Source organism: Achromobacter arsenitoxydans SY8 (assembly GCF_000236785.1).
Taxonomy (GTDB): Bacteria; Pseudomonadota; Gammaproteobacteria; order Burkholderiales; family Burkholderiaceae_B; genus Achromobacter; species Achromobacter arsenitoxydans.
On sequence record NZ_AGUF01000008.1, the window covers coordinates 1 to 47,560 of the forward strand.

A 47,560-nucleotide genomic window follows, 5' to 3' on the forward strand; every position below is an offset into this window, starting at 1 on the left:
CGTAGCCCTAGAAGTGCTGCATCCATAGCAGGACGGCTATCTCCCAACTCAAGCGTCCAAATCTTGTGCGCGCGGGCTACCTGATATTTATTCCCCTGGCTGAATATCCTCTCAAAAGAGTCAGGAAAGAGGACGTGACACAACGTGTGATACAGCTGCCTCCCTCTACCAGAGGGAATACTATCCAACCACAGAGCAAAGTGCTGACCATCACTCAACAGCGATTCACGTTCACTGAGAGGCTTCGCCAAAAGTGTGGCAAACGCTTCGACAGCGAATGCCACCTCCATCCATAAATATTGGTTGTAGCCCGGGCCCGCACTACCTAATCCCGACAAAACAGGAATCGTCAAAAATGGCGAATTTGATGGAAATTTTTCGGCCGGATTTATATTCCAAATTCGCTCCAGAGTCTTCATCTTGGTACGAGCACGAAGGTTAGTCGGCCCGAGCTGTACGATCCAAAAAATCTCGGTCATCAACGCGACATCAAGCGCCTGACAAGTAGCCAATTGACTTGCCAACTTGATGTAAAAACCACCGTCGCCCAGGTCAGGCTGCTTCACGTAATTTTCGATCAGCGCCTGAAAGTGTTCAGATGTCCACAGAGACTTCCCATCCAGTAGCAGTGATTTCTGATCCAACAGGCAGCGCTGTTTAAACTTATCCGCAGCCTCGAAGACATAATTGGCAGTAGAGGAATGGGGGTTAAATCGGCTCATAAATGTTTCCGCGACAGCTTAGAAATTTGTTGATACACGGCGATGGGTGAAGGGCAGCGCAAGACCTAAATGGCAATTACCTGATCGCGGCCCCTGCGTCGAAATGTTTGCTCTTGAAATCCCCAACGTCCGAAATGCAATCAGACTTATGAATCATCCGATGACAGTTGGCGCAAAGCACTGCGAAATCAGTCTCCGCATCCATTGGCACCCTCAGCCCTTTCAGCGTGGCAAGGGGACGCAAATGATGCGCCTCAATGTAGCCCTTACCAATCTCGCCATAAATCTTCTCAAAGTCGATACCGCAGACTTCGCAGACACAGCCCCTCTTTACCTTAACAAGCTTCGACAACTTGGCGCTTCGCTCCAAGCGCCTATGCATCCGAAACCGTGTCAGGTCTTCATAGAGAAACTCTTTCGGCTCATCCAACTCCGATTCTTGACCAAAGCCGCCTGCAGTCTCAGTTTCGTACAACTGGGCATACAGCGTGAGCATTGCCTTCAGATCATCCACCAGGACTTCTTCCGAAGGTAGGGCACCAGCCGGGTAGTACTTAGCGCAAATGTTTGCAGCTTCGTAAAAGGCCGTATTGTTCGAAGGTGCGCTGGGTGCAAGGTCGATCTCCGACAAAGGAAATCGCTCCCATGCGGAGCCTAGCAAGGCTCTGAAATTTGCGGCCTTCGCCTTCAGCGCGGTCTTAGCATCTGATTTGTAATGTGCTTTCGCTTCGGTCATACCCTGGTTCAAACTCAGGTAGACACCGAGCATGTCTTCGCGAAATAGATAGACCGGGTAGTAGCCGTACTGTGCTCCGTGTGTAATCGGTCCGTAGAACATCCCAACCCATGGGCCGCGCACCCAACCACCTTGGCCCGAACTGCCCTTGCAGGTGAGTTGCTGATCGGCACCGATGATGCTCTCCACCATGACGCGAAAGTCGTCACGGATGAACCTTGCAAGGGGATGTTTCGGGAAGAGCTCGCCGCACGCCGCTTCGTACCCCGTCAGAACCTTAGTCAGACACTCCTGAATACCCATATCGCTTTCGGCCTCTTTTTCCGGACGATCTCTTGCCATCCGCCGATGAATAAACTGGGCTTATTTATAACATTTTGAAATATTATTTAAGAATCATGGGCAGGCGCGAGGCGTTGCGCGGCCCATTGCGCTTCCGAGTTACCCTAACGGCTCCAGCGTCTCACCGCTTGAATGCGTTACTCTCCCTCCCCCAATCAGTCCGCAAGGAGCCCCAACATGGCACAAGCCTCCGCCCGTCACATCCTCGTTTCCACCGAAGCGAAGGCCAATGAACTGAAGACCGCCATCGAGAACGGCGCTGACTTTGCCCAGCTGGCCAAGGAAAACTCCAGCTGCCCGTCGAGCCGCGACGGTGGCAACCTGGGCACGTTTGGCCCGGGCCAGATGGTCAAGGAATTCGATACCGTCGTGTTCAGCGCGCCGGTCGGCGTGGTCCAGGGCCCGGTGAAGACGCAGTTCGGTTATCACCTGGTTGAAGTGACCAGCCGCAAGGACTAAGGTCCGCTGCCGTTTGCGAAAAGGCCGCCGCCAGGGGTTACCCGGCGGCGGCCTTTTTTTGCTTGGGCCGATTGCGTATGCAGCCCGATCCAACAGTTGCTCGTTTCGGTGTCAGACACCAAGGCGTCTGACACCTGCGGCAAGGTCACTCCTTGCCTGTCATCACCATATGCGCCAGCGCGTCGGCATCCAGCCCGGCCACATCGCGCTCGATGACCTTCACGCCGCTCTTCAGGATCGCGACCCGGTCCGCCAGCGCGACGACGTCGGCCATGTTGTGGCTGATGAGGATGACGGTGCGGCCTTCTTCGCGCAGCTTGCGCACCAGGTTCAGCACCAGGGCCGTTTCCTTGACGCCCAATGCGGCGGTGGGTTCGTCCATGATGACGACGCGGGCGTCCCAGCGCAGGGCGCGGGCGATGGCCACGGCCTGGCGCTGGCCGCCGGACATGCGTTCGACCGGGCGGTCCATGTCTTCGATGGGGACGGACAGGCGCTGCAGGTAGCCGCGCGCGTCCTGCGCCATGCGGCGCTTGTCCAGGACGCTGAGAAAGCCTACGCGGCGCACGAGTTCGGCGCCCATGAAGACGTTTTCCCAGATGGACAGGCGCGGGGCCAGCGCCAGGTCCTGGTAGATGGTGGCGATGCCTTGCACCAGGGCGTCGTGCGGGGATGCGAATACGACGGGCTTGCCGTTCAGGCTCAGGCCGCCGCCGCTGGGTTCCTGCGCGCCGGAGATGATGCGGATGAGGGTGGATTTGCCTGCGCCGTTGTCGCCGCAGATGGCCATGACCTTGCCTTCGGGCACGTCCAGGTCGACGCCCTTCAGGGCTTCGACGGCCCCGTAGGACTTGCGGATCTGGCGTAGCGACAATGCGGCGGTCATGGCTGGGACTCTTACTTGGCGGGTTGCAGGAATTTCTGGACGTTGGACTGGTCGACCAGCACAGAGTCCATGAAGAGGTAGGGGCCGGCGGCGACCTTGTCCTTGGGTTCCTTCTTGACGACGATGCGGTCGATGGAGTCGATGGCGCTGACGCCCAGCTGTTCGAAGGGGATCATCATGGTGGCGGTGATGAGGCTGTTGGGGTCGGCGATGCGGCGGTAGGTTTCGGGGCCGCCGTCTACCGAGACGAGCGTGATGTCGCCCTTTTTCATGCCCTGGGCCTGCAGCAGGTCGTCGATGACGTAGGCCTGGCCGTCGAATGATGCCCAGACGCCCTTGAATTGGCCCTGGTGGCGCAGGAACAGGGCCTGCATACCGTTGCGCACGTCGTCGCGCCAGCTTTGGGTGCGGGCCATGCTGAATTTGGCCAGGTCTTTGACGGCGGTGTTCTCGGTCAATACGGCGTCGAGCATTTTGCCGCGGATGCGGGTGCCGGAGTTGCCGTCAAAGCGCGCGGACAGGATGTTGCCCTGGTAGCCCATTTTGCCCAGCAGATACAGGACGGACTGCGCGCCGGTGGCGTATTCGTTGACTTCGACGTCGAACAGCATGTGCGGGCTGGCGCCGGACATGACGCCGACGACGGGGATGCCTTTTTCCTTGGCGGCCTGGAGCTGGGCGTCGGTTTCTACCGGCTTGCCCATGGCGACGACGATGGCGTCGACCTTTTTGTTGACCAGGGTGTCGAGCTGTTCGGCCAGCTTGGGCAGGGAACCTTCGGCGTTGAGCTGGGTGACGGTCCAGCCCTTGGCGCGGGCGGCTTCGGCCGCGGCGTTGGCGACGCGGGCGTGGGTTTCGGACGACATCTGGAATGCGACGATGCCGACGTCGAAGGCGTGGGCGGCGCTGGCGGCCAGCGCCTGGACGGCGAATGCGCCCGCCAGCAGCGTGCGCTTGAAAAATTTGTTCATGTGTTTTCCCCTTCCGGTCAGAATTTGAAGGCCGCTTTCTTCAGCACGGCCGATGACACCGCGACGGACGCGATCATGATGAAACCCAGCACGATGTCCTGCACGTAGTACGGCGCGCCCATCAGGACGAGGCCGTTGCCCAGCACTTTGAGGATCAGCGCGGCGACGAGGGTGCCGGGGATGTTGGCGTGGCCGGGGTTGAACATGGTCATGCCCAGCAGGACGGCGGCGATGGCGTACAGGAAGTAGTCGCCCGCCATGTTGGGCGCGGCGGACGACAGGCTGGAGGTGAGCAGGATGGCCGCCAGGCCCGCGCACAGGCCGGACAGGGCCAGGCCGATGCTCTTCATGAGGCGAATGTTGATGCCCGCGAGGCGGGCGGATTCGCCGGCCTCGCCAGTGGCGGTCATGCGGGCGCCGGTGCGGGTCCACTTGATCAGGAACCAGGCGAGGAGCACGGCGGCCAGCATCCACAGCACCAGGGCCGGGATGCCGAAGGGTTTGGCGCGCGCCAGGTCGGTGAAGGCGGCGGGCCAGCGGCCCACGTAGGACACGCCGTCGGTCAGCATGAAGGCGAAGCCGCGCGCCATGGCGGCCATGCCCAGCGTGGCGATGAGCGAGGGGACGCGCAGGCGGGTGACGGCGATGCCGTTGACCAGGCCGCACAGCAGGCCGATGCCCAGGCCGGCGCCGATGGCCAGCAGCACGGGCTGGCCGGTGTGCACCAGGGCGCCGGTGACGACGGCGGCCAGGCTGGCCACGTCGGCGACGGACAGGTCCAGTTCGGCCGTGACCAGCGCCAACGTGAAGCCGATGGCGATGATGGCCAGGAAGCTGGTTTCCTTGGCGATGTTCAAGAGGTTGTTGGGCGCCGCGAAGTTCGGGGCGGCGATGGCGAAGAAGCCCACGAGGATGAGGCCTGCGATTGCCGTACCGTACTTTTCCAGGATGCCGCGCATTGATTCAACCCTTGCTGCGTTCGAGTTTTTGTAGGTGCAAGGGTGATCCACCGCCTGCCGGGCGTCCGCGCCCTGATGGCACAGGAGTTTATACCTGTGAGCCGCCCGGCAGAACCACGATGGCGCGACGCGGAACCTAGGGTTTTTACCCCGGCGTCAGACCCGGATGCCCGCCAACGCATGCGACACGGGCGCCAGCGCGGCCTCGGCGGCGCGGAATTGGGCGTACATGCGGCGGTAGGAATGGGCCCTTTCGGACTGGGGCTCGTAATGCTGCGCGGCGCGCGCCATGGCGTCCTGCGCGCCAGCGAAGCTGCTGTGCAGCCCCAGGGCGGTCCAGGCGGCGATGGCGGCGCCCAGCACGCCGGGCTGTTCGGCGTGGCCGACCACGACGGGCCGCTCGCAGACGTCGGCCTTGACCTGGCACCACTGCGCGCTGGACGCCGCGCCGCCGCCGAATCGAATTTCAGAGACGGGCGCACCCAGCGCGGTCTCGGCGCGTTCCAGCACGATGCGGTTCAGGAAGGCCACGCCTTCCAGCACCGCCCAGGCCAGGTCGCCCGGCCCATGGCGGCGGTTCAGGCCGAGGAAGGCGCCGCGCAGGTGCGGATCCCAGTACGGCACGCGCTCGCCCTGCAAGTAGGGCAGGAACAGCGCCGGCTGCTGGTCGCGCGGCGCGTCCAGCAGTTCGCTCATCGCCTCGCCCACGCCCGCCATGCCGTCTTCGCCCAGCCGGCCCAGCAAGGGCAGCAGCCACGCGACAGTGTCCGCGCCGTTCTGGCCCGGTCCGCCGATCTGGTGATGGCCGCCGCCCCAGTCCACGGTCATCAGGCCCTGCGCCTGCACGGGTTCGGCGCCCACGGCGCCGAACACTTCGGTGGTGCCCGAGATGTTGTAGGCATAGCCGGGCCGCAAGGCGCCCAGGCCGGCGACCGCCGCCCAGGTGTCATTGGAGCAGGCGACCACCGGACGACCGGCCAGACGGGCCAGCGAACCCGGTAAGCCGGCCTGGACCGGCGCCACGGTTTCCAGGGGGTCCAGCAGGTCCGGCACCCATGCCGGGCTGGCGCCCGTGGCGCTCAGCAAATCCGGACCCGATGCATGTGGCTGGGCCGCGGCGGACAGGCGGGCCATGGACACCGTATCGCTGGCCATGCGGCCGGTCAGACGGAAGTTCAGATAATCCTTGGGTTCCAGCACCGCCTTTACGCGTGCGGCATGGTCGGGTTCCGTATGCAGCAGCCACGCCACCCGGGCCCAGGGATGGAAGGCATTGATCTGCCGGGATTCAGGATGGGCGGCCGGCATGGACGCCAGCCATTGCGAGACGTCCTGCGCCGCGCGCGCGTCGCGCCAGGTGATAGCGGATCGGATGGGCGCGCCTTGGGCGTCGACGAAGATCTGCGTGCGCGTAACGCCGCAAACCGCCACGGCCTGCACGGCGTCGAACGCCGCGCCCGCCTTGGCGGCCAGCGTGTCAGACAAGGTCTGCAGGCAGCGCCACCAAGCGTCGGCGTCGATGTCGTCCCAGCCGGGATGCGCGTTGACGGCGGCAGGGCTGTCGATATGGCAGGCGTGGACGACGTGCCCCGCGCCGTTCACCAGCGCGGCGCGGAAACGCGTGCCGCCAAGATCCACCGCAAGCACGCAACTCATGGCCGTGCCCCCGGAATGCGGGTGAGGACGCGCGCCGGCGGCATGCGTCGCGCCGGGCTGGGAAGCAGGATCTTGGACATGGAGAGCAGCTTCTGGCGTAAGCCTGTTTGAGGCCGAAACAGGTATTTCGGCATGCCAATATTGTATTTCAGCGCCCCGCGGACGGCGCGTTTTCCCTGTGTCGGGAGCGCCTGGTCTTCGCTGCAGCGCAGCACCGAATTCCCTATCAATTGATAATTTCTGTTCAGGTGACAGGCACCGCAGGCGTGCGACAGAATGGCCCACACCCGGAGGAGACAGCCGGGGCCATAAGAATCCAACGCGCACGCCAGAGGCCCATGAAAAAGTCCAGAAAGGTCATCATTACCTGCGCCATCACCGGCTCGGTCCATACGCCGTCGATGTCGCCCCACCTGCCCGTCACCCCCGATGAAATCGCGCAGTCCGCGCTGGACGCGGCGCAGGCGGGCGCGGCCATCGTGCACCTGCATGCGCGCAAGCCGGATACCGGCCAGCCGACACAGGATCCGGCGTTGTACGCGCAGTTCCTGCCGCGGATTCGGCAGGAGTCCGACGTTGTGGTCAACATCACCACGGGCGGGTCACCTGTGCTGCCGATTGCCGAGCGCATGGCGCCGGCGCTGCAATTCAAGCCGGAGGTGGCGTCGCTGAACATGGGGTCGATGAACTTCGGCATGTATGAGCTGCTGGAACGCTTCAAGGAGTTCAAGCACGCCTGGGAACGCCCCTATCTGGAGGGCAGCAATGACCTGATCTTCCGCAACACCTTCAAGGATATCGAGCACATCCTGACCTCGTGCAGCGATAACGGCACGCGCTTCGAAATCGAGTGCTATGACATCGGGCACCTGTACACGGCGGCGCACTTTGTGGACCGCAAGCTGCTCAAGCCGCCGTTCCTGATCCAGTCGGTGTTCGGCATCCGCGGCGGCATCGGCACCCACCCCGAAGATGTGATGATGATGCAGCGCACGGCGGACAGGCTGTTCGGCGACGACTACATCTGGTCCGTGCTGGCCGCCGGCCGCAAGCAGACGCCGCTGGCGACGATGGCGGCCACGATGGGCGGGAACGTGCGCGTGGGCCTGGAAGATTCCTTGTGGGACGGGCCGGGCGAACTGGCCAAGTCCAATGCGGACCAGGTGCGCCGCATCCGGCGGATCCTGGAGGATCTGTCCTTGCAGGTGGCCACGCCCGACGACGCGCGCCAGACGCTGCAACTGAAGGGACGCGGCAACGTCGCGTTCTGAACCAACATCCAATCCCGTGGGGAGACAAACATGAAAAAAACGATGTGCGCGGCAGCCTTGACCGCACTTTTCGGCATGGCGGGCGCGGCGCAGGCCGATGATGGCGTGATCCGCATCGGCTTCATCACGGACATGTCCGGATTGTCGGCGGACGCCGACGGGCCCGGCGGCGCCGAGGCCATCAAGATGGCGATTGCGGACATGGGCGGAACCGTGGCGGGCAAGAAGGTGGAAGTGCTGGTGGCGGACCACCAGAACCGCGCCGATATCGCGTCGTCCCGCGCGCGCGAATGGCTGGACCAGCGCGGCGTGAACATGCTGATCGCCGGCGCGAATTCCGCGGCGGCGCTGGCGATGGCGAAGGTAGCCGAGGAGAAGAAGACGCCGTTTTTCGTGGTGAGCGCGGGCGCTTCGGAATTGACGAATTCGCAGTGCACGCCCTACACCGTGCATTACGTATACGACACGGTGTCGCTGGCGCGCGGCACGGCGCGGGCCATGATGAAGGAAGGCAACAAGGACTGGTTCTTCCTGACGGTGGACCATGCCTTCGGCCATGCGCTGGAGCGCGATGCGTCCAAGGTCGTCCAGGAGGACGGCGGCAACGCCAAAGGCCGGGTCCGGCATCCGCTGAACACGGCGGATTTCTCATCGTTCATCCTGCAGGCGCAGGCTTCCGGGGCGCAGGTGCTGGGGCTGGCCAATTCCGCCAGCGACACCAGTAACGCGGTGAAGGCGGCCAACGAATTCGGCCTTACGCCGAAGATGAAGATCGCCGGCCTGCTGGTGCTGATCACGGACGTGCACGCGCTGGGCCTGCAGGCGGCGCAGAACATGTACCTGACCACGGCCTGGTACTGGGACCAGGACGACGCGTCGCGCAAGTGGGCGTCGCGCTTCGAATCCGTGATGAAGAAGAAGCCGTCCATGCTGCAGGCGGGCGACTATTCCGCCGCGACCACCTATCTGAAGGCGGTGGAAGCCACCAAGAGCACCGATGGCGAGACCGTCATGAAGTGGCTGAGGGCGAACCCGGTGAACGACTTCTTCGTCAAGGACGGCAAGATTCGCGCGGACGGGCTGATGGTGCACGACATGTTCCTGATGCAGGTGAAGACGCCCGCCGAATCGAAGGCCCCTTGGGACTACTACAAGCTGGTGGCCCGCGTGCCGGGCGACCAGGTGTATACGTCGCCCGCGGAATCGACTTGCCGCCTGATGAAGCCCTGACGCCATGGACCAACAGCAACCCGTCATGAACACCGCCGCCCTGCCCGTAGACCTGTCCGGCAAGCGGGTCATCGTCACCGCGGGCGCGGCCGGCATCGGCGCGGCGCTGGCCGACGCCTTTGCCGAGCGCGGCGCGCGCGTGCACCTGTGCGACGTGGACGAGCACGCCCTGGCCAGCTGCCGCCACGCCTGGGCGCGGGCGGACGTCAGCAGCCGCGATGAGATCGACCGCTACATGCAAACGGCGCTGGCCCACCTGGGCGGCCTGGACGTGCTGGTGAACAACGCCGGTATCGCGGGGCCGACGGCGGGCATTGCCGACGTCACGCCGCAGGAATTGGACGCGACGCTGGACATCAACCTGGCGTCGCAATTCCACACGGTGCGCCATGCGCTGCCCGCGCTGCGCCAGGCGGGCGGCGGCAGCATCATCAACATCAGCTCGGTGGCCGGCCGCATGGGCCTGCCCATGCGCACGCCTTATGCCGCCACCAAATGGGGCGTGGTGGGACTGACCCGCTCGCTCGCGATTGAGCTCGGCCCGCTGGGCATCCGCGTCAACGCGCTCTTGCCCGGACTGGTGGCGGGACCGCGCATTGAACGGGTGATTGCGGCGCGGGCGAAAAACATGGGTCTGACGGTCGAGGAACAGACCCGGCTGGAGCTTTCAGGCGTCAGTCTGCGGCAGTTCGTGCGCGCGGCGGACATCGCCAACATGGCGCTGTTCCTGGCCAGCCCGTTCGGGGCGATGGTCAGCGGGCAGGCGATCAGCATTGATGGCGACCTGCAGTCCCTGCCCTGGCAGCCGCCGGCGGAATGACTCAACCGGCCTGCGCTTACTCCAGCAGTTCGATGGTCTGCGCGTACACGCCCTGGCGGCGTTCCTGGGCGGTGGCGCGCAGGGCGTCCAGCAGCCGCGCGGTCAGGTCCTGGTTGCGCGATTCGGTGCGCGTGATGAGCAGGAAGTCGTACCACTGGCGCGAGGCCAGCGGCAGCGCGACCAGGTCGGGAAAGGACATCACGATGTCCGACGCCGACAGCGCATTGACCAGGCTGATGCCCTTGACCGCACGCACGGTGCCCGGCACCAGCGACATGTGGGCCTGCATGCTCGACCGCAGCAATAGCGAGTCGGCGATGTCGCCCTGGGCCACGACATAGTCGGACCACAGCGGCTTGACGTAGGAATCGGGCGGGATGTCGGCCACATTGACGGATTCGCGTCCGGCCAGGGGATGCTCGCGATGGGCGATCGCCATGACGTCCGCACGCAGGAACGGGGTGAAATCCAGCCGCGTGCTGTCGCGCCCGACGGCGCCCAGGCCGAAGTCCGCGCGCATGGTTTCCACCGCGCTGATCACCTGCATCGAGGATTCGACGTCGATGGAGAACGGCCGCGTGCCGTTGACGTCCAGGTAGCGGCGCACGGCGTCGGGCGCGTAGCCTAGCGCCAGCGCGGGCGACGAGGCGATGCGCAGGCCGCGCCCGCCGAACTGTTCGATGCTGTGCAGCGCTTCGTCGATGCGCACCAGCTCGTCCAGCACGAACTTGGCTTCGCTGTACAGGTACTGGCCGGCCTCGGTGGGACGCAGCGTCTTGTGGGAGCGGTCGAAAAGCTGCACGCCGGTGGCGCTTTCCAGCCGCGAAATCGCGTGGCTGATCGCCGGCTGGGTAAGGTGCATGGCGTGCGCCGCCTGCCGCGTCGAACCGGTCATGACCACCGCATAGAAAATGCGCAGGTCGTGGATATTGAAGTTGCGCTTCATGCGGGGCCGGACTACCTGCTTGCCGGCGCCGGCGGCGCATACTTGCCGCCGATGACGGTAATGCCCATCTGCGCGCCGGCGGCGCGCGACAGGTAGTCGTTCTTGAGCGTGGCGCGGTCGCCAAAGACCGTGTCGGTCTTGCCGCCCAGCGTCCCGAGCGTCTTGTCGATGTCGTTCTGGGCGTCGTGCATGCCCTCTTGCAAGGCGCGCCGCAGCGCGGGATTGAGCGCTGCGGTGTCGTAGGGCTCGCCGGGCTGCAGGCCGATGCTGGCGAAGCGCTCGCGCAGCCATTTTTCGGTGGCCGGCGTGGGCGCGAACTGCAGCAGGAACGCCAGTTCTTCGTAGAACTCCAGCGTCGTGTATCGCTGCGCGCGCGGCGCGGGCGTCAGCCAATCCACTTGGACGGGCGCGGCGGGCGCGGCCTTCTTGCGAAAGGCGGACAAGGGCTGGACCTTGTAGCGCGACTGGATGCGGTTGACGTTGCTCATGTCGGCGGCGCTAAGGCGCTGCGTGCGTCCCGACAAGGTGGCCAGGCTGGTTTCAGACCGGAAGACCTTAGTGATACCGGCAGGGACCTTGCCGTTCCAGGACGGGCCGGCGACCAGGAAGCTGCCGCCGCCATTGCCGGTAGCCCGCGTGCCGATGTACCCGAAGCGGTAGCTGTACAGATCCATCAATTGCAGGACGAAGTCGCGCCGCCTTTCCATGCCCGGCACGGTGACGACGACCGGTTCGGCGCGCAGATCCAGGGCGGCGAACACATACTGCGCGCCCGTGTCCGGATTTGCGGCGGGATGGATCGTATTGAACGGCCCCTTGTACTGCGGACCGTTTCTGTCGATGCTGGATGCATGGATGGCCTGATAGCTGGCGACCATGGGCGTGCCGTACAGATAGGCTTCACGGGCGATGCTGCGCGCCTGTTGCGCGGTGACGCCCTCGATGCCGACGGACTGCGATCCCGTGGCGGCGTCGGGCGACGTGAAGCTGCAAGCCGCCAGGCTGCCGCCCAGCGCTGCGGCGGCGATCAAGCTGAAGGACAGGCGGCGGACGGATCCGATGCTACTCTGGCGATGGCGCATTCAATGCTCCAACATTGCGTGATTGCGCCGGCGCCGGAATGGCGGCGGCGTTGCCCGCAGGGCTTGAATCCGGGGGATTCTGGCATATTTCCCGGTCACGTAAAAGAAACGCAATTGGCGCGGCTTGCGCCCGCTCACAGGAACGTCAGGCAACGATGGAAACGCAAGAACTCGGCGCGAATGCCGCCGGCGGCCCGGACGGAGAGCCCTTCAACCTCCGCGCGTCTTCCTATTTCTTGCTGCAGGCCGAGCACTGCTGCACGGCCTGCGGGCAAGCGTCGCGCGTGTACGCGCTGGCTGTGCCGCCCGGCCACGAAAGCACCGAGGCCGATCTGGACCTGGACGACATTGACGCGGACAGCCCCGGCCTGGACGCCCAGGCGTTTCGCGATTGGCTGTTCAGCCCCGCGCGCTGGCAAGCCATCGACGGCCCTGCCATGATCTCCTCGATCCGCGCGCTATCGCCATCCGTAGCGCACGCCTTGCGGGCGCTTGCGCCGCGCTTTCGCCCGAACCCTGAACGGGGCGGACAATGGAGCAATTTCTGCGAACACTGCGATGCGCCGATCTGGGACGGCGCGCTGTTCCCGACCCCAGGGCAGGCGTTCTGCCCCAGGGATGCCGAGGCCGCCTCGCACATCGCGGCGCGGCCGGTGGATGCGCCGTTCGAGGCCTACTTCGGCATGTGCTGGACGGACAGCTACCGCAACAAGTGGCCCCTGTTCTCGCGCATGGGCTACGACTGCGCCGAAGACGAATGACGGCGGCCTGGGCGGACCGGCCGCCGGGGCCGTAGCCGCGGGTGTGGCCGTCAGGCTGACTGGGCTTGTTCCTGCAGCGTTTCCAGCTGATGCGCGGGAATCGCGGTGATGGCGCTCTCGGTGGCGCTGGCGTCGGTGGTCAGGTGCTGGATCAGGTCCACCGTGGTGGAGCGGCGGGTCAGCATCAGGCAGGTGACCTCGGCGTCCGCGACCCGCGTGGCGTGCCAGCAACCGGGCCGCATGCAGACGCCCTGCCCCTGCGGCACATGGAAGGCGGCCAGCGTGGACAGGTCGGGGCTGCCGTCGTCGGCGCTGCGGGCCACGACCTGGATGATGGCGCCCGTCAGCGGCACGATGGCCTGCTGCGTGAGCAGGTGCTTCTCCAGGCTGGCGATTTCAGTGGACTGGCTGCGGTAGTTGACCCACAGCAGCTCGGCGTCGCCGCCGGCGCCCGTGTTGAACTGGTGTTCCTGCCAGAAGTCGGTGGCCGGATTGGTGTACAGCGGCACGCCGTTGCCGTCCGGCATGGGCTTGCCCAGCATCCAGCCATAGGCCGTGAAGGCGTCCGGGGTGAGATCGTTGATTTCCAGCTGCGTGTTGCTCGTCATGCGGAACCCTGTGATGGCTTTGCGCCGCGTCGGGGAAACTCGGCGTCGTAGTCGAAGTCGCCGCGCGCGATGGCCTCCAGGATGGCGGCCCGCCGGTCGGTGGCCCGCTTGAGATTGGCTGCAGTGGGTTTGACCCTGATGCGCTCGACACAATGCCGGCCGTCAAAGAAGAAGCCGATCTCGATGGACGATTCGGACGCGGGGCGCACCCCCTCGAATCCCTTGCTCATCGCCTGCTCCCATTGTTGCCGATGGACCACATGATAAACGCTTCGATGTGACGGACGCGCTGTCATACACTGCCTCTACGCCCCCACGCCAAGGATGCGCATCATGGCTACCGACCTGTCGTCGCATTATGTGTACCTGGACGCCTCCGGCGCCGCCACCACCGTCCAAGGCGGCGACGCCTTCTGGTCGCAGTCCGGCGCAGAGCTGGAGAATTTCGGCCGCGGCTGGCTGGTGTCCGAATACGAATTCGCTTCTGACTGGCCGCAATGGGAAATGCACCCCGGCGCCGACGAGATCGTGCGCCTGTTGGCGGGCGAGTGCGAACTGCACCTGGAATGGCCCACCGGCATCCAGACCGTGAAGATGCGGGCTGGCGACGCCTATGTGGTGCCCAAGGGCGCGTGGCACACCGTCAGGGTGTTCGAGCCCTGCCGCATGCTGCACATCACCATGGGCGCGGGCACGCAGCATCGCCCCGTCTAGCGCCCCTGCGGCGCCCTATCCTGCGGCGCCGGCGGGACGCGAGCGCTGGATCTCGCGGTCGTCGATCGGCCAGTGCAGCGCGGCCGACAGCACGCCCAGCGCCATCGCTCCCAGCCATATCAGGTCGTAGGACCCGGTGGCTTCGAACACGACGCCGCCCAGCCACACGCCCATGAACGACCCGAGCTGGTGGCCGAAGAACACGAAGCCGAACAGGGTCGTGATGTAGCGCACGCCGAACACCTGCGAGATCAGGCCGTTGGTGAGCGGCACCGTGCCCAGCCACACAAAACCCATGACCGCCGCGAACGCGTAGACCGACCATGTGGACAGCGGCAGCAGCACGAACAGGGCAATCGCGGCCGTGCGCAGCAGGTAGATGCCGGCCAGCAGATACTTGCGGCGATGATGCGCGCCCAGGATGCCGCACACATAGGTGCCCATCACGTTGGTGAGCGCAATGATGGCCAGTGCCGCAACGGCGTCCGAGGCGCGCAGGCCCTTATCCATCAGGTACGCCGGCAGGTGCGTGCCGATGAACGCAAGCTGGAAGCCGCAGGCCAGGAACCCCAGGTTCAGCAGCCAGAAGCCGGGGCTGGCAAAGGCCTCGCGGATGGCGGCCGGCAGCGACAGGTTCGCGTCCGGCGCGGCGGCGTCCCGCAAGTTTCCGGCCGGTTCACTCAACGGAAACGCCAGGGGCAGCAGGACAAGCAGCGCGACCGCGAAGGTCAGCAGGGCCGCGACCCAACCCCAGCCGCCGATCAGCCACTGCGCCGCCGGCACCATGGTGAACTGCCCCAGCCCGCCCACCGCGCCGGCCACACCCAGCGCCCAGCTGCGCCGCTCCGGCGGCACCAGACGGCTGAGCGCGCCGTAGATGGCGGCGAACGCGGTGCCCGACAACGCTATGCCGATGCATACGCCGGCCGTCCACATAAAGCCGGCAGGCGTGGTCGCGTGAGCCATGCCCGCCAGCCCCAGCGCATAGAACAGCAGCCCGCCCGCGATCACCTTGGCCGATCCGTAGCGGTCGGCAATCATGCCCGTGAACGGCTGCACGATGCCCCAGGTCAGGTTCTGCACAGCCAGCGCGATGGCGAAGGTCTCGCGGCTCCAGCCGCGATCCATCGTGACGGGCAGCAGGAACAGGCCCTGCACGTGGCGCACGCCCAGGGCCAGGCCCATGACGACGCCGCCGGCCAGCACCAGCAGCCATAGCTGCGAGGCATCCAAAGACGATTTGTTCGGGGCGGACATGGCGAACCTCTTGCGTGGAACGTCGCCCCCGTTCAGGCGGGCACCGGCTCTATTACAGGGGCGGCGCGCCGTGGATTCAACCGATTATTTTTTGTCCGCTGCATGCGCGGGGGGAATGCCAGGATTGCTGTGCAGGCTCAAATGCACTAGACGGACGCTTCCAAAAATCAGCAATAATTACATATCGTTAAAAGACATAACATTAATGCTGGGCAGGGAGTCTTGCGGTGGACGTGTTTAACAATCGAGATAATGACAATCACCAGTTGCGGCAATCGCGATCACTTACGCCTCCTCAATTTGTACTAGGTGAGGACTATGACCGTCGGACCGACATTCACGCTCGATTCGGAGGCAGTGCCCAAAGCGGCATTTCCACCTCGGGCTCATTTCCCGCTATTTTTCTCTTTACCGGTGAAACGGGTGACCAATACGGGTATCGCGATGGATTTACCCCTGGAGGCACATTCCTCTACACTGGTGAAGGTCAAGTGGGAGACATGCAATTCAACCGCGGAAATAAAGCCATTAACGAGCATGCGGTGAATGGGAAGTCACTCTACTTGTTCGAAGCTTTAAGAAACCCCAGAAAGCAACGGTACTTAGGTGAGTTTTCGTTGATCCGCGCTCATACAGACCGCACGGGGCCCGATCGCAACGGAGCCCTCCGCAAGCTGATCATTTTTGAATTGCAGCCAGGCGCAAGCACGCTTGAAGCGTCAAACCTTCCGCTACCCGCCGACGTACCTCCCTCGTCCCTAGAGGAAGCCAGAGAGCGGGCAATCGCAGCCTACAAAGCACAGTCGAGTAGAGAGGCAAGGCCTACTATTCAGAACCTGTACCAACGTAGTGAAGCGATTCGCTCGTACGTGCTGCAGCGAGCCAATGGAAATTGCGAACATTGTTCCCGCCCCGCACCCTTTAGTCGCGTTGATGGGTCGCCGTATTTAGAGGTTCACCATGTCCATCGTCTTTCGGATGGCGGCATAGATCATCCTAAAAACACTGCAGCGCTTTGCCCTTCGTGCCACCGTGAAGTTCACTTCGGGCGCGAAGGAGGAGTTATTAACAATCGGTTGATCGCTAGTCTTGCCTTGAAAGAAAGAGCGTAAGGCTCGTAGCCCTCTATCTCGAGGGGAATTCTATCGGCGCCCACACGGAAAACACCGCCCCCTTCCCCACCGCCGACCTCACCGACACCTCGTACCCCAGCAGTCCCGCCAGCCGCCGCACGATCGCCAGACCCAGGCCCAGCCCCTGCCCGGAAGGCGGCGCGTCCGGTGCGCCCGCGCCGCGCGTGAATTCGGCGAAGACCGTCTCCAGGGCGTCCGGCGCGATGCCGACGCCCGTGTCCCAGACCTGGATCAAGGCGCCGCCGGCGCGGCGGCGGGCGCAGAGCAGCACGCGGCCATTGGGCGTGTACGACAGCGCGTTGCCAAGCAGGTTGTCCAGGATGCGGCGCAACAGCGCCGGGTCGGTGTCCAGCGAGATATCCGTGGGCAGGACCGTCAGTGTCAGGCCGCGGGCCAGCGCCTGCGGTTCGTAATCCTGGCGCAGCGCTTCGAACAGCGCGTCCAGGTCCAGGCGCCGGCGCTCTACGCGCGTCAGGTGCGCGTCCATGCGGGACACATCCAGCAGGCCGTCCAGCAGCCGGTTCAGACCTTCCAGCACGGTTTGCTGGCGCTGCGCCACCAACAGCGCGTCCTGCGGGCTGATCCGCCCTTCGGCGGCGCGGTTGGCCAGAATGTCGGTGAACAGGCCCAGCGCATGGACCGGCTGGCGCAGGTCGTGCCCGGCGGCGGCCAGAAAGCGGGTCTTGGCGACGTCCGCCGCGGCGACGCGGTCGCGCTCGCGCTCCAGGTTGCCGATCAGCGCCAGGTTTTCGAACCGCAGCGCGACCGTGGTGCGCAGGCTGCGGTAGGTGACGGCGCTGAAGTACATGTTCACGACCAGCAGGCACAGGGCGAATGCCGCATAGACCAGATGCAGGCCGTCGCCTTCGGCCAGGCACGCGAGGGTAAACGGCGCCAGCATGCCCAGGGCCGATCCCGCGTAGGCGGGCGGATAGGCCGACAGCGACGGCACCGCGCCGCTGCACATGCCGGCCAGCATCACGCAGCCGAACGCCAACATCATGTCGTCGTGCGACAGCACCGCAGCCAGCCCGGCAAGGCCCCACAGCAGCCCCGATAGCCAGGACAGCGCGGAGAAACCCAGCACATGCCGGCGCGAGGCGGACAGGGCGACCCGCCGCCGCAGAAAGCCGCGGGTCAGGCCTACGCGAAACGCGGTCAGCAGGTAGATCGCGGCAGCCCATCCCGCCAGCAGCCAGGACGGCACGCTGCCGTGCATGACGTAGGCCACCGGAATGACGACGGCGAAATTAGCGAACAGCACCCCGTATGACTGCCGATGCAGCAGCGCGGCCAGCTCCGCCTGGATCTGTGCAGCGGCAGGCGCGGCCGCCGGGGCGGGCGAGGCGGATAAGGTCATGGGCCTGGGCCGGGGTCGGATCCCTATAATGACGCGTCATTCTGACACATCATGTCATCACCCCGTCCCCCAATGATTTTCCGGCCCCCACAAGCCCCGCTGCGCATCCTGCTTGCCGATGACCACGGCATCGTGCGCGAGGGCTTGAAAATGATGCTGGCCCACGCGCAGGCCACGATCGGCGCGGTGGACGAAGCCGCCACGGGGGAACAGGCGCTGGCGCTGCTGGCGGCGCACGGCGCCGACCTCCTGGTGCTCGACCTGGGCATGCCCGGCGTGTCGGGATCAGGCTGGGTGCGCGCGCTGCGCGTGCGCCACCCGGCGCTGTACATCATGGTGCTGACGGCCAATACCGACGAGCGCACGCGCGCCGCCGTGCTGGAGGCCGGCGCCGACGCCTTTGTGGCAAAGACCGGAAGCTCGCAGCCCTTGCTGGCCGCCATCGCGGCGCTGGCCAGCGGCGTCGCGCGTCCGCGCGCCGCGCCCGCCGCCTACATGCAGACGCCCGACGAAACGCTGACGCGACGCGAGCAGCAGGTGCTGGCCATGGCCGCGCTGGGCGCGACGGCCGCTCAGATCGCGCAAGACCTGCACATCAGCCCCTTTACCGCGCGCAAGCACCGCGAAAACCTCATGCGCAAGCTGGGCCTGCACAGCACGGCCGAGCTGGTCGCCTACGCGGTGCGGCTTGGCCTGCCCACGGGCTAGGCCAGCGATCCCCAGCGCCCGCGCCGGCATCCGCAAGCCCGCGGTGGCCCGCGCCCAAAAATACGGCACGCATCGTATTTTCCGGCGGCCCCTCCCTCTCTAGACTGGCCTAGCAGCGTCGCGCCTTCTCATTGCGACCAATCGTCCGGGATTGCGCGCGGAGCGCTTCCGTCCATGAACATGCAGCACCGTCGCCATGCACACTGCTCCCGCCGCCGCTTCCCGCCATCCCGATCCCGCCGGTCCCGCCGCACGCCTGCCGCCGTCCGATCCCGTAATCGAACTGGTGCAGACGCAGCACGAACGCCTGCGGCGCTTTGTGCGCAGGTACATCCGCAACCCCAGCGACATTGACGACATCACCCAGCAGGCGCTCGCGGAGATGTCGCTGTCTTACGAGCGGTTTCGCGGCGCGAGCAAGCCATCGACCTGGTTGTTCGGCATCGCGATGAACCTGATCCGGAATCACCTGTCGCGCGCGCCCGAGCGGCGGCTTGTCTTCGAGGGCATCGAATCGCTGGCGACGGAGGCCTGCCTGGACCCTGCCCCGCCAGTGCGGGCCGAATGGCGGCAAATGGTGAGCATCGTGGACCAGGCCATGGCCGACATGCCCAAGGAACTGCGCACGATGCTGCAAATGGTGGCGGTGGAAGAACTGTCATACGAAGAGACCGCACGACAGCTGGCCCTGCCCATCGGGACGGTGCGCAGCCGGGTGTCGCGCGCGCGCGCCCATCTGCGCCGTCGGATGCAGGCTCGCGGTGTTTGCCTGGACGCGTAACAGCCACCGCTTCCGGAACACCCATAGCCATCCGCTATTCGCGGATTTAGGCGAACTTCCCGCCAAATGCCGGGAATTTGACGCGCAGCAACCGTAAACACCCATCGACATTAACGCTTCGTTTTCAATAGTTACATCTACCTCGATCCGTCCCCGCTATCCCTGGGTACAGTGCTGCCTTCCCTATTCCCTTCGGCAGGCATCCAATCATGCGGCACGCCCGGCTAGGCTCTTTCGTTCCCGCGGGTTGCGTCCGCGCCAGCGCGCAATGAAGGCCGCGCCCTTTTTCAAGCCCCTGGCGCTCGCTGCCGCGCTTGCCGGCCTGCCGCTACTGGCGCCGGTCAGCGCGCACGCCATGCCCGACTGGATGCAGCAATGCACCTCCAGCTTCTACGGCGAAGGATCCGGCACCTCCTGCCATGAGAACTACCAGGAAGGGCTGGCGGCGGTGCTGGTCGGCGTCGGCAGCGACGAATCGGCCGCGTGGGGCTACATCGACAAGCAAGGCATCATGGCCATCGCGCCCGCCTACACGGAAGCCAGGTCGTTCCAGAACGGCGTGGCCGCCGTCAGCCAGGGCGATCGGTGGGGCTACATCGACCGCAAGGGCCAGTGGGTCATCCAACCCCGCTTCTCCAACGCCACCGGCTTTAACGCCGAGGGCACGGCGCTGGCTGAAGAAGACGGCCGGGACGTGCTGATCGACCGCCACGGCAAGGTCGTCAAGACCTTTCCGCTGGGGACGCGCTCGTGGGGCTTCCTGCCCGGTCAGAAGCTGGCGTCGATGGAGTGGCCCACGCCGCCACGCCTTTTCAGTACCGCCAGCGGCAAGGCCGCCGCGCTGCCCGACGGCGTGATGGCCCTGGCCGCGCCCACGGGCGGCTACCTGCCCGCCCAGACGCGCGACTCGCGCTACGGCGGCTGGTGGGGCCTGCTGGATGCGAAGGAAGGATGGGCGATTGCGCCGCAGACGCTGCGTTCCATGTCGCCCCCCGTGCGCGACGGCAACGTAGTGGCCGTGCAGCGGGAGCGCCAGTGGGAATTCGTGGACACGGACGGCGCATCGCTGGCGCCGGACCGCTACGAGCGCGTGGAACTGGTGGCTCCCGGCGCGTGGCTGGCGCGGTCCGCCGATGGCAGGACGACCCTGCTGGACGGCAGCCTGAAGCCCATCCACGTGTTCCAGGGCGGCTACGTGGGCCTGGTGGAACGCGACGGCTGGCGCTACGCGACCGAACCCGGCATGACGCTGCTGGTCGATCCCGCGGGCGGCCTGCAGCGCCTGCCCCTGCGCAACGGCAAGGTGGAAATCAGCGGAGGACGCGCGTGGGTGTATGGCGCGCCCGAGTCCGGCGTGAACGCAGGGACGGCAGACGACATGAGTCCCGAGGACGAGGCGCGCGCGGCTGCGGCATTGGCCGAGGTCCAGGCCCAGGCCGCAGCGGACGAAGGCCCCGGCATCGAGCAGGAGGCCGCGACCGAGGCCGTCGCCGCCGCGGCCGACACGGCGGCCGATGCCGCTGTGGCAGCGGCTGCGGACGCCGCGGCCCCGGCCGCCATGGACGCGCAGACCGGGCCCGACGACGCCGCGCGCGACGCGGCCGTGGCGCAGTCCGGCGACGGCGCCCTGCACCAGATCTACGGCCCGGACGGCCGCCCTGTGCTGGACGACGCCGCCATCGCCAGTTTGCGCGGCTACGACATCAGCATCTTCCATTACGCGCGCGCCGCGGGCGCCGACGCCGCAAACGCGCCGCTTGCGCTCCTGCATCCCGACAGCTACGAAAAGCCCCTGGGCATCCTGACCGCGTCGGGCAAGATCGTCACAAATGCGGACTGGGACAGCATCGACACCTACGACGTCGCAATGCCGCTCCTGGTCCGCACGAAGAACCACCGCGCAGGCGCGATCGGTGCGGACGGAAGCTGGGCCGTGCCGCCGGAGTTCAGCGAGATGCGCGCCTTCCGCGGCCCCTACACCTGGGCCCGCACGCCGGACATGAAACGTGGCGACGCCCGGCTGATCGACGCGCGCGGCCAGACCGTGCCGGTGCCGGCCGATGTCCTGGAAGACGCGTCGAAGATTGATGGCGACTTGCTCTTCTATCGGAAGATGAACGAGAACCGCCAGCGCCGCTGGGGCCTCTGGAACATTCGCGAGGGCGCTCCCGCCCTCAAGCCCGCCTACGAACAGGTGCAGGAATTCGAGGGCGACTGGGCCAAGGTCCAGGAGAAGAACCGCTGGGGCGTGGTGAACCGCCAGGGCCAGTGGGTGCTGCCTGCCACGCAGGAAGGCGCCTACGATATGGAGTACCTGGGCGACGGCCTGATGCTGGTCGACGCGCCCGACGCCGCGCGCAAGCGCTCCGGCTACAGCGAACGCGCCTATCGCGTGGTGAACCTGCGCACCGGCAAATCCAGCGAACCCGTCGTCGGCAAGCCGGAAAAGCTGAAGGGCGGACGCCTGCTGGGCCAGTTGCCCGACGCGAGCGTCGTGCTGTTCGACGCGCAAGGCAGCTTCATTCGCGTGTCCGATGGCCGCCCCGAGAGCAAGCAGCAGTATGGGGACTGGCTCTACATTCGCCACGACGAACGCGAAGGCGCCATCGACGCCCGCGGCAACCTGAAAGTGCCCGCCATCTACGGCGAATTCAATCCTTTCTTCGCGCAGCCCGAGGGCCTGGCGCGCGCGAACCTGGGCTCGGGCTATCGCGTGATCGACCAGAACGGCAAGCCCGTGCTGGAAAAGCTGGGCGACGGCACGCCCCTGGCTTCGATGCGCAGCATCGTGTTCAGCGACGACAACGAATCGACCAGCATCATGGTGGACCTGCAGGGCCGCGAGATCGCGCGCGTGGCGGGCCGATACGCCATTGATTACCGCAACGCCAGCGAAGGCGTCGCGCCATATAGCGACGACAACGGGAAGTCGGGCTTCATCAATGCGGCCGGCAAGCGCGTCGTGGGCGCACACTTCGACAAGCTGGGCCCGCTGAAGGACGGACTGGCCCGCGCGCGCCGGCTGGAACGCACTGGCAAGCTGTACGGCTATGTGGACCTGACCGGACGCTACGCCATCGCGCCCGCGTTCACATGGGCCGCCGACTTCCACGACGAACGCGCCCTGGTGCGGCGCGGCCGGCTGGTGGAATTCATCGACACCAAGGGCAAGACGACGGCGCTGTTCGGCACGCTGTGCGGCACGCTGGTGATCGTGGATGCCCAGGACAGGCAAAGCTGGCCGCCCCGCAAGCTCACCTGCCCCGAGGCCGTCGGCATCGACCCGCCCCCGCCCGTTCCCGCCGTCAGTGCCAACCCCGCCAACGCCAAAGCAGAATGACCATGACGTCACGCGCGCTACGAACCACCCGCCTTGCCTGCGCCCTGGCCGCCCTGGGCGTGTCCCTGTCTGCACAGGCGCAGTCCGGCCACCTTTATTGCCTGGCTGAAGGCGACTACCTTGCCTATCCCGCCGCGGACGACATCGCCTCGCGCAACCCCTTCGGCAACGGCTGCATCCGCGACCTGTCAGACGGGCGCGCGGCCGTGCTGCTGCCGTCGGCCATCGAGAACATCGACCGCGTGCCGCGCAACTCGTCGCTGCGCCGGCATGCCTGGGGCTTCCTGGATGCAAACGGCCGCGTCGCGATCGAGCCCATCTTCGAGGCGGTGCGCGACTTCCGCCACGGGCTGGCGGCCGTGCAGTGGCAGGGCAAGTGGGGTTACATCGACACGAATGGCCGGATGGCGGTGCGGCCGCGCTACGACGCGGTCGAGGATTTCGTCGAGATCGGCCTGGCGGTGGCGACGCTGGACGGACGTCCGGTCCTGATCGACCGCCAGGGCAATCCCGCCGGCGCCCCGCTCGAGGAAAACGTGCGCGCCTTGCGCCTGTCGGACGGCGTGCCCGCCCGCGCCACGGTCCAGTACAAAGAAGAGTACCGCTCGTCCGACGGCGAACGCCGCTACGGCGGGACCGGCGTCGTCATTACCAAGCCCTTCGGCAATGGGCTGTATGTGGCGACCAACGGCGAGGGCAAGTACGGCGTGGTGGACAAGGACTGGAAGTGGATCATCGAGCCCGAGCTGGATGATGTGTTCGTCCAGAACGAGGGCGCGCTGGCCACCGCCTATGGCCGCGAAGGCTCGGTGATGGTGACGGCCGAGGGCAAACTGATCGGCCAGGACCAGCACTACGAAAGCATGAACCCGGTAGGCAAGGCGTTCTGGAGCGCGGCGTTGCCGCGCCGGGCGGGCTACGCGGTGCTTGACGCCTCCGGCGCCGTGGTGGCCACGCTGACGCAGGACGAAGGCCAGGCCTCCCAGCGCCACGCCGACATCGTTGTCTATCCCAGCGGCGGCAACATCGTGGCCCTGGTGCCCGGACGGCCTGCGCCCGTCACATTGGGAACCGGCATTGCCGCCGCCGACGAGGCGGAAGGCTACGTGCTGTTCGTCGACGGCGCGAGCCAGCCCGCCGGACTGCTGACGCCCACGGGCGCCTGGCTGCACGGCGATTCCGCACCGGCCTGGCTGGGCCAGGTCGGCCGCATGGAAGCGCGCCTGGGCAAACTGTGGGTATCCGATGCGCAAGGCAGGCTGCTGAACGTGCTGGACACAGACGGCCGCGCGCTGCTCAAGCCCGAGGCCGTGCAAGCGGCGCAAGACCTGCAGCTCAAGCCGCTGTCCGCCAGCGTACCGGGCGGGCCGCTAGGCCTGCTGGGGCAAGGCCATTGCCATTGCGGCGGCGCGGAATCGGGCGCAGGGCTGCTGCTGGCGGACGGCAGCATCGTGTCCGATCCGTCCTGGAACGAACTGATCCCGCTCGACCTTGCGGAAGATGCGCCCGCGGACGGCCTTGCCGCGGACCAGCTGCGCTACGCGGCCGAAACCGACGACGGCATGCTGCTGCTGGACGCCCGCGGCAAGCCCGTGGACCTGCCCGCGCAGCAGCACATCGGCGTGTTCCGCCATGGCTACGCGCAGGTCTACGGCGATGGCGTGGTCCGGATGATCGACCGCACGGGCAAGACCTACGAACTGCCGGAAGCCTTCGACACGCAGGTCGTCGCGCCCGGCGTGGTCCGCTTCCTGAAGACGGCCGCCGACGGGGAACCCTGGGGCCTGTACGACTTCGTGGCCGGCAAGGCGCTGGCGGCGCCGGCGTTCCGCAGCATCGGCGAGTTCCAGGACGGCCAGGCCGTGGCCTCGCTGGGGCCCGACCGCGTCGGCGTCATCGACCAGCAGGGCCGGTGGATCCTGCCGGCCAGCCACCACGACGCCGAGCGCGTGAACGACAAGTTGTGGCGGGTGTCGCAGGCGGGCGGCAAGCACGACCGCTACGACCGCCCCGCCGCCGTATTCAACACGCAGGGCCAGGCCCTGACCGGCTTCCTGCGCGGCCTGCAGGTCGGCGATTACGGCGATGGCTCCATCAGCGCCGGCAACGACCGGAACCGCTGGATCATCTCGCCCGATGGAACTGACGCGCTGGACATGAAGGACGCGGACTACGTCCGCCTGGGCGACTGGATGGAGATCCGCCGCGCCGACCGCCATGGCTACCTGAACAGCCAGGGAAGCTGGCAGATCGAACCCGCGCCGGGCGCCGGCTCCGACTTCCACGGCGCGCCGGCACGGGCGCTGGCCTCGAACGCCGACGGGACGCGCGTAATCGACGCCAACGGCAAGACCCTGGCCAGCCTGCCGAGCGGCGACTGGAGCTGGCCGCGCGGGTCCGCCACGCTGATCCGGCATTACACGGCGAAGGGCAAGACCATGACCGACTACGCCGATCCCACAGGCAAGACCCGCCTGACTGTCGAAGGTTTTGCGTCCGCGTATTCGGAAGGACGCGCAGTGGCGCAAGTGTCGAGCGACGGCGTGCGCGCGGTCGACGCCAAGGGCGCGCTGGTGGGCCCTGCCTACGACGCGATGGGCGCGATGCGCGACGGACTTGCACCCGCCAGCGCCGATCACGCCTATGGCTACGTGGACAGCACCGGCAGCTTCGCCATCCTGGCCGCGTATCGGGTGGCGTCCGCATTCTCGAACCAGCGCGCGGTAGTCTCGACCGAGGACGATTCGCGCATTATCGACACGTCGGGCAAGACGCTCGCTCGCGTGCAGATGCAGTGCGGCATCCGCACGCTGTACGGCGCAGCCGGCCAGCGCCTGTGGCCGCTGCGCATGCCGCAGGGCTGCAAGGGCCGTCCGGAGTCCCGCGCCTACTGAGTGTCCAGCGCCAGATAGCGGCGGGTCTGCACGATCTCTTCGCGCTCTTTGAAGCTGGTCAGGCGGTCCGCCAGCGCGCTGCTGTCGCCCGTCTGGCGGATGGCCGCCAGCGTGGCCTGCATCGCGTGGATGGCCGCGCGCTGCAGGTCCGACGGGATGATCGCCAGGCGGTAGCCCATGGCGGCCAGGTCCGGCAGCGGCACCAGCGGCGTCTTGCCGCCGTAGAACATGTTGATGAGCTTCAGGCCCGGCAGGCGATCGGCGATGGCGCGGATCTGTTCCAGCGTCTCGGGCGCTTCGACGAAGATCATGTCCGCACCCGCCTTCAGATAGCGTTCGGCGCGCGCGATGGCGGCGTCGAACCCTTCCACCGCGATGGCGTCGGTGCGCGCGATGACCAGCGTGTCCGCATCTGCCAGGGTCTGGCGCGCGATGTGGACCTTCCGGCACATCTCTTCGGCATCCACCAGGCTCTTGTCGTCCAGGTGGCCGCAGCGCTTGGGAAAGGACTGGTCCTCGATGTGGAACGCGGCAACGCCCGCGCGCTCCATGAGGCGCACCGTGCGCTCCACATTGGCCGAGCCGCCGAATCCGGTGTCCGCGTCCGCCACCACGGGCAGGCCGCTGGCGTCCACGATCTTCTCGACGCGATCCATGACTTCGGTGAAGCTGAGCAGGCCGATATCCGGATACCCCGCCGCGCGCGCGATCGCGCCCCCGCTGGCATACACGGCGGAAAACCCGGCGGCGGCGACAAGGCGGGCGGACATGCCGTCGTAGGCGCCGGGCGCCACGACGATTTCCTGGGACAGGCGCTGGCGTAACAGGGCGCCGGGGGTAAGCGTGGATGTCATGCGTAGTCCTTCAAAGCGATGAGCGGATGCCTGCATGATCGGCCTGACGAATTAGAATGTCCAATATATTAAAAATTGATAATCAGGATGTTCTAGGTATCAATATGGAATTGCGCCATCTCCGCTATTTCGTCGTCACCGCCGAGGCCCAGCACTTCACGCGCGCGGCCGAACTGTTGGGCATGGCGCAGCCGCCTCTCAGCCAGCAGATTCGCCAGCTTGAACAGGAAGTGGGCACGCCGCTGTTTGACCGCACGGGACGCGGCGTGGCGCTGAACGACGCGGGGCGGGCTTTTCTGGCTTGTGCGCAGGACATCCTGCAACGCGCGGACGCCGCCGTGCGCACCGCCCAACGCGCCGCCCGCGGCGAGGTCGGCGAACTGACCCTGGGCTTCACGGAATCGGCGTCATTCAACGGCGTGGTGACCGAACTGATCCGCCAGTACCGGGCGCTCTACCCGGAAGTGGAAATGACGCTGTCGCAAGGCGACAGCGAAACGTTGGTGGCGCAGTTGCGCGACGGCGCGATAGACGCCGCGTTCGTGCGGCCGCCCTTCGCACTGGATGGCGGGCTGGCGTTCACGCAGCTGGTGCAGGAACCGCTGGTGGTGGCGCTGCCGCTGGGACACGCGCTGGCGCGCCGCAAACGTCTTGCGCCCGCGGACCTGGAACGCGAACACTTCATCCTGTATTCGCGCAAATCGGGCTACGGGCTCAGCGCGGACATCATGGCGGCATGCCGCCAGCACGGCCTGAATCCGCTGATCGGCCAGCAGGCCCCGCAGCTGTCGTCAGCGGTGAACCTGGTGGCGGCGGGGATGGGCGTGGCGATCGTGCCGGCGTCCCTGCGCCATCTGCGGCCGGACGGCGTGGTCTACCGCCCTTTTGCGCTGGACTGGCCGCGCGCGGTGCTGGGACTGGCGGTGCGCCAGGATGCGCCCGGCGGGCGGGCCGCGAACCTGCAGGCGCTGGCCCGCGCCCCGCGCAAGGGATGACGCGCAACGCTCAGTCGTCGTGCGATTCGTGCACGGCCACGGCGCCGCGCTTCCAGTAGCTGGCGGCGCGGATGCGGCTCTTGTCGATGCCGTGCTGCGCCACCATGATCTCGCGCACGGCCTTGGCCGTGGCCGATTCCGCCGCCACCCATACGTAGCCCTCGCCCGGCGGCAACGCCAGTTCGCGCGCGGCTTCGAGCAACAGAGTGCTGTACCCGGGCGCGGTGCCGTTGCGGTGGAGCCAGCGCACCGATGCCTGCGCGGACGTCGCCAGCGGGATCTCGTTGGACGCAGCAGGCACTTCTGCCACGACAATCGCCTGGGCCGTGGCGGGCAGTTCTTCCAGGCGGCGCGCGATGGCCGGCAGCGCGGTTTCGTCGCCAATCAGCACATGCCAGTCGAACGCCTTGGGCACCACGAAGGAACCACGCGGACCGCCGATGCCCAGTTGCTGGCCGGCCCGCGCCTGTTCGGCCCAGGTCGACGCAGGCCCGTCGCCGTGCAGCACAAATTCGATTTCCAGTTCCTGGCGCGCCGCGTCGAAACGGCGCGGCGTGTAGTCGCGCGCGGCCGGCCTGGCCACGCCTTCGGGGAACTTGATGCCGTCGGGGCCGGCGCTGGGCAGCACCGGGGCTTGCGAGGGATCGGCGGGGAAAAAGATCTTCACGTGGTCATCGAAGGACGCGGACACGAAGTCCTGCAGGTCCTCGCCGGTGAAGGTGATGCGCGCCAGCAGGCCGGCGATGCGTTCTACGCGGGCCACGGTCAGCGTGCGCATCTTCAGGTTGTGGCGCACGCGCTCTACGTTCAGGTCGGTACGGGTCATCGGAACTCCAATAAATTTCTAGAAGGAATCAGGCGCTGGATTTGCCGGTGATCTCGTCGGTGGCGCGCGCCAGGATGGCGGCGATGCGCCGTTGTTCGGCGGGTGAGGCATCGGTGCGTTCCAGCAGCGCGCGCTTGATCGCCTGACGCGCCTCCACGAATTCGGGCACCCAGCCGGTGCGGGAATCCTCGCCCTCGGGGCCGGTGGCGCGCTGCTGGCCGCTCCAGGCCTGGCGCATCCAGTCCATCTTGCGCGCCACGTGCTTGAGCTTGTTGAACATCATCGACAGGCGGTCGCGATTGGCGTCCAGGTGCGCCTTGCCGGGTTCGGCCAAGTGGTAGCGCTTCTTTGCGCCCTCTTGTTCGACGGTGGCGTAGCCCAGTTCTTCCAGGTAGGTCAGCGCGGGATAGACCATGCCCGGGCTGGGTGTGTAGAAGCCGTTGCTCAACGCGCCCAGCGCCTTGATGAGTTCGTAGCCATGGCTGGGGTTCTGTTCCAGCAGACCCAGCAGCATGAGCTGCAGGTCGTCGCCCGACACCTTGCGGCTGCGGGTGAAGCCGCGGCCGTCGCCGCCGAAGCCATCGGCATCGCCACGGCCGTCAGGCGAGCCCGAGAACCAGTCGCCGCCCGCGCTGGCATGGCGGTGGTGATGATGACGGTTGCCGTGGGCATGGCGATGCCCGGCATGCGCGTGATGAGGCTCGTGATGGCCATGGCGATGCTCGGGATGGCCGTGATGGTATTCAGGATGGCCGTGCTGGCCATGGGCATGGGGCCCGTGATGATGGGAATGGCCGTGGCGCCCGTGAGCGCGCCGGGCCTCGATGGCGCGGTGGAACGCGGCAAAGAAATGGGATTGGCGCATGATTAGCTCTTAAGATGTATCTTACGATATAGCTCGTACGATATACCCGGCGAATGCCGAGCGTCAAGCCCGCCGTTCCACCCCCCCCGCCGCAATACCTCCCACGATCAGCGCCATGCCCGCCAGCAGTGATGCGCTAAGCGGCTCGTGCAGGCTCACAGACGAAAACAAGTTCCGGGTGAAATCCGATTACGAGTTGGTGTTCACGTCCCCAGCCGACAAGTGTGCTGTTGCGAAATTCCAGGTGTCGCATATGCGCAATGAGAAAGGCGATTCCGGCTCAAACACATGAAACAGTGATTTCGCTTACCAGCCACGACATGCTCATTGACATGAAAAATCGGATTACGGATCAATACGCTCGCCGTCGACACGAATCACTGGTTTGCGCTTCACTTCAAATCCGCATAGCCGGTCAATCTCCTTTGGAAACTGCGTGTAGGGCACGTTGTATTGGATGAAAGCCTCGACGCTATCCGGAAACGCGTTGATCAGCAGCCAACCCAGCCACAGCGGAATGGTGATAGGAGTTTTGAGCAAGCCGTAGGGCTTCGCCAGCGTCCGACGCAGACCTGCACGCCAATCTCGGTACGGTTGCAGGGTCGATTGCCAACGGCTTTGTCGGGGGGGGATTGGCGCGGGTCTGGGCAGGTCGTCTGGACCGCGTTCCATGAAGACTTGCAGGTACGACCATAGCGATCTGGCGGATCTGTCGCCATCGAACAGGCCAAGGTTGCCGCATGCGGCACAGATTTCGGTAGGAGGATCCATGCTGTAGTCTATGCCAATGAGATAAAGCGGGTGTCGGCTGGCATAGCCACTTGCGGATACGATAGGTATAAATCCAGCCAGGACTTCCAGTTGGTCCCAGTCCAGGACATGCAGACGCTTTTGGCGCGGGTAGATGAAATAAAGCTTACGGGTCTCTCGGTGGATGCGTATAAAGCCTCCGCGACTCCGATGGGCGCCACCGGCGAAGTAGAATAAAGATATTATCGCGGGCAAAAGCGGGATGTAGAGGGCAATGTCCATGACGTCCTCTAGTGTCAATTTCCCTGCCCCAATAACAAATAGCGAAAGCAAAAATATTCCGATTGAGGAAATTATTGACAGCCCAATGGCTCCAGCGGCCCCGCGTTGAGTGGAGTTCGCAAAAGTTTCTAGTTCAATGCAATAATTATTGATTCTACGCACGCCATCCGGCTGCGGAGGCTCGCCTGTGGGCCTATGTTTGTGTAGGTGGGTGCCGCCAATGCGGAGATTGTCGGGTAGCCGTTTAATTCCAGACATTATCTGGGATCTCTAACCGGCTCGAGTTTGGCTGGGTCAATCGGACTTTTGAACCAGCCATCTGATGTGAACACTAGCGCTGCCGGTGCATCTGGCTGCTGCAACGCCAAGCCGGGTTGTCGCTCAGGGTCCGGGAAGTATAAATATTCCAGGGCCACCTTTGTGTCCTTATGCATTTGAATCGACCAGCCACATTCTTTACCAGTGCCGCCTATCGGAGTGACCAAGCATTCACTGTCATAGTTGATAGGATTTATTCCTGCGGCATGCATAATTGGCCCATTGACACGAGTGATTTTTGTGCCGCGCAGGGTAAATGAAAGGGTGGTTTGAAATCGCTCGCCCGGCATGTCATTGATGCCCGGAAGCTCACAGTTAATGCGTAGAGTGCCTACTGAATGACCGGTTGCGCGATCCCATTCCGCGGTAAGTCGTGGCCGGTAATTGAGACTGTAGACGGCATCAAGCTCCTCTGTATTTGTGTAATGACGGCTATCAACTCCCCAAGCGCTATGCTTGAGCCATATTTCCACTGGACCGTGCTTGGTGATGTCGACACCGAGAGCAAATCCAATGATTGCTACTATTGCACCAAGTGCGATAATCGCCCATCCCCCTGGAGTGAGTCCAAGAAATGCGACGGCTCCTCCACCGCCAGACACAGTAGCCGCAATAGCCATGCCTCCAGCCCATGTTGCAACGGCGAGCACGCCGCTGGAAATGGCCGAAAAGAGAAACATCAACCCTTGCTGTCGATTGCTGGTATTGAAAGCTCCGACGGCTCTAACCGCCTCTGCCGCGGCCGCTAATCCCGCCCCGCCAGCGCCAAAAATAGCAATACCGCTTTTAGCCGAAAATACCTTGGCGACGGTAGCCAGAGCTGTGGTTCCGCGGACTCTGGCAATTTCGGCAACAACACTTGCGCTGATCTCTATCGCGGCTCCAATCAAAGCGCTTCCAGCACCCCAAACGCTGATCTTAGTGGCGGTATTGTCTCTGTTGCTGCTTAGTTCTTTTTGGGCATTAATCATTCCCACAAGCGCCAGGTATCCTCCAAGACCCGTGAAAAAATGTCCCGCAGGACCACGCATCCGATTCACCGCATTGACAAATGGATTTCCCTCCATCCGAATGGCTCGAGCCGGAGGCAGCGCAGGCCGCTCGTCCGGCGCGCTGTCGAGTTCACGATAAGTCGTTTCGCCGACCTTAACCCAGTCATAGAACAAGACCCGCGCCTCCAGATCGGCTTGGTTCGCCCTCGGAGACGGCATTTTCCATCCCCGCAAGCGCTCGGGGCCGAGCGATTGGTAGCCTTGGAATTCATAGGCCGCGCGTTCCAGATGGGCTAACGGAAGTTCATAGCCAACGATGGTCGCGTTGGCCCTGATCTCCGCCACATGCCGCAGGCGCCGCACCAGTATGTCTGCCTGCTTTGATTGGGGGAGGGCTTGCAACAAGCCTATAAGTGCGTTGGTGGCAGGCGTGATCGCATGCTCTTCCATGAATTTGTCCATTACTTCGAACATATTCTTGGCGATTGAAGCGCCACCGGCTCTCAAGCGAGCCAGCAGGAGTTCGTTGCCGTTGGCAAGCGCCAGCCAATAGGGGCTTTTGTCTATGGGGAGGGTAATTAACTGCTCGATGACCGTGGCCCCGTCCTTGGTGTGGACCAAGCCTCCGATGCACTGGAAAACTGCGCTCTCATAATCCCGAGCGTTGTGAAGCGAAGTCAGATCAAAGCAGCTGAGCGCTTTTCCCAACAGCCTGTTGGGGCCGATGAGCATCACCCAGGCGATAGAATCGTTCACCGTCGTGGCTATGGCTTTTTCAAACTCTTTGATCCTCTTGCTGTAGATATCGGGAAACGACATTGCCCCGGCGTAGTTCACCAAATTACGCTGCCTGGCGAGGACTTTGGACAGGTCCGGAGAAGCTGCAGCCTGCGCCTTCATGGATTCGAAATAATTGGCGATGAGCGTTGCGCTCTGCAACTTATGGGCATTCTTGCCGGCATACTTGGTCTTGTCCGCTACGGCATTCGTGACCTGGTAGTGGAGCTCGCTGGCAATTCCAATCGGATCTTGCAGGACGATCGCGAACGGCTTAATGTCCGCGCGTGGTCGCAATGCGATGTGCATATCGCTAAAGATGCTGCTGACGTTTGGCACGCTTTCGGAGAACCGGATTTCGCTCCATTCGAAATGCCTGGGCGCGCCATACACTGCGGGTGGCAGAAGTTCGGCCGTCGTGACACCGAGCAGCGCGACATCGAAGGCGTGTGTTTGCTCCACGCCTCCGGCCGGCATGCACTTGGTGGCCAATGTGTCGCGCAATCCGTCCTTATTGGTTTCGATATTCCAGAGGGTGCGATGGGTAAGCAAGGTATCGCTTACCAGCAAGTAGACGATTTCTGCGGTTTTGCTTTCCGGGGCAGAGAGAAATACCCTTGCGCCGGCCGTATCAGGGCGTGCGAGTCGTCCGGGCGTAGCGTCATCCTCATCGGAGGGGCCCCACCAAATTCTGGCGAATCGCACATCCGGGGTAACTTGATAGTGCTGTGTCCACATTCTGCCGTTCTCGAAATAGCAGAGGTAGACGTAGGTGCCCGGACGCAGGACGCGCAAACCGTAGGCCTTGCTTCCCGCAAGCGCGGGGTAGCCCGCGGTGGTTAGTGTGGGAAATACCGCTTTGTCGATAGCGCGATCGGAGATTCCATAGCGCAACGGGTAGATAGGAATACATCGCTCACACGGCGGTGGCGAGATCGCCATTCCCAGTCGCTTCTCGTTGGGACGATTCGGGCCTAGGGCCTTTTTATAAGGCGTCGTCATGGGGTTCCTTCAAGAATTCGCGCTAGCTAAAGTCGTCAGCCGCGCCTCGGCCTCGAGTAATCGCTGCTTCCCTTGCAAGTGCTTCTTGACCAGAATTTCGCGCAACGCGGCATCTTTGGCGAAGAACTCCTGCGGGTGTTCGAAGCGCAGCGCTACGTAGCGGCGAACGTCACACTCAGCCGTCAAGGCCAGTTGATCGGTCGCTTCACCGACAAAGCAACTCAGATTTCCCCAGAGCACCCTTTCATTTTCGGCAAGGCCGTAGGCCGGGATCCTTTGACAGGTTTCGCGCGCGCAATCGCGCATGAACCATGCGAGGCTGGCTTGGTCGAGGGCGTCTTCGTCATTTGGCGTCAATGTGATGACGCTGTCTGGTTTTGAAGCGGATTGATTGGTCGCGGGTGAATCGGCATACAACCATTCGCCCGATGACCCCGCCTCCGAATGCCAGATAAAGCGCTGGATGGGGCCGAACAGGTCCAACCGTCGGTCGTCCGGCAACCCCTCGCAGAGCTCTTCGAGGGAACGCATCGCATGAAGGCGGAAACCAATTGGAAGCCCATCAGATCCCTCCAACTGGTGCAATTGTTGAAGGTGAGCCAAAAGGCTGTCGCGATCATCGGGTCCCTGCAAAATCAGTCCCGCCTGCTGTCGCAACCAATGGTCTAGCGCGAAGGTGAGCAGCGCCTCGTCGAGCGGCACCAATAAAGGACCTTGGCGATATCCGGGGAAGCTGTACTCCCAGGCTGTACCGCGCCAAGCCCAACGATAATCAAGACTCTTGGTGACCGCCTGCACATCCTCTTCGAGCGTTTCGCTGCATGCGCCGTCCAGGCAGAGCCATGGCCGAGGCCCTTGTTGCAGCATGGCCCAGTTCAGGGAAGGCATAACGTCCACAACTTGACGTGACCACGACGATTGCTTCGTCACAGCGTTCATCACGCGGCTCCCTTCTCGCAAGGACAGGGCCGACGAGTGCAAGAGCCGTCGGCGCGCATGGCGCATGCCCGATCCATGCCTTGCCCGGTGGTGGGCGCCGCGGCAAGAGCAAGGGCGTTCCTAGTTCCTCCGCCCATTTGGTTCATCGGTCCTTTCATCAGGATGGTGATGCCATCAAGGGTGATGCCAGAGTCATCAATGCGAATAGTCCCTCCAGGCCCCTTGAGGGAGAGGTTGTGCGCAGCTTCGATTTCGTAGACCTTGGTGCAGTGGCGGATGGCCTGGCCGGCTTGCAGTTCCGCGTGCCCTTCCACCGTGTGCTCCTGATGCCCGCCAACACTCACCCAATGATTCGCCACGGTCTTGTCCCGCCGGTGATTGCCTACCTCTTCGGTCCGGTCCTTGCCCGTGTGGATCGTGTGATTGCGCCCCACGGTCAGAAAATCATCCTGGCCGATGTCATGCCGCCGGTCCTGGCCGATGGTCACCTGCTCATCGTTGCCCACGGTCTCCTTGCGGTCGTGGCCGATGGCGATGGTTTCGTCGTGCTCGACCTGTTCGCTGCGGTCGTGCCCGACAAACGTGGTCTCGTCGTGGTTGACGTGGATGTTCTGGTCTTTCTGCGCGTGGACGTGGATCTCTTCCTGGTCTTTTTCGTCCTCGAAGCGGATTTCGTTGTAGCCCTCGCCCTTGTGGGTCTGGGTCTTGATGGTCATGCGCGTCTTGTGGCGCGGCAGTTCGTAGGGCGGCAACTGCAGGCGGTTGTAGGTGCGCCCGGTGATCACCGGCTGGTCCGGGTCGCCGGTTTAGTACGAGACGATGACCTCCTGGCCGATGCGCGGAATGGCCATGTGGCCCCAGGTGGCGCCGGCGATGTTTTGCGATACGCGGATCCAGCAGGAGCTGTATTCGTCCTGTTGGCCCTGGCGGTCCCAGGGGAACTGGACCTTTACGCGGCCGTATTCGTCGGTAAATATTTCCTCATTTTTTGGCCCCACCACTACGGCGTTTTGCGGCCCGTCGATGCGCGGCCTTGGCAGCGGTTCGGCGCGCCATTCGGCGTCGTCCGGCACCAGTTCGGCTTCGTAGCGGTAGGACGTGCCCTGGCCGGCGTCGGCGCTTTCTTCGGCCTGGCTGGTGTGCTGCGTACCGTAGTGGACGATGTTGACCGGCCGCCAGCCGCGGTTCATATCGTCCCGGGGGTGGCCCGCCAGGGTGAAGGAGATGCCGGGCTGCAGGCGCGGATCGTCGCCCTCGACCACGGCCATGCGTGCATCGCGGCGGTGGCCGCGTAGGCGGTTTTCGGCAAAGGGGCGACCAGCCTCGTCGAACTTGGCGCGGGCGGGATAGTCGTAGCGCTCGTAGCGGGCGCCCTGGTGGCCCAGGTCCTGGCCGTCGCGGCTGTGTTCGTGGGCGTAGCTGGGATGCTTGAAGGTGTAGTCGCGCTGGGTCTGGCGCGCGGTACACACGTTCTCGGCGTAGGCGAAGCGGCGTAGCGCAGGCTGAGGCTGGTCGCCGCCGGGCGTGGGGTTGTATTGCACGGGCTCGTCGCCGATGCGGCCGTGGATGAACAGGCGGTCGCTGTGGACCAACTGGTGGCCCTCGGCGCTGTGGCGGAAGGAATAGAAAAAGCCTTCCTCGCGCATGATGCGCTCAAGAAAGTCGTAGTCGGTGTCGCCGGCCTGCACGCAGTATTCGCGGGCCAGGTGCTCGGTGGTGACGCGCTGTTCGTAGTCCTGGGTCAGGCCATGAGCTTTGAGCACGGCCTCGGCAATCTGCGGGACGGTAAGCGTCTGGAAGATGCGCCAGTCAGCGCTGAGCTTCAGGCGCGCCAGGCGCGGTTCGACGACGGCGCGGTAGCGGGTCCGTCGGAACCCTGTGTTCTCTTGGGAAAATGCGGAAATGGCCCCGTGCACGTAGCGGACCGGCGTGTCGCCATGCCAGATGGTCAGGCGCGCGGGACGGTCCAGCACCTGGCCGAAGTCCACGGCGGGATTGGCGCAGGCCAGGTCGATGGAAAGCAGATAAGTCTGGGACAGCGCTTCGCGCAGTTCGAACTCGATGACCTCGAATACGTCGTGCGGCGCCTCGCTGCCGATGAGGTCGAACGTGAAGCGTAGGTCGGATTGGGAAGGCAAGGCGTGCTCCGTGCAGCGGCAGGCCTTGTTCGCCGGAAATGGCGAATAGTCCGCCTGTGAACAGGCGTCCCGTTTGAATCGACGGATTGCAGTGGACGCGCTTGGACTTAGCGCTCAATCCTGCGCAATTGCTGGCTTCCCGTATACGGGACTAGTCCTGATCTATCGGGCGATTGCTAGGACTTTCCCTAATAGTCTCGGAGGGGGGCTTCCGCGCCAGATGAAAACGCCGGCTTGCTGACGCCCCAGGTGAAGCCCCAGGCCAGCACCACCACGGCAAGCAGCAGCAAGGCGGTCCGGCGGGAAAGAGTGGCGGTGGACATGGGCGGCCGGCGGTCGGGTCGGGAAGCCCCGACTATAGGAGCCGCCCGAGGCGCCGCCGTAGACCCACGGCGCGCCGATTCCCTGGGGCCACGCGCCCCGGCGCTAGCCCGCGGACAGTTCGCGCGCGCGCTGTTCGGCCTTATGCACGGCCTGGACGATGGCTGTGGCCACGCCCGCTTCCTGCATGTGCGACAGCGCGGCGTAGGTGGTGCCGCCCTTGGACGTGACGCGCTCCTGCAGTTCGGTCAAGGCCACGTCTTCGCTGGCGGCCAGTTCGGCCGCGCCGCGGAATGCCGCGACCGACAGCCGGCGCGCGTCGGCGGGCGCAAAGCCCAGTTCAATGGCGCCCTTTTCCAGCGCCGCCATGAAGTGGAACACGTAGCCGGGACCGCTGCCCGTCACGGCGGTAACCGCGTCGATCATGGCCTCGGTGTCGGTCCAGATGCGTTCACCCACGGCGGCGAACAGCGCGTCGACCTGGTCGCGCTCGGCCTTGCCGCAGGCGGGCGTGGCGTACAGGCCGGTCATGCCCAGGCCCACCTTGGCCGGCGTGTTGGGCATGGCGCGCACGATGCGCGCGTGGCCGCCCAGCCAGTCGGTCAGCGAGGCCAGCTCGACGCCGGCGGCGATGCTGACCACGGTGGCCGCGGACGGCAGGTGCTGATGGATCTGCCCGCAGGCCTCGCGCAGCACCTGGGGCTTGGTGGCCAGCACGCACAGCGCGGCATCGCCGATCTCGGGGCCGACGCTTTCGCGGCACGGCAGGCCGCGTGCGATCAGCCCGTCGCGGGTGGGCGCATAGGGCTCGATCACCAGGAAGTCGGTCAATGCCCGGCCCTGGCCTAGCAGGCCGTCGATGATGGCGGAGGCCATATTGCCGCCGCCGATGAAAACGATCTTTTCACGCATGTTGCTTCAGTTCCAGAGAATGGATTGCAGGTCGAGTCAGCGCTTGCGCACCGCCTCGGCGTGTTTTTTCGGTCCGACAGTCTACGGCCATTTTCGCGCTCTGCGGCGGGAATCGACATCAGCGCCTGCGGGATGCGAGTAAGCGCCAGTCAACCCGTTCAAGGGGATACGCCCGCCAGCGGCACCCCCGGCTGCGAGGCCGAACGCGTGCCCGGAACCGGGTGGCAGGACTGCGGGTGATAGGTGTGAACCACCGACAGCTTGACGCGGTCGCTGCGGTTGCCCTGGGCGGCGTGCAGCGTGCGGCAATGGAAGAACACGACGTCGCCCGCCTCCAGGTCAGGGCACACCGCCCGTGCGATCCAGTCGGCGTTTTGCGGCGCGTCGTCGCGGAAGAATTTCTGCTCGTCGAACTGATCGGGCGTGAACGCGGCCGCATGCGAGCCCGGGATGAACGACAACCCGCCGTTGGCCCGGGTTTCCGTACCCAGGGCCAGCCAACAGGACACCAGATCCGTGTCGGAAAACGACCAGTAGCGAATGTCCTGATGCCAGCCGGTCAGGCTGCCGTAGGCAGGATGCTTGGTCATCACGCAGTTGTGGTGCACCGTGGACAGCACCGGCGTCTCGTTGAAATAGCGCGCCAGCCATTGGCCGATACGCGGGTCGGCGGCCCATCGCGCGAACAGGGGGTCGCGGGCGTAGGCGCTGAGCAGCCGGCGCACGGTCAGCCCGCCTTCGGCGGCGCGCGATTCGGGCGCGCCGGGATAGCGCAGGTCGGCTTCATATTCGATGGGCGCGACGTGATCGCGCAAATGGCGTTCGGCCAGCGCGCGCAGCGCGGCCACCTGGTCGGGGCTGGCGAACTGACGCGCCACCACGAACCCCTGCTCGCGCAGGACGGCTATCTGATCATCAGGCAGTAACCCGGACATCTCGATCCTTCACAGCCCGCGGCGTAGGCGACGCGTCTGCATGCGGGCAGGCGCGCACCGGACAAGGCGCCGGTGACGCGGGACGGCTAGATTACCAAAACCGCCGGGGCGCGCCTTGCCGGCCGCACCTGGCCGGCCGCGCCTAGTCGGCCGCGCCTAACCGGCCGTGCCTAGCCGGCCGCACCTAACCGGCCGTGCCGATTTCAAGTTGCCGGTGTTTTCTTGGGGCTGGCCCCAGGCGGATTCAGCCGGGCGGCGTCGCGCTCCTGCACTTCATGGTGCACCCATTCGCGCCATACCGCCACCAGCAGCGCCATCAGCACCGGGCCCACGAAGAGCCCGACGATGCCCATGGTCTTCACGCCCCCGACCAAACCGAAAAACGTGGGCAGGAACGGCAGCTTCACGGGACCGCCCACCAGGCGCGGGCGCAGCGTCTTGTCGACAATGAACAGTTCCACGCTGCCCCAGACCATCAGCGCAATGCCCGCCACCAGGTGGCCGGAGCCCACCAGATACAGCGACACCAGCGTGAACGACAGCGGCGCGCCGCCCGGGATCAGCGCCATGAAGCCGGTCACCACGCCCAGCAGCACGGGCGACGGCACGCCGGCCACCCAGTAGGCGATGCCCAGCACCAGGCCTTCGCCCAGGGCGATCAGGCCCATGCCGGTGACGGTGGAATTGATGGTGGCCGGGACCACGCGCGAAAAACGCAGCCAGCGCGCGGGCAGGATGCGTTCGCCCAGCACGTCCAGCTGGGCGACCATGCGGATACCGTCTTTGTAGACAAAGAACAGCGTGATCAGCATGAACAACACGGTCAACAGCAGCTGGAACACGTTGCCCGTGGCCGCCAGCACCATGCGGTAGATATTGCCCAGGTGTTCGCCGCTGACGGCCTCGACCAGCGCGCCCAGCGCGTGGGGCTGACCGATATAGGATTCCCAGTACTGCCCCAGGCGTTCGCCCACGACGGGCATGGACGTGATCCAGGCGGGCACCGCGACGCCATGACGGTTGGCCGCGATGGCCCAGGCGAAGAAGGCGCTGGCTTCCTTGATGGCATAGGACAGCGCCAGCGACATCGGCACGATCAGCACCACGATGACCACCAGCAGCGCCAGCGAGGCGGCCAGGGCCGTGCGGCCGCCGCAGCGCGCGACCAGCCGCTGGTATAGCGGCCAGCTGGCCAGGCCGATGATCAGCGCCGCCAGGGCCGGAACCAGGAATCCGCTAAGAAAGTAAACCCCCGCCAACAGCACAAGCAGCAACAGCCAACGGGCGATCAGGTAAGCGGGTAGAACAGGCTGCATAGCGCGGATCGACAGTTAAGGGCGTTGTAGGCTTTGACTGTCGGACTATACAGACGTTTCACGCCATTCGAGGGACGTAAGGGCTGTATTTACTACGGGGTTTCCCGTGCTTAACGCACATGGCGGACACGGCGGTCCGCCATGTGCCTGCCCTTTTACAGGACGTACTCGGCTGCCTCTTCGCGCGCGGTGCGGCGGCGTGGCGGCATGTCGGCCAGCGCCGGCACGGTCGGGATCGTCGGCTGTACGGCAGGGGTCTGTCCCTGATTGCGCTGATAGACGGCGCAGGACGCGGCGGCCGGATCGGTTTCGTCGCGACCGCTGAGCAGCGGGCAGCCCGCGAACAGCTCGGCCACCCAGTCCGCAAATGCGCGCACCTTGGGCGACAGCTGGCGGCTCTGCGGGTACAGCACGGAAATCGCCGTGGAACTGGGCTTCCACTGGGGCAGGATCTCGATCAGTTCGCCCGATTGCAGGTAAGGCAGCGCCATGTAGCGCGCCGTCTGGATCAGGCCGAAGCCCTTCAGCCCGCAGTCCAGGTAGGCGCCGGCTTCATTCACGGCCACCGTGCCCTTCATGTCCACTTCCTGGTGCTTGCCGTCCACCTTGAAGTCCCAGGCGCAATTGCGGCCGGTGCGGCTGGAGAAATAATGCACGGCGTGGTGGTCGCGCAACGATTCGATCGTGGTCGGCATGCCGTGCCGCGCCACGTAGGTGGGCGACGCGCAGGTCACGGTCTGCAGGGTGCCGATGCGGCGGGCGACCAGGCTGGAATCTTCCAGGTCGCCGGCGCGGATTACGCAGTCCACGGCTTCCTGCACCATGTCGACCGGACGGTCGCCCAGGCCCAGGACCAGTTCGACGTCCGGGTATTTGTCGTGGAAATCACACAATGAGGGAATCAGGATCAGGCGGCCGATGCAGGTCGGCACGTCGATGCGCAGCCGGCCCTTCAGGCGCAGGGCGGCTTCCTGGAAGCAGGCCTCGGTTTCCTCGACGTCGGCCAGGATGCGCACGCAGTGCTGGTAATAGCCCGCGCCGTCGGGCGTCAGGCCGATGCGGCGCGTGGTGCGGTTGAGCAGGCGCACGCCCAGCAGGCGTTCTAGGTTCTGGATGATGGTGGTGACGGTGGTGCGCGGAAGCGATAGGCTGTCGGCCGCCCGGGTGAAGCTATTGGCGTCCACGACGCGCACAAACACCTGCATAGCCTGAAAGCGGTCCATGGCAAGGGTGTCCTTTGGGCAAATAAGTCGGGGTGAACGGAGCATAACCCGATTTTGCCGCCGATTAGTCATTCTACACGAACAGTGTTGCCGGGAAACACGGGTTTATCCGGCCCCGCAAAACACTCAGAATGCAAACCATCTTGAAGTGCCCTTGCCGCCCGGCGCCATCAAAGGGCATGTCAATCCTCAGATTCCGAACCCGCAGCGACCCGCCCTGATCAGGCGCCCGCAGCCCCTGGATAGCCGACCCCGGTCGATGTTGCACAGCAGCATATCCATATAACCCCGGAGTCTTAGGACTGGCATCCCCGCCGCGCCGCCGCCTCCCCGCCCCAGGTCACGGGCAAGCGCGCTTTCGCCCTGAAAACCACTCAAGGAAACATCATGGTTTCGCGTAATCGTATTGCTGTGCTCGTCGTCTTTGCAGCCGTGCTGGCGGCCGGCGGCGGCTATGCCCTGACCCGCGGCCCGGCCGCCGGCAATGTCGCCATGGCGCAGGGCGCCCCCGCCGCGCCCCCGGTCGAAGTGGCCGAAGTCGTCAGCAAGACCATCGTGGACTGGCAGCGCTATTCCGGCCGCCTGGAAGCCATCGACCGCGTCGACATCCGCCCGCTCGTGTCGGGCACGCTGACCGCCGTCCACTTCCAGGACGGCAGCATCGTCAAGAAGGGCGACGTGCTCTTCACGATTGACCCGCGTCCCTATGCGGCCGAAGTGGACCGCGCCGCCGCCGCGCTGACGGCCGCCAAGGCCCGCGCCGCCTACACGGCGTCGGAACTGGCCCGCGGCCAGCGCCTCCTGACCGACAACGCCATCGCCCGCCGCGATTTCGAGGAAAAGCAGAACGCCTCGCGCGAGGCCGCCGCCAACCTGCAGGGCGCGCAGGCCGCGCTGGACTACGCCAAGCTGAACCTGGGCTACACGCGCATCGAGGCGCCCGTGGCCGGCCGCGTGTCGCGCGCCGAAGTCACCGTCGGCAACGTGGTAGCCGCCGGCGCCGCGTCGGTGCCGCTGACCACGCTGGTGTCGGTGTCCAAGATGTACGCATCGTTCGACGTGGACGAACAAACCTTCCTGCGCTACGTGAACCCCGCCCGCAACGGCCGCGCCGGCGCGGTGCCGGTCGAACTGGGCCTGGCCAATGAAGACGGCTATTCGCGCACGGGCATCGTGCAATCGGTGGACAACCGCCTGGACGCCACGTCCGGCACCATCCGCGTGCGCGCCGAGTTCGACAACGCCGACGGCACGCTGCTCCCCGGCCTGTACGCCCGCGTCCGCCTGGGCGGCAGCGACCCGCGTTCGGCCGTGCTGATCGACGAACGGGCCATCGGCACCGACCAGGACAAGCGCTTCGTGCTGGTGCTGGACGACAAGAACCACGCCGTGTACCGCCAGGTGAAGCTGGGCGCCAACCAGGAAGGCCTGCGCGTGGTCGATTCCGGCCTGGCCGCCGGCGAGCGCATTGTCGTCAACGGCCTGCAGCGCATCCGTCCCGGCGACGCCGTGACCCCGACTGTCGTCCCCATGGTTGCCGCCAAGCGCAACCCGGTCAAGACCGCCTCGGCGCAGAACTGAGCCGGCGCGTCTAACGAGAACGTCCATGAATATCTCGAAATTCTTCATCGACCGGCCGATCTTCGCCGGCGTGCTGTCCATCCTGGTGCTGCTGGCGGGCCTTCTGGCCATGTTCCAGCTGCCCATCTCCGAATACCCGGAAGTGGTGCCGCCGTCGGTGGTGGTCCGCGCGCAGTATCCGGGCGCCAACCCCAAGGTCATCGCCGAAACCGTCGCCTCGCCGCTGGAAGAGTCCATCAACGGCGTGGAAGACATGCTGTATATGCAGTCGCAGGCCAACAGCGACGGCAACCTGACGCTGACGGTGAACTTCAAGCTGGGCGTGGACCCGGACAAGGCGCAGCAGCTGGTGCAGAACCGCGTGTCGCAGGCGTTGCCGCGCCTGCCGCCGGACGTGCAGCGCCTGGGCGTAACCACGGCCAAGAGTTCGCCCACGCTGACCCTGGTGGTCCACCTGATCTCGCCCAATGACCGCTACGACATCACGTACCTGCGCAACTACTCGATCCTGAACATCAAGGATCGCCTGGCCCGCATCACGGGCGTGGGCGAAGTGACGGTGTGGGGCTCGGGCAACTACTCCATGCGCGTGTGGCTGGACCCGCAGAAGGTCGCGCAGCGCGGCATGACCGCGTCCGAAGTCGTCGCCGCGATCCGCGAGCAAAACGTGCAGGTGGCGGCCGGCGTCATCGGCGCCTCGCCCACGCAGGGCGACGTGCCGCTGCAGCTGAACGTCAATGCGCGCGGCCGTCTGCAGACCGAGGACGAATTCCGCGACATCATCCTGAAGACCTCGCCGGACGGCGCCGTGACGCACCTGTCCGACGTGGCCCGCGTGGAACTGGATGCGCAGGAATACGGTCTGCGTTCGCTGCTGGACAACAAGCAGGCGGTGGGCATGGGCATCATGCAATCGCCGGGCGCCAACGCGCTGGACGTGTCCAGCCAAGTGCGCGCCGCCATGGCCGAACTGGCCCAGGACTTCCCGCCGGGCGTGGAATACCGCATCGAATACGACCCCACGCAATTCGTGCGTTCCAGTATCGAAGCCGTGGTGCATACGCTGCTGGAAGCCATTGCGCTGGTGGTGCTGGTGGTGATCCTGTTCCTGCAGACCTGGCGCGCGTCCATCATCCCGCTGCTGGCGGTGCCTGTGTCCATCGTCGGCACCTTCGCGCTGCTGCTGGTGTTCGGCTATTCGATCAACGCGCTATCGCTGTTCGGGATGGTGCTGGCCATCGGGATCGTGGTGGACGACGCCATCGTGGTGGTGGAAAACGTAGAACGCAACATCGCGGCGGGGCTCAGTCCGCGCGATGCGACCTACCGCGCCATGCGCGAAGTCAGCGGCCCCATCATCGCCATCGCGCTGACGCTGTGCGCCGTGTTCGTGCCGCTGGCCTTCATGACGGGCCTGACCGGCCAGTTCTACAAGCAGTTCGCCATGACCATCGCCATCTCGACGGTGATCTCGGCCTTCAACTCGCTGACCCTGTCGCCCGCGCTGTCGGCCCTGCTGCTCAAGAGCCACCACGACAAGCCTGACTGGCTGACCCGCGGCATGAACCGCGTCTTCGGCCGCTTCTTCAACTGGTTCAACAACATGTTCGGCCGCGCGTCCGAGTCCTACGGCACGGGCGTGGCCAGCGTCATCCGCCGCAAGGCGGGCGCCATGGGCGTGTACGCCGTGCTGGTTGCCGCTACCATCGGCGTGTCCTACCTGGTGCCCGGCGGATTCGTGCCCGCGCAGGACAAGCAATACCTGATCGGCTTCACGCAGCTGCCCAACGGCGCCTCGCTGGACCGCACCGAAGACGTGATCCGCCGCATGAGCGACATCGCCCTGAAGGAACCGGGCGTGCAGTCGGCCATCGCCTTCCCCGGCCTGTCGATCAACGGCTTCACCAACAGCTCCAGCGCCGGCATCGTGTTCGTCACGCTCAAGCCGTTTGACGAGCGCAAGAGCGCCGATCTGTCCGGCAACGCCATCGCGGCCTCGCTGAACCAGAAGTTCGCGTCCATCCAGGATTCGTTCATCGCCGTGTTCCCGCCCCCGCCCGTGATGGGCCTGGGCACGCTGGGCGGCTTCAAGCTCCAGCTGGAAGACCGCTCCGCGCTGGGCTATGCCGAACTGGACAAGGCCAAGCAGGCATTCCTGGAAAAAGCGCGCCAGACGCCCGAACTCGGCCCCACGTTCTCCAGCTACGAAATCAACGTGCCGCAGCTGGATGTCGACCTGGACCGCGTAAAGGCCAAGCAGCTGGGCGTGCCGGTGACGGAAGTCTTCGACACCATGCAGATCTATCTGGGCTCCATGTACGTCAACGACTTCAACCGCTTCGGCCGGGTATTCCAGGTGCGGGCGCAGGCCGATGCCCCGTTCCGCGCGCATGCCGACGACATCCTGCAGCTCAAGACCCGCAACGCCGCGGGCGACATGGTGCCGTTGTCGTCGCTGGTGACGGTCAAGCAGACCTTCGGTCCTGAAATGGTGGTGCGCTACAACGGCTACACCGCCGCCGACATCAACGGCGGTCCGGCCCCCGGCTATTCGTCCGACCAGGCGCAAGCCGCGGCCGAGCGCGTCGCCGCGGAAACGCTGCCGCGCGGCGTGAAGTTCGAATGGACCGACCTGACGTACCAGCAGATCCTGGCGGGCAACGCCGGCCTGTGGGTGTTCCCGATCAGCGTGCTGCTCGTGTTCCTGGTGCTGGCCGCCCTGTACGAAAGCCTGACCCTGCCGCTGGCCGTGATCCTGATCGTGCCCATGAGCATCCTGGCGGCGCTGACCGGCGTCTACCTCACCGGCAACGACAACAACATCTTCACGCAAATCGGTCTGATGGTGCTGGTGGGGCTGTCGGCGAAGAACGCGATCCTGATCGTGGAATTCGCGCGGGAACTGGAAATGAACGGCCGCTCGCCGCTCGAAGCCGCCATCGAAGCCAGCCGCCTGCGCCTGCGCCCGATCCTGATGACGTCCATCGCGTTCATCATGGGCGTGGTGCCGCTGGTGCTGTCCTCGGGCGCGGGTTCGGAAATGCGCCACGCCATGGGCGTAGCCGTGTTCTTCGGCATGCTGGGCGTGACCCTGTTCGGCCTGTTCCTCACGCCGGTGTTCTACGTGCTGCTGCGCTCCATCGGCGGCAAGAAGCTGCATTCGGCCGCGCCCCATGAAGCGCCCGTGTGCATGCCGCACATCGACCCGAACGCGCCGCCCGCCCCGCAGCACCACGCCTGAGCGGGCAGATAGAAGAGAAGCCAGCGCGCCCCGCCCATCGGGCCGGGGCGCGCGCCAAAGAGAATAGTCATGATGATCAAAAGACTGACCCGAGGATCCGCCCTGCTGGCCCTGCTGCTCGTGCTGGCCGGCTGCGCGGTGGGTCCCACCTACGAACGGCCCGCGGCCGCCACGCCGGCGGCCTTCAAGGAAGCCGCCCTGCCCGCGTCCGAAGCCGGCTCCTGGAAGCCCGCCGAGCCGTCCGAAGACGCGCTGCGGGGCGCCTGGTGGAAGGTGTTCGGCGACGAAGGCCTGAACCAGCTTGAAGAAGAAGCCCAGCGCGCCAACCAGGACCTGCAGGCCGCTGCCGCGCGCCTGACCCAGGCCCGCGCACTGCAGCGCGAAGCCCGCTCGGGCTTCTTCCCCAGCCTGGACGCCGGCTTCGGCCCCAACCGCCAGCGTCCGTCGGCCGTTTCGCAAGGACTGCCCGACGGCACGCCCACCTCGCCCGTGACCACCTGGCGCGCCCAGGGCACAGTGTCGTACGAGGCCGACCTTTTCGGCCGCGTCGCCTCCACGGCCGACGCCGCCACCGCCGACGCCCAGCAGAGCGAAGCGCTCTACCGGTCCGTACTGCTGGCCCTGCAGGCCGACGTCGCCACGACCTACTTCCTGGTGCGCGAACAGGACGCCGAATCGCGCCTCTACCACCAGACGGTCAAGCTGCGCACCGAGACACTGCAGCTCATCCAGCGCCGCTACGACGCCGGCGACATCAGCGAACTGGACCTGGCGCGCGCCAAGGCCGAACTGGCCTCCGCGCAATCCGAAGCCCTGGGCATCGACCGCCGCCGCGCCACCGCCGAACACGCGCTGGCCGTGCTGCTGGGCCGCGCCCCGTCGGACTTCACCATGCCGCCGCAGCCCATCGAAAAGGTCGCGCTGTCGATCCCGGCCGGCCTGCCGTCCACGCTGCTGGAACGCCGCCCCGACATCGCAGCCGCCGAACGCGCCATGGCCGCCGCCAACGCCCGCATCGGCGCCGCCAAGTCCGCGTTCTTCCCGCGCCTGGACATCACCGGCGCCTTCGGCTACGAGTCCTCGGACCTGGGCAACCTGTTCCAGTGGTCCAGCCGCACGTTCCTCTTGGGCCCCCTGGTCGGCGCCGCGCTGTCCATGCCCATCTTCGACGGCGGCCGCCGCCAGGCCGGCCTGGACCGCGCCCGCGCCGTGTACGAGGAAGATGTCGCCGTCTACCGCCAGACCGTCCTCAACGCATTCCGCGAAGTGGAAGACAACCTGGCCAACCTGCGCATCCTGGCCGACCAGACCAAGGCCCAGGACGCCGCAGTGGAAGCCGCAGCCCGCGCCGCCAAGCTCTCGCACACGCAATACCGCGAAGGCTCCATCAGCTACCTCGACGTCATCGAAGCCGACCGCAGCGTCCTGCTGCAACAGCGCGTCTCGGTCCAGCTCAGCGGCGAACAGGCCCGCTCCGCCGTCGGCCTGATCCGCGCCATCGGCGGCGGCTGGGAGAACCCGGTGCCGCCCGACCAGGTGGCGGCGAAGTAAATCGCGGCGCAGTACCCGGCCGGCATCGGCGTGGCGGCGGCAACGCTTGCTCGCCGGTGTCTGACACCCGTGTGAGATGGTCGTCATATGAAACGGGTGAGCCTGA

General features: G+C 65.4%; 39 protein-coding genes and 1 pseudogene. 15 read left to right on the plus strand and 25 right to left on the minus strand.

Going from position 1 to position 47,560, the window contains the following annotated elements:
- Positions 1 to 722: pseudogene (locus KYC_RS01505) on the minus strand (hypothetical protein); the annotation flags it as partial.
- Positions 723 to 798: 76 nt separating this feature from the next.
- On the minus strand, positions 799 to 1,800 hold the full coding sequence (locus KYC_RS01510; protein ID WP_202946569.1) for an MrcB family domain-containing protein: 1,002 nt from the start codon (positions 1,798 to 1,800) through the stop codon (positions 799 to 801).
- 177 nt (positions 1,801 to 1,977) lie between these two features.
- Between KYC_RS01510 and KYC_RS01515 the strand changes: the two genes are divergently transcribed.
- Complete coding sequence (locus KYC_RS01515; RefSeq protein ID WP_008158133.1) at positions 1,978 to 2,259, plus strand: peptidylprolyl isomerase; 282 nt, start codon at positions 1,978 to 1,980, stop codon at positions 2,257 to 2,259.
- 145 nt (positions 2,260 to 2,404) lie between these two features.
- Here the strand turns inward: KYC_RS01515 and KYC_RS01520 are convergent, their stop codons facing one another.
- From KYC_RS01520 to KYC_RS01535, 4 genes are all read right to left on the minus strand, one after another.
- Positions 2,405 to 3,145 carry an ATP-binding cassette domain-containing protein gene (locus KYC_RS01520; RefSeq protein WP_008158134.1) on the minus strand — a complete coding sequence of 247 codons (741 nt, stop codon included), beginning with the start codon at positions 3,143 to 3,145 and terminating at the stop codon, positions 2,405 to 2,407.
- Between the two features lie 11 nt (positions 3,146 to 3,156).
- Positions 3,157 to 4,116 (minus strand): sugar ABC transporter substrate-binding protein, encoded by a 960-nt coding sequence (locus KYC_RS01525; protein ID WP_008158136.1) that lies wholly within the window; start codon positions 4,114 to 4,116, stop codon positions 3,157 to 3,159.
- 17 nt (positions 4,117 to 4,133) lie between these two features.
- Positions 4,134 to 5,075, minus strand: coding sequence for an ABC transporter permease (locus KYC_RS01530; protein ID WP_008158138.1), 942 nt, complete (start codon positions 5,073 to 5,075; stop codon positions 4,134 to 4,136).
- A gap of 156 nt (positions 5,076 to 5,231) precedes the next feature.
- Positions 5,232 to 6,731, minus strand: a complete 1,500-nt coding sequence (locus tag KYC_RS01535; RefSeq protein WP_043517271.1) for a xylulokinase — start codon at positions 6,729 to 6,731, stop codon at positions 5,232 to 5,234.
- A gap of 338 nt (positions 6,732 to 7,069) precedes the next feature.
- Between KYC_RS01535 and kce the strand changes: the two genes are divergently transcribed.
- From kce to KYC_RS01550, 3 genes are read left to right on the plus strand one after another with little or no spacing between them, the layout of a single operon-like run.
- Positions 7,070 to 8,002, plus strand: coding sequence for a 3,5-dioxohexanoate:acetyl-CoA acetone transferase (gene kce, locus KYC_RS01540; protein ID WP_008158141.1), 933 nt, complete (start codon positions 7,070 to 7,072; stop codon positions 8,000 to 8,002).
- A gap of 30 nt (positions 8,003 to 8,032) precedes the next feature.
- Complete coding sequence (locus tag KYC_RS01545; RefSeq protein ID WP_050814820.1) at positions 8,033 to 9,232, plus strand: ABC transporter substrate-binding protein; 1,200 nt, start codon at positions 8,033 to 8,035, stop codon at positions 9,230 to 9,232.
- 4 nt (positions 9,233 to 9,236) lie between these two features.
- Positions 9,237 to 10,052: an SDR family oxidoreductase gene (locus KYC_RS01550; RefSeq protein ID WP_008158145.1), complete on the plus strand. Its 816-nt coding sequence runs from the start codon at positions 9,237 to 9,239 to the stop codon at positions 10,050 to 10,052.
- Positions 10,053 to 10,068: 16 nt separating this feature from the next.
- Here KYC_RS01550 and KYC_RS01555 read toward each other — a convergent pair whose 3' ends face one another.
- Entirely contained in the window at positions 10,069 to 10,998 is a 930-nt protein-coding gene (locus KYC_RS01555) for a LysR family transcriptional regulator (RefSeq protein ID WP_008158147.1), read from the minus strand.
- 11 nt (positions 10,999 to 11,009) lie between these two features.
- On the minus strand, positions 11,010 to 12,080 hold the full coding sequence (locus tag KYC_RS01560; protein ID WP_008158150.1) for a DUF1254 domain-containing protein: 1,071 nt from the start codon (positions 12,078 to 12,080) through the stop codon (positions 11,010 to 11,012).
- Positions 12,081 to 12,235: 155 nt separating this feature from the next.
- Here KYC_RS01560 and KYC_RS01565 point away from each other — a divergent pair, with 155 nt between their 5' ends.
- Positions 12,236 to 12,841: a hypothetical protein gene (locus tag KYC_RS01565; RefSeq protein ID WP_008158151.1), complete on the plus strand. Its 606-nt coding sequence runs from the start codon at positions 12,236 to 12,238 to the stop codon at positions 12,839 to 12,841.
- A 50-nt stretch (positions 12,842 to 12,891) separates the two neighbouring features.
- Here the strand turns inward: KYC_RS01565 and KYC_RS01570 are convergent, their stop codons facing one another.
- Positions 12,892 to 13,449: an ureidoglycolate lyase gene (locus tag KYC_RS01570; RefSeq protein ID WP_008158154.1), complete on the minus strand. Its 558-nt coding sequence runs from the start codon at positions 13,447 to 13,449 to the stop codon at positions 12,892 to 12,894.
- Positions 13,446 to 13,679 carry an Arm DNA-binding domain-containing protein gene (locus KYC_RS01575; RefSeq protein WP_008158155.1) on the minus strand — a complete coding sequence of 78 codons (234 nt, stop codon included), beginning with the start codon at positions 13,677 to 13,679 and terminating at the stop codon, positions 13,446 to 13,448. The genes KYC_RS01570 and KYC_RS01575 overlap by 4 nt, the downstream gene beginning before the upstream one ends.
- 103 nt (positions 13,680 to 13,782) lie before the next feature.
- Between KYC_RS01575 and KYC_RS01580 the strand changes: the two genes are divergently transcribed.
- Complete coding sequence (locus KYC_RS01580; RefSeq protein WP_043517280.1) at positions 13,783 to 14,163, plus strand: cupin domain-containing protein; 381 nt, start codon at positions 13,783 to 13,785, stop codon at positions 14,161 to 14,163.
- A 15-nt stretch (positions 14,164 to 14,178) separates the two neighbouring features.
- Here the strand turns inward: KYC_RS01580 and KYC_RS01585 are convergent, their stop codons facing one another.
- Positions 14,179 to 15,420 (minus strand): MFS transporter, encoded by a 1,242-nt coding sequence (locus KYC_RS01585; protein ID WP_043517274.1) that lies wholly within the window; start codon positions 15,418 to 15,420, stop codon positions 14,179 to 14,181.
- A 227-nt stretch (positions 15,421 to 15,647) separates the two neighbouring features.
- Between KYC_RS01585 and KYC_RS28535 the strand changes: the two genes are divergently transcribed.
- Positions 15,648 to 16,532, plus strand: a complete 885-nt coding sequence (locus tag KYC_RS28535; RefSeq protein ID WP_238531872.1) for an HNH endonuclease — start codon at positions 15,648 to 15,650, stop codon at positions 16,530 to 16,532.
- Between the two features lie 13 nt (positions 16,533 to 16,545).
- On the opposite strand, the gene KYC_RS01590 is transcribed toward KYC_RS28535, so the two are convergent.
- The gene (locus tag KYC_RS01590) at positions 16,546 to 17,913 is read right to left on the minus strand and encodes a sensor histidine kinase (protein WP_008158162.1); all 1,368 of its coding nucleotides are present in this window, start codon (positions 17,911 to 17,913) and stop codon (positions 16,546 to 16,548) included.
- A 51-nt stretch (positions 17,914 to 17,964) separates the two neighbouring features.
- Between KYC_RS01590 and KYC_RS01595 the strand changes: the two genes are divergently transcribed.
- From KYC_RS01595 to KYC_RS01610, 4 genes are all read left to right on the plus strand, one after another.
- Positions 17,965 to 18,621 carry a response regulator gene (locus KYC_RS01595; protein WP_238531873.1) on the plus strand — a complete coding sequence of 219 codons (657 nt, stop codon included), beginning with the start codon at positions 17,965 to 17,967 and terminating at the stop codon, positions 18,619 to 18,621.
- A 196-nt stretch (positions 18,622 to 18,817) separates the two neighbouring features.
- A complete protein-coding gene (locus KYC_RS01600) occupies positions 18,818 to 19,402 on the plus strand; it encodes an RNA polymerase sigma factor (protein WP_008158166.1) in 585 nt (194 codons plus the stop codon).
- Positions 19,403 to 19,670: 268 nt separating this feature from the next.
- On the plus strand, positions 19,671 to 22,742 hold the full coding sequence (locus KYC_RS01605) for a WG repeat-containing protein (protein WP_008158168.1): 3,072 nt from the start codon (positions 19,671 to 19,673) through the stop codon (positions 22,740 to 22,742).
- Positions 22,743 to 22,744: 2 nt separating this feature from the next.
- The gene (locus tag KYC_RS01610) at positions 22,745 to 25,636 is read left to right on the plus strand and encodes a WG repeat-containing protein (RefSeq protein ID WP_008158170.1); all 2,892 of its coding nucleotides are present in this window, start codon (positions 22,745 to 22,747) and stop codon (positions 25,634 to 25,636) included.
- On the opposite strand, the gene KYC_RS01615 is transcribed toward KYC_RS01610, so the two are convergent.
- Positions 25,630 to 26,490, minus strand: a complete 861-nt coding sequence (locus KYC_RS01615; RefSeq protein ID WP_008158172.1) for an isocitrate lyase/PEP mutase family protein — start codon at positions 26,488 to 26,490, stop codon at positions 25,630 to 25,632. The two genes, KYC_RS01610 and KYC_RS01615, sit on opposite strands and share 7 nt — an antisense overlap.
- A gap of 104 nt (positions 26,491 to 26,594) precedes the next feature.
- On the opposite strand from KYC_RS01615, the gene KYC_RS01620 reads away from it, so the two are divergent.
- Complete coding sequence (locus tag KYC_RS01620; protein WP_008158175.1) at positions 26,595 to 27,485, plus strand: LysR family transcriptional regulator; 891 nt, start codon at positions 26,595 to 26,597, stop codon at positions 27,483 to 27,485.
- A gap of 10 nt (positions 27,486 to 27,495) precedes the next feature.
- Here KYC_RS01620 and KYC_RS01625 read toward each other — a convergent pair whose 3' ends face one another.
- The 12 genes from KYC_RS01625 to KYC_RS01675 form a co-directional block, all read right to left on the minus strand.
- A complete protein-coding gene (locus KYC_RS01625; protein WP_008158178.1) occupies positions 27,496 to 28,311 on the minus strand; it encodes a siderophore-interacting protein in 816 nt (271 codons plus the stop codon).
- 28 nt (positions 28,312 to 28,339) lie between these two features.
- Positions 28,340 to 29,176: a PadR family transcriptional regulator gene (locus KYC_RS29840; protein ID WP_238531874.1), complete on the minus strand. Its 837-nt coding sequence runs from the start codon at positions 29,174 to 29,176 to the stop codon at positions 28,340 to 28,342.
- 345 nt (positions 29,177 to 29,521) lie between these two features.
- A complete protein-coding gene (locus KYC_RS29400) occupies positions 29,522 to 30,208 on the minus strand; it encodes a DUF6708 domain-containing protein (protein WP_139026486.1) in 687 nt (228 codons plus the stop codon).
- Between the two features lie 257 nt (positions 30,209 to 30,465).
- Positions 30,466 to 33,297 carry a toxin VasX gene (locus KYC_RS01645; RefSeq protein WP_139026487.1) on the minus strand — a complete coding sequence of 944 codons (2,832 nt, stop codon included), beginning with the start codon at positions 33,295 to 33,297 and terminating at the stop codon, positions 30,466 to 30,468.
- Between the two features lie 9 nt (positions 33,298 to 33,306).
- Positions 33,307 to 34,236 (minus strand): DUF4123 domain-containing protein, encoded by a 930-nt coding sequence (locus KYC_RS01650; protein WP_008158191.1) that lies wholly within the window; start codon positions 34,234 to 34,236, stop codon positions 33,307 to 33,309.
- Positions 34,236 to 35,021, minus strand: a complete 786-nt coding sequence (locus tag KYC_RS29845) for a bacteriophage T4 gp5 trimerisation domain-containing protein (protein ID WP_008158193.1) — start codon at positions 35,019 to 35,021, stop codon at positions 34,236 to 34,238. The genes KYC_RS01650 and KYC_RS29845 overlap by 1 nt, the downstream gene beginning before the upstream one ends.
- Before the next feature lie 21 nt (positions 35,022 to 35,042).
- Positions 35,043 to 36,374 carry a type VI secretion system Vgr family protein gene (locus KYC_RS29850; protein WP_008158195.1) on the minus strand — a complete coding sequence of 444 codons (1,332 nt, stop codon included), beginning with the start codon at positions 36,372 to 36,374 and terminating at the stop codon, positions 35,043 to 35,045.
- 188 nt (positions 36,375 to 36,562) lie between these two features.
- Complete coding sequence (locus KYC_RS30030; RefSeq protein ID WP_008158197.1) at positions 36,563 to 36,697, minus strand: hypothetical protein; 135 nt, start codon at positions 36,695 to 36,697, stop codon at positions 36,563 to 36,565.
- Between the two features lie 103 nt (positions 36,698 to 36,800).
- A complete protein-coding gene (gene proC, locus KYC_RS01660; RefSeq protein WP_008158198.1) occupies positions 36,801 to 37,607 on the minus strand; it encodes a pyrroline-5-carboxylate reductase in 807 nt (268 codons plus the stop codon).
- Positions 37,608 to 37,765: 158 nt separating this feature from the next.
- A complete protein-coding gene (locus KYC_RS01665) occupies positions 37,766 to 38,542 on the minus strand; it encodes a phytanoyl-CoA dioxygenase family protein (RefSeq protein ID WP_008158201.1) in 777 nt (258 codons plus the stop codon).
- A gap of 203 nt (positions 38,543 to 38,745) precedes the next feature.
- Positions 38,746 to 39,858 (minus strand): AI-2E family transporter, encoded by a 1,113-nt coding sequence (locus KYC_RS01670; RefSeq protein WP_008158202.1) that lies wholly within the window; start codon positions 39,856 to 39,858, stop codon positions 38,746 to 38,748.
- Between the two features lie 155 nt (positions 39,859 to 40,013).
- Complete coding sequence (locus tag KYC_RS01675) at positions 40,014 to 41,081, minus strand: LysR family transcriptional regulator (protein ID WP_008158205.1); 1,068 nt, start codon at positions 41,079 to 41,081, stop codon at positions 40,014 to 40,016.
- A gap of 387 nt (positions 41,082 to 41,468) precedes the next feature.
- On the opposite strand from KYC_RS01675, the gene KYC_RS01680 reads away from it, so the two are divergent.
- The 3 genes from KYC_RS01680 to KYC_RS01690 all read left to right on the plus strand — a co-directional run bounded on the left by KYC_RS01680 (position 41,469) and on the right by KYC_RS01690 (position 47,454).
- Positions 41,469 to 42,662, plus strand: a complete 1,194-nt coding sequence (locus KYC_RS01680; protein WP_008158207.1) for an efflux RND transporter periplasmic adaptor subunit — start codon at positions 41,469 to 41,471, stop codon at positions 42,660 to 42,662.
- A 25-nt stretch (positions 42,663 to 42,687) separates the two neighbouring features.
- Positions 42,688 to 45,903, plus strand: a complete 3,216-nt coding sequence (locus KYC_RS01685; RefSeq protein ID WP_008158209.1) for an efflux RND transporter permease subunit — start codon at positions 42,688 to 42,690, stop codon at positions 45,901 to 45,903.
- A gap of 69 nt (positions 45,904 to 45,972) precedes the next feature.
- Positions 45,973 to 47,454 (plus strand): efflux transporter outer membrane subunit, encoded by a 1,482-nt coding sequence (locus KYC_RS01690; protein WP_008158212.1) that lies wholly within the window; start codon positions 45,973 to 45,975, stop codon positions 47,452 to 47,454.
- Positions 47,455 to 47,560: the final 106 nt, after the last annotated feature.

Coding starts and splice junctions, on each gene's coding strand:
- KYC_RS01575 (WP_008158155.1), bottom strand. CDS start 13,679: ATGAGCAAGGGATTCGAGGGGGTGCGCCCCGCGTCCGAATCGTCCATC.
- KYC_RS01550 (WP_008158145.1), top strand. CDS start 9,237: ATGGACCAACAGCAACCCGTCATGAACACCGCCGCCCTGCCCGTAGAC.
- KYC_RS01585 (WP_043517274.1), bottom strand. CDS start 15,420: ATGTCCGCCCCGAACAAATCGTCTTTGGATGCCTCGCAGCTATGGCTG.
- KYC_RS01600 (WP_008158166.1), top strand. CDS start 18,818: ATGCACACTGCTCCCGCCGCCGCTTCCCGCCATCCCGATCCCGCCGGT.
- KYC_RS01570 (WP_008158154.1), bottom strand. CDS start 13,449: ATGACGAGCAACACGCAGCTGGAAATCAACGATCTCACCCCGGACGCC.
- KYC_RS01580 (WP_043517280.1), top strand. CDS start 13,783: ATGGCTACCGACCTGTCGTCGCATTATGTGTACCTGGACGCCTCCGGC.
- KYC_RS01605 (WP_008158168.1), top strand. CDS start 19,671: ATGAAGGCCGCGCCCTTTTTCAAGCCCCTGGCGCTCGCTGCCGCGCTT.
- KYC_RS01625 (WP_008158178.1), bottom strand. CDS start 28,311: ATGACCCGTACCGACCTGAACGTAGAGCGCGTGCGCCACAACCTGAAG.
- KYC_RS01685 (WP_008158209.1), top strand. CDS start 42,688: ATGAATATCTCGAAATTCTTCATCGACCGGCCGATCTTCGCCGGCGTG.
- KYC_RS01565 (WP_008158151.1), top strand. CDS start 12,236: ATGGAAACGCAAGAACTCGGCGCGAATGCCGCCGGCGGCCCGGACGGA.
- KYC_RS01610 (WP_008158170.1), top strand. CDS start 22,745: ATGACGTCACGCGCGCTACGAACCACCCGCCTTGCCTGCGCCCTGGCC.
- KYC_RS01530 (WP_008158138.1), bottom strand. CDS start 5,075: ATGCGCGGCATCCTGGAAAAGTACGGTACGGCAATCGCAGGCCTCATC.
- proC (WP_008158198.1), bottom strand. CDS start 37,607: ATGCGTGAAAAGATCGTTTTCATCGGCGGCGGCAATATGGCCTCCGCC.
- KYC_RS01545 (WP_050814820.1), top strand. CDS start 8,033: ATGAAAAAAACGATGTGCGCGGCAGCCTTGACCGCACTTTTCGGCATG.
- KYC_RS01620 (WP_008158175.1), top strand. CDS start 26,595: ATGGAATTGCGCCATCTCCGCTATTTCGTCGTCACCGCCGAGGCCCAG.
- KYC_RS30030 (WP_008158197.1), bottom strand. CDS start 36,697: ATGTCCACCGCCACTCTTTCCCGCCGGACCGCCTTGCTGCTGCTTGCC.
- KYC_RS01645 (WP_139026487.1), bottom strand. CDS start 33,297: ATGACGACGCCTTATAAAAAGGCCCTAGGCCCGAATCGTCCCAACGAG.
- KYC_RS01535 (WP_043517271.1), bottom strand. CDS start 6,731: ATGAGTTGCGTGCTTGCGGTGGATCTTGGCGGCACGCGTTTCCGCGCC.
- KYC_RS01590 (WP_008158162.1), bottom strand. CDS start 17,913: ATGACCTTATCCGCCTCGCCCGCCCCGGCGGCCGCGCCTGCCGCTGCA.
- KYC_RS01670 (WP_008158202.1), bottom strand. CDS start 39,858: ATGCAGCCTGTTCTACCCGCTTACCTGATCGCCCGTTGGCTGTTGCTG.
- KYC_RS01650 (WP_008158191.1), bottom strand. CDS start 34,236: ATGAACGCTGTGACGAAGCAATCGTCGTGGTCACGTCAAGTTGTGGAC.
- KYC_RS01680 (WP_008158207.1), top strand. CDS start 41,469: ATGGTTTCGCGTAATCGTATTGCTGTGCTCGTCGTCTTTGCAGCCGTG.
- KYC_RS01510 (WP_202946569.1), bottom strand. CDS start 1,800: ATGGCAAGAGATCGTCCGGAAAAAGAGGCCGAAAGCGATATGGGTATT.
- kce (WP_008158141.1), top strand. CDS start 7,070: ATGAAAAAGTCCAGAAAGGTCATCATTACCTGCGCCATCACCGGCTCG.
- KYC_RS29840 (WP_238531874.1), bottom strand. CDS start 29,176: ATGCGCCAATCCCATTTCTTTGCCGCGTTCCACCGCGCCATCGAGGCC.
- KYC_RS29400 (WP_139026486.1), bottom strand. CDS start 30,208: ATGGACATTGCCCTCTACATCCCGCTTTTGCCCGCGATAATATCTTTA.
- KYC_RS01615 (WP_008158172.1), bottom strand. CDS start 26,490: ATGACATCCACGCTTACCCCCGGCGCCCTGTTACGCCAGCGCCTGTCC.
- KYC_RS01520 (WP_008158134.1), bottom strand. CDS start 3,145: ATGACCGCCGCATTGTCGCTACGCCAGATCCGCAAGTCCTACGGGGCC.
- KYC_RS01690 (WP_008158212.1), top strand. CDS start 45,973: ATGATGATCAAAAGACTGACCCGAGGATCCGCCCTGCTGGCCCTGCTG.
- KYC_RS01665 (WP_008158201.1), bottom strand. CDS start 38,542: ATGTCCGGGTTACTGCCTGATGATCAGATAGCCGTCCTGCGCGAGCAG.
- KYC_RS01555 (WP_008158147.1), bottom strand. CDS start 10,998: ATGAAGCGCAACTTCAATATCCACGACCTGCGCATTTTCTATGCGGTG.
- KYC_RS01560 (WP_008158150.1), bottom strand. CDS start 12,080: ATGCGCCATCGCCAGAGTAGCATCGGATCCGTCCGCCGCCTGTCCTTC.
- KYC_RS01595 (WP_238531873.1), top strand. CDS start 17,965: ATGTCATCACCCCGTCCCCCAATGATTTTCCGGCCCCCACAAGCCCCG.
- KYC_RS01515 (WP_008158133.1), top strand. CDS start 1,978: ATGGCACAAGCCTCCGCCCGTCACATCCTCGTTTCCACCGAAGCGAAG.
- KYC_RS01675 (WP_008158205.1), bottom strand. CDS start 41,081: ATGGACCGCTTTCAGGCTATGCAGGTGTTTGTGCGCGTCGTGGACGCC.
- KYC_RS01525 (WP_008158136.1), bottom strand. CDS start 4,116: ATGAACAAATTTTTCAAGCGCACGCTGCTGGCGGGCGCATTCGCCGTC.